Origin of the sequence: Falsiroseomonas stagni DSM 19981 (assembly GCF_900114315.1) — a bacterium.
Classification (GTDB): domain Bacteria; phylum Pseudomonadota; class Alphaproteobacteria; order Acetobacterales; family Acetobacteraceae; genus Falsiroseomonas; species Falsiroseomonas stagni.
Genome location: NZ_FOSQ01000001.1, coordinates 919,839 through 977,509, shown reverse-complemented (window position 1 = coordinate 977,509; position 57,671 = coordinate 919,839). Strand labels below are relative to the sequence as shown.

The 57,671-nt window shown below is 72.5% G+C and carries 41 protein-coding genes and 1 pseudogene (2 of these 42 cut by a window edge); 31 read left to right on the top strand and 11 right to left on the bottom strand.

The window, feature by feature from the left end:
• The 6 genes from BM041_RS04525 to BM041_RS04500 form a co-directional block, all read left to right on the top strand.
• On the top strand, positions 1-539 hold the 3' portion of the coding sequence (locus BM041_RS04525) for a hypothetical protein (protein ID WP_092956050.1). The gene continues 79 nt to the left of window position 1, outside the view; 539 of the gene's 618 nt are visible here — the last part of the coding sequence; its start codon lies beyond the left edge, outside the window; the stop codon is at positions 537-539.
• A 213-nt stretch (positions 540-752) separates the two neighbouring features.
• Positions 753-2,462, top strand: a complete 1,710-nt coding sequence (locus tag BM041_RS04520; RefSeq protein WP_175533732.1) for an MFS transporter — start codon at positions 753-755, stop codon at positions 2,460-2,462.
• A gap of 178 nt (positions 2,463-2,640) precedes the next feature.
• Positions 2,641-4,545: a propionyl-CoA synthetase gene (locus BM041_RS04515; protein ID WP_092956045.1), complete on the top strand. Its 1,905-nt coding sequence runs from the start codon at positions 2,641-2,643 to the stop codon at positions 4,543-4,545.
• Between the two features lie 2 nt (positions 4,546-4,547).
• Positions 4,548-5,354 (top strand): enoyl-CoA hydratase, encoded by an 807-nt coding sequence (locus BM041_RS04510; protein WP_092956042.1) that lies wholly within the window; start codon positions 4,548-4,550, stop codon positions 5,352-5,354.
• Between the two features lie 14 nt (positions 5,355-5,368).
• Positions 5,369-7,003 carry an acyl-CoA synthetase gene (locus BM041_RS04505; protein WP_092956039.1) on the top strand — a complete coding sequence of 545 codons (1,635 nt, stop codon included), beginning with the start codon at positions 5,369-5,371 and terminating at the stop codon, positions 7,001-7,003.
• A 5-nt stretch (positions 7,004-7,008) separates the two neighbouring features.
• Positions 7,009-8,115 carry a sulfotransferase domain-containing protein gene (locus BM041_RS04500; protein WP_092956036.1) on the top strand — a complete coding sequence of 369 codons (1,107 nt, stop codon included), beginning with the start codon at positions 7,009-7,011 and terminating at the stop codon, positions 8,113-8,115.
• A gap of 231 nt (positions 8,116-8,346) precedes the next feature.
• Here the strand turns inward: BM041_RS04500 and BM041_RS04495 are convergent, their stop codons facing one another.
• The 5 genes from BM041_RS04495 to BM041_RS04475 all read right to left on the bottom strand — a co-directional run bounded on the left by BM041_RS04495 (position 8,347) and on the right by BM041_RS04475 (position 15,019).
• Entirely contained in the window at positions 8,347-9,063 is a 717-nt protein-coding gene (locus BM041_RS04495) for a metallophosphoesterase (RefSeq protein WP_245761919.1), read from the bottom strand.
• On the bottom strand, positions 9,060-9,716 hold the full coding sequence (locus tag BM041_RS04490; RefSeq protein WP_092956033.1) for a class II aldolase/adducin family protein: 657 nt from the start codon (positions 9,714-9,716) through the stop codon (positions 9,060-9,062). Before BM041_RS04490 ends, BM041_RS04495 begins: the two co-directional genes overlap by 4 nt.
• A complete protein-coding gene (gene prfB, locus BM041_RS04485; RefSeq protein ID WP_092956030.1) occupies positions 9,716-10,846 on the bottom strand; it encodes a peptide chain release factor 2 in 1,131 nt (376 codons plus the stop codon). The genes BM041_RS04490 and prfB overlap by 1 nt, the downstream gene beginning before the upstream one ends.
• A gap of 7 nt (positions 10,847-10,853) precedes the next feature.
• Positions 10,854-13,445, bottom strand: coding sequence for a penicillin-binding protein 1A (locus BM041_RS04480; protein WP_092957476.1), 2,592 nt, complete (start codon positions 13,443-13,445; stop codon positions 10,854-10,856).
• A gap of 389 nt (positions 13,446-13,834) precedes the next feature.
• The gene (locus BM041_RS04475; RefSeq protein ID WP_092956027.1) at positions 13,835-15,019 is read right to left on the bottom strand and encodes an N-acetylmuramoyl-L-alanine amidase family protein; all 1,185 of its coding nucleotides are present in this window, start codon (positions 15,017-15,019) and stop codon (positions 13,835-13,837) included.
• An 857-nt stretch (positions 15,020-15,876) separates the two neighbouring features.
• On the opposite strand from BM041_RS04475, the gene BM041_RS04470 reads away from it, so the two are divergent.
• The 7 genes from BM041_RS04470 (at position 15,877) to BM041_RS04440 (ending at position 33,372) form a co-directional block, all read left to right on the top strand.
• The gene (locus BM041_RS04470; protein WP_092956024.1) at positions 15,877-19,047 is read left to right on the top strand and encodes an Rne/Rng family ribonuclease; all 3,171 of its coding nucleotides are present in this window, start codon (positions 15,877-15,879) and stop codon (positions 19,045-19,047) included.
• A 199-nt stretch (positions 19,048-19,246) separates the two neighbouring features.
• Complete coding sequence (locus BM041_RS04465) at positions 19,247-20,266, top strand: C-terminal binding protein (RefSeq protein ID WP_245761918.1); 1,020 nt, start codon at positions 19,247-19,249, stop codon at positions 20,264-20,266.
• Between the two features lie 314 nt (positions 20,267-20,580).
• Complete coding sequence (locus BM041_RS04460; protein WP_092956022.1) at positions 20,581-21,855, top strand: glycosyltransferase family 4 protein; 1,275 nt, start codon at positions 20,581-20,583, stop codon at positions 21,853-21,855.
• A 186-nt stretch (positions 21,856-22,041) separates the two neighbouring features.
• Complete coding sequence (locus BM041_RS04455) at positions 22,042-29,376, top strand: type I polyketide synthase (RefSeq protein WP_175533731.1); 7,335 nt, start codon at positions 22,042-22,044, stop codon at positions 29,374-29,376.
• A 121-nt stretch (positions 29,377-29,497) separates the two neighbouring features.
• Complete coding sequence (locus BM041_RS04450) at positions 29,498-30,820, top strand: aminotransferase class I/II-fold pyridoxal phosphate-dependent enzyme (protein ID WP_092956016.1); 1,323 nt, start codon at positions 29,498-29,500, stop codon at positions 30,818-30,820.
• Positions 30,817-31,956, top strand: a complete 1,140-nt coding sequence (locus tag BM041_RS04445; protein WP_092956013.1) for a hypothetical protein — start codon at positions 30,817-30,819, stop codon at positions 31,954-31,956. Before BM041_RS04450 ends, BM041_RS04445 begins: the two co-directional genes overlap by 4 nt.
• Before the next feature lie 123 nt (positions 31,957-32,079).
• Entirely contained in the window at positions 32,080-33,372 is a 1,293-nt protein-coding gene (locus BM041_RS04440) for a capsule biosynthesis protein (protein WP_175533730.1), read from the top strand.
• Here BM041_RS04440 and BM041_RS04435 read toward each other — a convergent pair.
• On the bottom strand, positions 33,326-34,135 hold the full coding sequence (locus tag BM041_RS04435; RefSeq protein ID WP_092956007.1) for an SDR family NAD(P)-dependent oxidoreductase: 810 nt from the start codon (positions 34,133-34,135) through the stop codon (positions 33,326-33,328). The two genes, BM041_RS04440 and BM041_RS04435, sit on opposite strands and share 47 nt — an antisense overlap.
• The gene (locus BM041_RS04430) at positions 34,132-35,808 is read right to left on the bottom strand and encodes a capsular polysaccharide export protein, LipB/KpsS family (RefSeq protein ID WP_092956004.1); all 1,677 of its coding nucleotides are present in this window, start codon (positions 35,806-35,808) and stop codon (positions 34,132-34,134) included. The genes BM041_RS04435 and BM041_RS04430 overlap by 4 nt, the downstream gene beginning before the upstream one ends.
• A gap of 304 nt (positions 35,809-36,112) precedes the next feature.
• Here BM041_RS04430 and BM041_RS04425 point away from each other — a divergent pair, with 304 nt between their 5' ends.
• The 7 genes from BM041_RS04425 (at position 36,113) to BM041_RS04395 (ending at position 43,069) form a co-directional block, all read left to right on the top strand.
• On the top strand, positions 36,113-36,553 hold the full coding sequence (locus tag BM041_RS04425; RefSeq protein ID WP_175533729.1) for a DVU3141 family protein: 441 nt from the start codon (positions 36,113-36,115) through the stop codon (positions 36,551-36,553).
• The gene (locus BM041_RS04420) at positions 36,550-37,377 is read left to right on the top strand and encodes an ABC transporter permease (RefSeq protein ID WP_175533728.1); all 828 of its coding nucleotides are present in this window, start codon (positions 36,550-36,552) and stop codon (positions 37,375-37,377) included. The genes BM041_RS04425 and BM041_RS04420 overlap by 4 nt, the downstream gene beginning before the upstream one ends.
• A gap of 11 nt (positions 37,378-37,388) precedes the next feature.
• The gene (locus BM041_RS04415; protein ID WP_092955996.1) at positions 37,389-38,039 is read left to right on the top strand and encodes an ABC transporter ATP-binding protein; all 651 of its coding nucleotides are present in this window, start codon (positions 37,389-37,391) and stop codon (positions 38,037-38,039) included.
• 106 nt (positions 38,040-38,145) lie between these two features.
• The gene (locus tag BM041_RS04410) at positions 38,146-39,207 is read left to right on the top strand and encodes a capsule biosynthesis protein (RefSeq protein ID WP_245761917.1); all 1,062 of its coding nucleotides are present in this window, start codon (positions 38,146-38,148) and stop codon (positions 39,205-39,207) included.
• A gap of 22 nt (positions 39,208-39,229) precedes the next feature.
• The gene (locus BM041_RS04405) at positions 39,230-41,032 is read left to right on the top strand and encodes a polysaccharide biosynthesis/export family protein (RefSeq protein ID WP_245761916.1); all 1,803 of its coding nucleotides are present in this window, start codon (positions 39,230-39,232) and stop codon (positions 41,030-41,032) included.
• Positions 41,033-41,174: 142 nt separating this feature from the next.
• Entirely contained in the window at positions 41,175-42,143 is a 969-nt protein-coding gene (locus BM041_RS04400; protein ID WP_092955990.1) for a tripartite tricarboxylate transporter substrate binding protein, read from the top strand.
• A gap of 119 nt (positions 42,144-42,262) precedes the next feature.
• Positions 42,263-43,069, top strand: coding sequence for a hypothetical protein (locus BM041_RS04395; RefSeq protein ID WP_139225950.1), 807 nt, complete (start codon positions 42,263-42,265; stop codon positions 43,067-43,069).
• Here BM041_RS04395 and BM041_RS04390 read toward each other — a convergent pair.
• Complete coding sequence (locus BM041_RS04390; protein ID WP_092955984.1) at positions 43,061-43,492, bottom strand: nucleoside deaminase; 432 nt, start codon at positions 43,490-43,492, stop codon at positions 43,061-43,063. The genes BM041_RS04395 and BM041_RS04390 overlap by 9 nt on opposite strands.
• 68 nt (positions 43,493-43,560) lie before the next feature.
• Between BM041_RS04390 and BM041_RS04385 the strand changes: the two genes are divergently transcribed.
• The 3 genes and pseudogenes from BM041_RS04385 to rsmD all read left to right on the top strand — a co-directional run bounded on the left by BM041_RS04385 (position 43,561) and on the right by rsmD (position 45,729).
• A complete protein-coding gene (locus BM041_RS04385; protein ID WP_092955981.1) occupies positions 43,561-44,274 on the top strand; it encodes a gamma-glutamyl-gamma-aminobutyrate hydrolase family protein in 714 nt (237 codons plus the stop codon).
• A pseudogene (locus BM041_RS04380) lies at positions 44,271-45,041 on the top strand (pseudouridine synthase); the annotation flags it as partial. The gene BM041_RS04385 and the pseudogene BM041_RS04380, both read left to right, overlap by 4 nt.
• A 130-nt stretch (positions 45,042-45,171) precedes the next feature.
• Positions 45,172-45,729 (top strand): 16S rRNA (guanine(966)-N(2))-methyltransferase RsmD, encoded by a 558-nt coding sequence (gene rsmD / locus BM041_RS04375; RefSeq protein ID WP_175533727.1) that lies wholly within the window; start codon positions 45,172-45,174, stop codon positions 45,727-45,729.
• Between the two features lie 3 nt (positions 45,730-45,732).
• Here rsmD and BM041_RS04370 read toward each other — a convergent pair whose 3' ends face one another.
• On the bottom strand, positions 45,733-46,659 hold the full coding sequence (locus BM041_RS04370) for a LysR family transcriptional regulator (RefSeq protein ID WP_175533726.1): 927 nt from the start codon (positions 46,657-46,659) through the stop codon (positions 45,733-45,735).
• 75 nt (positions 46,660-46,734) lie between these two features.
• Between BM041_RS04370 and BM041_RS29860 the strand changes: the two genes are divergently transcribed.
• From BM041_RS29860 to BM041_RS04355, 4 genes are read left to right on the top strand one after another with little or no spacing between them, the layout of a single operon-like run.
• Positions 46,735-47,346, top strand: a complete 612-nt coding sequence (locus BM041_RS29860; RefSeq protein ID WP_139225948.1) for an NADPH-dependent F420 reductase — start codon at positions 46,735-46,737, stop codon at positions 47,344-47,346.
• Positions 47,343-48,104: a type 1 glutamine amidotransferase domain-containing protein gene (locus tag BM041_RS04365; RefSeq protein ID WP_092955972.1), complete on the top strand. Its 762-nt coding sequence runs from the start codon at positions 47,343-47,345 to the stop codon at positions 48,102-48,104. Before BM041_RS29860 ends, BM041_RS04365 begins: the two co-directional genes overlap by 4 nt.
• Positions 48,105-48,108: 4 nt before the next feature.
• Positions 48,109-48,903: an alpha/beta fold hydrolase gene (locus BM041_RS04360; RefSeq protein ID WP_092955967.1), complete on the top strand. Its 795-nt coding sequence runs from the start codon at positions 48,109-48,111 to the stop codon at positions 48,901-48,903.
• Positions 48,904-48,916: 13 nt separating this feature from the next.
• On the top strand, positions 48,917-49,279 hold the full coding sequence (locus BM041_RS04355; protein WP_092955963.1) for a GFA family protein: 363 nt from the start codon (positions 48,917-48,919) through the stop codon (positions 49,277-49,279).
• 6 nt (positions 49,280-49,285) lie between these two features.
• Here BM041_RS04355 and BM041_RS04350 read toward each other — a convergent pair whose 3' ends face one another.
• The gene (locus BM041_RS04350; RefSeq protein ID WP_092955960.1) at positions 49,286-50,656 is read right to left on the bottom strand and encodes a glycosyltransferase family 4 protein; all 1,371 of its coding nucleotides are present in this window, start codon (positions 50,654-50,656) and stop codon (positions 49,286-49,288) included.
• A 145-nt stretch (positions 50,657-50,801) separates the two neighbouring features.
• On the opposite strand from BM041_RS04350, the gene BM041_RS30435 reads away from it, so the two are divergent.
• The 3 genes from BM041_RS30435 (at position 50,802) to BM041_RS04335 (ending at position 54,846) form a co-directional block, all read left to right on the top strand.
• Positions 50,802-51,002 carry a hypothetical protein gene (locus BM041_RS30435; RefSeq protein ID WP_092955957.1) on the top strand — a complete coding sequence of 67 codons (201 nt, stop codon included), beginning with the start codon at positions 50,802-50,804 and terminating at the stop codon, positions 51,000-51,002.
• A 114-nt stretch (positions 51,003-51,116) separates the two neighbouring features.
• Entirely contained in the window at positions 51,117-52,586 is a 1,470-nt protein-coding gene (locus BM041_RS04340) for a mannose-1-phosphate guanylyltransferase/mannose-6-phosphate isomerase (RefSeq protein WP_092955954.1), read from the top strand.
• A 16-nt stretch (positions 52,587-52,602) separates the two neighbouring features.
• Entirely contained in the window at positions 52,603-54,846 is a 2,244-nt protein-coding gene (locus tag BM041_RS04335) for a glycosyltransferase (RefSeq protein ID WP_092955951.1), read from the top strand.
• Positions 54,847-54,985: 139 nt separating this feature from the next.
• Here BM041_RS04335 and purD read toward each other — a convergent pair whose 3' ends face one another.
• Positions 54,986-56,254, bottom strand: a complete 1,269-nt coding sequence (purD, locus tag BM041_RS04330) for a phosphoribosylamine--glycine ligase (protein WP_092955948.1) — start codon at positions 56,252-56,254, stop codon at positions 54,986-54,988.
• A gap of 77 nt (positions 56,255-56,331) precedes the next feature.
• Between purD and xseA the strand changes: the two genes are divergently transcribed.
• On the top strand, positions 56,332-57,671 hold the 5' portion of the coding sequence (gene xseA, locus BM041_RS04325; protein WP_092955945.1) for an exodeoxyribonuclease VII large subunit. Its footprint extends 124 nt past the window's final position; only the first 1,340 of its 1,464 coding nucleotides appear in the window; its start codon is at positions 56,332-56,334; its stop codon lies off the right edge, out of view.

Here is a 57,671-nt window from a genome sequence, read left to right as displayed (position 1 = left end):
AGGCGGCCTTCGTCGCCCAGAAGACCGTGATCGACTATTGCCGGGTCAAGGCCGGGCGGCATGAACGGCAGACCTTCGCCGACCCGGACTTCCTGGCCGCGCTGGCGCATTGCCGGTGGCAGACCTACGCCGCCGCGGTGGGGGATGTGACGGTGCTGGCCGAATCCTGGCTGCGGCCCCATGCCGGCGGCGAGAAAGCCAGGCTGGCCGCGGCCCTCTCGGCCATCGGCGCCACCATCCTGGCCGGCGCCGAGCCCCCCCAAGGGGAGCGCGAGACGCTGGATGCGGCGCGGGAGGGGCTGCCCCGCCTGCTCGCCGCCGCACAGGAATCGCCCCCTGTCAGCGCCGACCGCCTGCGGCTGACGGCGGAAGCACCCCTGCTGGCGACCCTGCCTATCCACCCCGACCAGCGGATCGGGGAGACGCCGTCGATCCGTGGCGCGCTGCGCTTCCACATCGTCTCCACCCAGCAGGAGATGGAGCGCGGCTTCGATCCGGCAGCGCTGGTTCAGGAAATGCGCGCCGCGTCATTGCGGTAAAGCAAGTTACTGAAATTCAACATGTTACAGTTTCGGCAGCCCTTGAGCGATTTCTGGACACGAATTAACCGGAACGCGCATTGATCCCCCATGCCCGCCCCCGCATGAACAGCGCCATGCGCCGGGATCAAACCCAGCGCGCGCCACGCGCATAGCGCGGGGCACCGCAACAATGATGGCGGGCTGGCGTGCCCGCGAGAGAAGGGATGGGGGATGTCTGCATCGCACGCCGCGGCCGGCGGGGCCGCGCGACCAATGTCGCAGGAGGAGCGAAAGGTCATCCTCGCCTCCTCCCTCGGCACCGTTTTCGAATGGTATGACTTCTACCTGTACGGATCGCTCGCGGCCGTCATCGGCGCGAAGTTCTTCTCCATGTACGACGAGAGCACGCGGAACATCTTCGCGCTGCTCGCCTTCGCCGCCGGCTTCCTGGTGCGCCCCTTCGGCGCCCTGGTGTTCGGCCGCCTCGGCGACCTCGTCGGGCGGAAATACACCTTCCTCGTCACCATCGTGATCATGGGCGCCTCGACCTTCGTGGTCGGCATCCTGCCCACCTCCGACCAGATCGGCATTCTCGCCCCCATCATCCTGATCGTGCTGCGCATGCTGCAGGGCCTGGCGCTGGGCGGCGAGTATGGCGGTGCGGCGACCTATGTGGCGGAGCACGCGCCGAACGGGCGCCGCGGCTTCTACACCAGCTTCATCCAGATCACCGCGACGGCTGGCCTGTTCCTGTCGCTGATCGTCATCCTCACCACCCGCTCCTTCCTGGGTGAGGCCGCCTTCGCGGATTGGGGCTGGCGCGTGCCGTTCCTGATCTCGATCGTGCTGCTTGGCATCTCCGTCTGGATCCGGATGCAGATGCAGGAAAGCCCGGCCTTCCAGAAGATGAAGGATGAGGGCACGGGTTCCAAGGCGCCGATCGGCGAGGCCTTCGGCCAGTGGAAGAACGCCCGCATCGCGCTCTTCGCGCTGCTCGGCCTGGTCATGGGCCAGGCGGTCGTCTGGTACACGGGCCAGTTCTACGCGCTGTTCTTCCTCGGCTCCGTGCTGAAGGTGGACGGCTTCACCACCAACATGCTGATCGCCTGGTCGCTCATCCTCGGCTCCGGCGGCTTCGTGTTCTTCGGCTGGCTGTCCGACAAGATCGGCCGCAAGCCGATCATCCTCGGCGGCTGCCTGATCGCGGCGGTCACCTACTTCCCGCTCTTCTCGCTGATGAGCGCGGAAGCCAACCCGTCGCTGACGCAGGCCCACCGCACCATCACCACGGTGGTGGAAGTGGACAAGGCCACCTGCTCCTTCCAGTTCAACCCGACGGGCACGGCGCGCTTCACCCAGCCCTGCGACGTGGCCAAGGCCGCGCTCGCCCGGCTGTCGGTGAACTATTCGGTGGAGAACAAGCCGGGCCAGACCGGCGTGCGCGTCACCATCGGCAACCAGACCGTGTCGTCCGACCAGCCCAACTTTGCGGCGGCCCTCGGCACCGCGGTGACGGCGGCGGGCTACCCGGCGGCGTCGAACCCCACCGTGGTCAAGATGTCCGGTCCCTTCGACATCTTCCGCGAACAGCCGGCGGTGCTGATCGGCATCCTCACGCTGCTCGTGATCTACGTGACCATGGTCTATGGCCCGATCGCGGCGGCGCTGGTGGAACTGTTCCCGACGCGCATCCGCTACACCTCCATGTCGCTGCCCTACCACATCGGCAATGGCTGGTTCGGTGGGCTGATGCCGGCGACGGCCTTCGCGATGATCGCGCAGACCGGCGACGTGTATTTCGGCCTCTGGTACCCCGTGGTGATCGCCCTCGCGACCGTCGTCATCGGCTTCTTCATGGTGCCGGAGACGAAGGACCGCGACATCTTCGCGACCAATGCGGACGGGTCGGCCAGCGCCGCGGATTTCCGCAAGGCGCGCTGATCCGGGCATCCCGCACGGGTTGAACGGCGCCGGGGGCAACCCCGGCGCCTTTTTCTTGTCCTGCATCAAGGGCGGCAAGGGGCCGGGCTGGCATGGTTGCGCGAAGCCGGCCGCCGGCGGCACTCTCTGCGACAATCAGCCGAGGGCATACCCGGCGCCAGAAGGGGAAAACGGCACCATGGATGGCAGCACCGGCACCAGCCGCTATGAGGAGGCCTATGGCGCCTGGCGCGCGGACCCCGAGGGCTATTGGCGCCAGGCGGCGGAGGCCATCGACTGGGCGACGCCCCCCACCCGCATCTTCGATGGCGAGGCAGGCGTCTATGGCCGCTGGTTCCCCGATGCCAGGCTGAACACCTGTTTCAATGCGCTGGATCGCCACGTCGCCGCCGGCCGCGGCGCGCAAACGGCCCTGATCTGGGACAGCCCCATCACCGGCCGCAGCGCCCGCTTCACCTATGCCGGATTGCTGGACCGGGTCGCGCGCGTCGCGGGCGCGCTGGCCGCGCGGGGCGTCGGCGCGGGCGACCGCGTCATCATCTACATGCCCATGGTGCCGGAAGCCGCCATCGCCATGCTGGCCTGCGCCAGGCTCGGCGCCATCCATTCCGTGGTCTTCGGCGGCTTCGCCGCGGCGGAACTCTCCGCCCGCATCGCCGATGCGCAACCGAAGGCGATCATCTCCGCCTCCTGCGGGCTCGAGCCCGGGCGCATCGTGAAATACAAGCCGCTGCTGGATGCGGCGATCGCGCTGTCCCCGCACAAGCCCGGCCACTGCCTGATCCTGCAGCGCCCCGAGCATCCCTGCGAGTTGACGCCGGGCCGCGACATGGACTTCCTGGACGCCGAGGCCGCGGCCACGCCCGCGCCCTGCACCGATGTCGCGGCGACGGACCCGCTCTACATCCTCTACACCTCCGGCACGACGGGAAAGCCCAAGGGCATCGTGCGGGACAATGGCGGGCATGCGGTGGCCCTGATGAATTCCATGTCCATGCTCTACGGCCTGAAGGCCGGCGACGTGATGTGGACCGCGAGCGATGTCGGCTGGGTCGTCGGCCATTCCTACATCGTCTATGCGCCGCTCCTCGCGGGCTGCACGACGGTGATGTACGAGGGCAAGCCCGTCGGCACGCCCGATGCCGGCGCCTTCTGGCGCGTGGCCGCCGAGCATCGCGTGAAGGTGCTGTTCACGGCACCCACCGCGATCCGCGCCATCCGCAAGGAAGACCCGGAGGGCGCGCTGCTGGCGCGCTACGATCTCTCCGCGCTGGAGGCGCTGTTCCTGGCGGGCGAACGCTGCGACCCGCCGACCGCCGAATGGTCCGCGACACTGCTGGGCAAGCCCGTCATCGATCATTGGTGGCAGACCGAGACGGGCTGGAGCATCAGCGGCAATTTTCGGGGGTTGGGCCTCTTCCCCAACCGTCCCGGCTCCGGCGGCAAGCCCGCGCCAGGCTATGATCTCCGCGCGCTGGACGAAGCGGGGCAGGAAGTGCCGCGCGGGCAGATCGGCACGCTGGCGGTGAAGCTGCCGCTGCCGCCTTCCAACCTGCCGACGCTCTGGCACGCCGATGCGCGGTTCCGTGAAGCCTACCTCGAGGCCTTTCCCGGTTACTACAACACCTCCGACGCCGGGATGGTGGACGGGGATGGCTATGTCTGGGTCATGTCCCGCACCGACGACATCATCAATGTCGCGGGCCATCGCCTGTCCACCGGCGCGATGGAGGAGGTGCTGGCCGCCCACCCCGATGTCGCGGAATGCGCCGTGGTCGGCGTGAAGGATTCGCTCAAGGGCCAGGCGCCGCTTGGCCTCGTCGTGCTGAAGGCGGGGACCACGAAGGGTGAGGCCGAGATCGCGAAGGAACTGGTGGCGATGGTGCGCGACCGCATCGGACCCGTCGCGGCCTTCCGGGAAGCGCGGGTGGTGCAGCGCCTGCCCAAGACCCGCTCCGGCAAGATCCTGCGCGCCACCATCCGCAAGATCGCGGATCGCGAGAGCTACACCGTGCCACCCACCATCGATGATCCGCTGATCCTGGACGAGATCGCGGATGTCCTGAAGCAGGCGGAGAAATAGCCATGCCGGACGGCACCACCCCCCTGCTGCTGCGCCAGGACAGCGCGGCGGGCATCACGCGGCTGACGCTGAACCGGCCCGGGAGCCGCAACAGCCTGTCCTTCGCCATGATGGGTGCGGTGCTCGACGCGTTACGCGCCATCGCGGAGGAATCTTCCGTTCGCGTGGTCGTGCTGGCCGCTGCCGGCCCCGTCTTCTGCGCGGGCCATGATCTGCGGGAGATCACGGCCCATCGCGCCGATCCCGATGGCGGCCGCGGCTTCTTCGACACGGCGATGACGCGCTGCGCGACGCTCATGCAGGCCATCGTCGCCCTGCCCCAGCCCGTCATCGCGGAAGTCCAGGGCGTGGCTACCGCCGCCGGCTGCCAGCTTGTCGCGACCTGCGACCTGGCGGTGGCCTCCGACCAGGCGCGCTTCTGCACCCCCGGCGTCGACATCGGCCTCTTCTGCTCCACCCCCGCCGTGGCGCTGTCGCGCGCCGTGGCCGCCAAGCCGGCGATGGAGATGCTGCTGACGGGGGAGATGATCGGCGCCGCCGAAGCGCAGCGGATCGGCCTGGTGAACCGCGTCGTGCCCTCGGCCGACCTGCAACCCACCACGGAATCGCTGGCGGCGCGCATCGCCTCCCGCAGCGCCCACACCATCCGCATCGGCAAGGCCGCCTTCCACCATCAGCGCGGGCTTCCTCTGGAGACTGCCTATGCCCATGCTGCGGCGGTGATGACCGAGAATCTGATGGCCGAGGATGCCGCCGAAGGCATCGGCGCCTTCCTCTCCAAGCGCCAGCCCGTCTGGCGCGATCGCTAGGACCGACACACCCCATGGCCGCTGCCGATTTCGACGCCCTGCCCCGCGTCCCCGCCAACCACCAGCCGCTCACGCCGCTGCTGTTCCTCGAGCGCGCCGCCGCCGTCTTCCCGCGCCACACCGCGGTCGTCCACGGCGCAGTGCGGCGCAGCTATGCGGAGCTTCGCGCGCGCTGCGTGAAGCTCGCCGATGCGCTGCGCCAGCACGGCATCGGGCGCGGGGACACGGTAGCCGCCCTGCTGCCGAACATCCCGGAAATGCTGGAATGCCATTACGGCGTGCCGATGACGGGCGGCGTGCTGAACACGCTGAACACGCGGCTCGATGCCGGGACCATCGCCTATTGCCTCGACCATGGGGAGGCGAAGGTGGTCGTGGTGGACCGCGAATTCGTCCCGCTGCTGCGCATGGCCCTGACGCAGTGCGCGGCGAAGCCCCTGGTGATCGAGGTCGATGACCCGGAGGCCAGCGACGCCGCCCGCGCCAACCGCCTGGACGGCGCCATCCCCTATGAGGATTTCATCGCCGGCGGCGACGAGGGTTTCGCCTGGCCGATGCCGGGCGATGAATGGGACGCCATCAGCCTCAACTACACTTCCGGCACCACTGGCCGGCCGAAGGGCGTGGTCTATCACCACCGCGGCGCGCAGCTGCTGGCGGTGGGCAACGTGCTCTCCGCCGGCATGGGCAAGCATCCCGTCTATCTCTGGACGCTGCCGATGTTCCATTGCAATGGCTGGTGCTTCCCCTGGACGGTCACGGCGCAGGCAGGCACGCATGTCTGCCTGCGCGCCGTGCGCGGCAACGCCATGTGGGACCTGATGTCGCGGGAAGGCGTCACCCATATGTGCGGCGCGCCGATCGTGATGGCGACGCTGCTGGGCACCGCGGCGGAGGAAAAGAAGCCCCTGCCCCACCAGGTGCAGTTCGTCGTCGCCGGCGCCCCGCCGCCCGCCGCCGTGCTGGCCGCGATGAAGGAAGCGGGCTTCGCCGTCTGCCACGTCTACGGCCTGACCGAATGCTACGGCCCCTCCGTGGTGAATGAGTGGAACAGCGACTGGGACGTCCAGCCCGCCGCCGACCAGGCCGCGCTGATGTCCCGCCAGGGCGTACGCTACATCGCCCTCGAAGGCCTGCGCGTCATGGACCCCGAAACCATGGCGCCGATCACCCCCGATGGCGTATCGATGGGGGAGGTGATGATGCAGGGCAACGTCGTCATGAAGGGCTACCTCAAGGACCAGGAGGCCACGGCGAAGGCCTTCGCCGGCGGCTGGTTCCACACCGGCGACCTCGCCGTCACCTATCCCGATGGCTACATCCAGCTGAAGGACCGGTCGAAGGACATCATCATCTCGGGCGGCGAGAACATCTCCTCCATCGAGGTCGAGGACGCGCTCTACAAGCACCCCGCCGTGGCCGTCGCCGCCGTGGTGGCGCGGCCGGATGAGAAATGGGGCGAGACGCCCTGCGCCTTCATCGAGTTGAAGCCCGGCACGGCCACGACGGCGGAGGAGCTGATCGCCCACTGCAAGACGATCCTCGCGGGCTACAAGGTGCCGCGCCACGTGGTCTTCGCGGAACTGCCCAAGACCAGCACGGGCAAGATCCAGAAGCATGTGCTGCGCGCCCAGGCCAAGGGCGGCTGACATCCATGGCGGGGCCGGCGCCGATCATCCTCTGCGCCGGCCAGTATGGAAGCGCCTCCACCTGGCTCTACAACGCCGTGCATGCGCTGATGGAAGCGGAACTCGGCCCGGTGCACCGGCAATTCGCCGACAGTCCGGACCAGCTTCCCCGGGCCGTCGAAGCCGCCGCGCCGCTGCTGCTGAAGACCCATGCGCCAACCCGCGGGCTTCGCTGGCTGGCGGCGCGCGCAGGGGGCCGCGCCATCCTCTCCATCCGCGATCCGCGCGATGCCGTGGCGTCGCTGATGGCGCGCTTCCACTTCGACTACGCGCTGTGCCGCGATCGTGTCGAGCAGACCTGCCAGGCGCTGCCGCTGCTGCCCGATGCCGTGCCCTGCCTGGTGCTGCGGTATGAGGACGGGTTCAGCCAGGACCCCGCGACGCTGGCCCGCATCGCCCGCTTCCTCGGCCTGAAGCCCTCGGCCCGCCTCCGCCGCCGGGTCTTTGACGATCTGACACCGGATGCGGTGCGCGCCCGCATCGCCGCCATGATGGAAGCCGGTGCGCTCGGCCCTAATCCCACCGCCCATTCGCATGACGGCACCAGCCACTGGCACCCCGGCCATGTCGGCGATGGCCTGCCCGGCAAGTTCGCGACGGTGCTGACCGCAGGCCAGGCCGCCGACATCGCCCGGCGCGGCGCCGGCTTCGCGGAGGCCTTCGGCTACGCGATGCCACCACCCGCGAGGCTGCGCCCCGGCGAGACACGGCGGCTGGAGGGCTGGGGCCACGGCATCGCCTGCCTCGGCACCGGCTTCGCCGCGCCGGACGCCGAAGGCGCCTGGCTGGCAGCACGGAAGGCGGTGCTGCACATCCCGCTGGAAGCCGGACCCGCTGGCACCCTGCTGCTGGAGGTGGAGACGCCGGCCCCGATCCGCCGACCCACCCTCAGCCTGTCATGGGACGAAACCCTGCTTCTGCCCGCAACGCCGATGCCGGCAAGCGGGGTCGTCACCGTGCCGCTGCCGCCACGGGCGGAGGCGACGGAGATCGCCCTCCGCCTGCAGGCCGGCGCGCGGCGCCCGGGCCGGCCGCCGCGCCTCCGGCTGCGCGCCATCGGCCTTTCGGCCTGAGCGGCCGCGAAACTTTCCTTGCAGCCCCCGCCCCGGCACCCCATCCTCCCTGCTGTCCCGCAACAAACGAAAGGAGGTGATCCAGTGTCTCATTGCCCCAAGGCGTCCACCGTGACTGCAAGCTGGATCATCGCCGGCGCCACCGCGTAGGCGAGTCACCACATCGCAGCAGCCGGTCAGCCGGCAGCAATGGAAGGCCTCGGGGGGAAACCCCCGGGGCCTTCGCTGTGTCTAGGTTTCCAGCAGGCCGATCCGGTCTGCCTCCAGCACCCCGCAACTCAGCACCCCGCCGCAGAAGGCGGCGGTATCCAGGTTGATGCGGTTGTGCCGGATTTCCGCCGCCATGCGGGCGGTATGGCCATGCACCACCACGGCGGGGTGGGATACCTCCGAATGGAGGAAGGATCCCCGGATGGTCAGCAGATCCTCCGCCGACTGCGCATCCAGCGCCACGCCGGGGCGGATGCCGGCATGGGCGAAGAAATAGGGGCCCTCCCGATGGCACAGCGCCAGGCCATCCCGCAGCAGCGCCTGGTGCGCGGCGGGGATGGCGGTGCGCCAGGCCTCGGCACCGGCCCCGGCCTCCACCCCATAGCTCGCCAAGGTTTCCCGCCCGCCGCACCACAGCCAGTCATCCGCCGCGGCCCGGTCGCCGGCCAGGGCGTCGCGCATCATCGCCTCATGGTTGCCGAGGAGGTTCACCACCGTGGCGCCCGGCGGCGCATAGCCCGCGATGCGCTCCAGCACAGCGGCGGGGCTGCCCGCCTTGTCCACATAGTCGCCGAGATGCAGCACCACCGCCCGCGCCACGGGCCGCGCGGCCAGGTCCGCCGCCACCCGTCCATGCAGCGCCGCCAGGCGATCCGCCATGCCGTGCACATCGCCGATGGCATAGACCCGCACGCCATCCGCCAGCCGCGCCGGTGCCGCCTGCCAGGCCCGCGTCACACCGGCCGCCCGTAATCGCCGAGCATCGCCGCCGCCTCCGCCAATTCGGCGTCGGAGAGCAGCACCGGCGCGATCCCCGCCGCCCGCAAGGCGAGGTACTGGGTGGCGAGATTCTCCACCTCCCGCACCAGCGCCAACGCCCCGGCCAGGGTCGCACCCAGCGCGACCACGCCGTGATTCGCCAGCAGCGTGGCGCGCAGCCCATCCCCCAGCGCCGCCACGGCTTCCTGCGCCAGGGCCTCCGTGCCGAAGGTCGCGTGGCTGGCGCAGGGAATGCCGCGCCGCCCGCCCTCGCCCGCCAGCGTGATCATGTAGTGGATGGGCGGGATCGGATGCCGCGCGCAGGACAGCGCGGTCGCCATCGGGCTGTGCGTGTGCACCACGGCCATCGCCTCCGGCCGTGCCCGGTAGATTGCCGCATGCAGCCGCCATTCGGAGGAAGGCCGCCCGCCGCCCCGCACCGCGCCATCAAGCCCGCAGCGGACGAGGTCCTCCGCCGTCATCGCGGCATAGGGCAGCCCCGATGGCGTCACCAGGAAGCCGTCGCTATCCCGCAGCGACAGGTTTCCCGATTTCTGCGGCATGAACCCCGCCGCATCCAGCGCGCGCGCGGCCTCGACCAGTTCGGTCCCGGCCGGCGCGGCGGCGCGCATCAATCCGCCTTGGCGCTGGCGTCCGACCGCGTGGTGCCGACGCGCTGCGCCAGGGCGGCCGCCATGAATTCGTCGATCTCGCCATCCAGCACCGCGTCGGGGTTGCCCTTCTCCACGCCGGTGCGCAGGTCCTTCACCATCTGGTAGGGCTGCAGCACATAGGACCGGATCTGGTGGCCCCAGCCGATATCGGTCTTGCCGGCCTCGATCCCCGCCGTGATCGCTTCCCGCTTGCGCAGTTCCAGCTCGTAGAGCCGCGCCTTCAGCATATCCATGGCGATGACGCGGTTGCGGTGCTGGCTGCGGTCCTGGGTGGAGGCCGCGACGATGCCGGTCGGGATATGGGTGAAGCGCACGCCCGATTCGGTCTTGTTGACGTGCTGCCCGCCGGCGCCGGAGGCGCGGAAGGTGTCGGTCTTGATGTCCGCCGGGTTGATCTCGATCTCGATCTTGTCGTCGATCACCGGGTAGACGTAGATGCTGGCGAAGCTGGTCTGGCGACGCGCCGCGGCATCGAAGGGGCTGATTCGCACCAGGCGGTGCACGCCCGTTTCCGTCTTCAGCCAGCCGAAGGCGTTGGAACCCGTCACCTGGATGGTGGCCGACTTGATGCCGGCCTGCTCGCCTTCCGACTGCTCCGTCATCGTCACCTTGTAGCCGCGCCGTTCCGCCCAGCGCGTGTACATGCGCAGCAGCATCTCGGCCCAGTCCTGCGCCTCCGTGCCGCCGGCGCCGGCATTCACTTCCAGATAGGCGTCGTTGGGATCGGCCTCGCCGGATAGCAGGCTCTCGATCTCGCGGTGCTTCGCCTCCTCGGCGAAGCCCTTCAGGTCGGCGACCGCGGCATCGGCCATGGCGACGTCGCCCTCGGCCTCCGCCATCTCCACCAGCTCAAGCGCGTCGGCGACGTCGCGCTCCAGCTTCTGCACACCCTCGATCTGGGCGGCAAGGCGGTTGCGTTCGCGCATCAGCGCCTGGGCCACATCGGCCTTGTTCCAGAGGTCCGGGTCCTCGGAGCGGGCGTTCAGCTCCTCCAGCCGCCTGACGGCGACATCCCAGTCCAGATGGGCGCGGAGCAGCGCAAGGCTGTCCGCGATCTCGGTCTTCAGCTTTTCGGCGTCTGCGCGCATGGCCCGCTCAGTAGAGCCCGCCCAGATTGCTGTCGAGGCCAGCCGCCGCGGTTCCCCCCGCGCCAGCCGCCAGCGGATCGGTCGGCGGCCGCGCGCTGTTCTCCGTGCCCGGGCGGAAGGCTTCCAGGATGGTCTGGCCGTTATCCAGCTGCAGCCGCACCAGCGCGACCCCCGGCGGCGCGCGGAAGGGGATGGGCGGGGAGCCCTGAGTGGCGGCCGCCACCACGTCCCGGAAGATCGGCGTGGCCAGCCGCCCGCCCGTCACATCGGCGCCGGTCTCGCTGAGCAGCCGTAGCGTGCGGGGTTCGTCGAAGCCGACCCAGACGGCCACGACGAGGTCCGGCGTGAAGCCGACGAACCAGGCATCCTTGTAGTCGTCGGTCGTGCCGGTCTTGCCCGCCACGGGGCGGCCCAGACCCTCACCGGCGCGGGTGCCGGTGCCGCGCTGCACCACGCCCTGCAGCAGGCTGGTCATCTGGAAGGCCGTGACGGGGTCCACGATCTGCCGGCGCGTATCGGACAGGCGCGGCGGCTGCCCCGTGGGGTCCGCATTGCAGCCCGCGCATTCCCGCGCATCGGTGCGCCACACCAGGCGGCCATGGCGGTCCTGCACGCTGTCGATCAGCGTCGGGATCACCTGGCGGCCACCATTGACGAAGCTCGCATAGCCCGCGGCCTGGCGGAGCACCGTCGTCTCCCCCGCGCCGAGCGACATCGCCAGCACGCGCGGCATGTTGGGGATGACGCCGAAGCGGTTCGCCACATCGGCCACCGCCGGCATCCCCACCTGCTGCGCCAGGCGGATCGTCACCAGGTTGAGGCTGCGTTCGAGCGCGCTGCGCATCGTCACCCAGCCCTGGGCCGCGCCGCCGCCGTAATTGCCGGGCCGCCACATGCCCTGCGGCGTCATGATCTCCACCGGCGCATCCAGCAGAAGCTGGTTGGGCGGGATCCCCGCCTCCAGCCCCGCGAGGTACACGTATGGCTTGAAGGACGAACCGGGCTGGCGCATCGCCTGGGAGGCGCGGTTGAACCAGGAGCGTTCGAAGGAGAAGCCGCCCACCATCGCCAGCACGCGGCCGGTATTGGGGTCGAGCGCCACGACCGCGCCCTCCACCTCCGGCATCTGCCGCAGCATCAGGCGTTCCGGCCGGGCGGGGGTGCGGCCCTGCGCGGCGACAGCCGGCAGCGTCTCCACCATCACCACATCGCCAGGGCTCAGTGCTTCCTGCATCCGCCGCAGCACCGGCCCCATGCGGCCATCGCGGACCGGGCGCGCCCAGGTCGCGATGTCATCCAGATACATCATGCCGGTGCGCGGCTGCGGCGCCGTGCGGGCATCCGGCCGTTCCAGCCAGGCGAAGCGCGCCTCGCGGTCCCGCACCTCCAGCGCCACCGCCAGGCGCCAGCCCGGCTGGATGCCGGGCGGCCGCGCCACGGCCTGGAGCGCTGGCAGCCATTCCGTCGGACTGGCCGAGATGCGCGCCACCGGCCCGCGCCAGCCGCCACGACGCCGGTCATAGTCCAGCAGCCCGGTGCGCAGCGCCTTCTCCGCCTCCGCCTGCAAATTCGGATCCAGCGAGGTGCGCACCACGAGGCCGCCCATCGTCGTCTGGTCCACGCCGAAGCGGGTGATCAGTTCCCGCCGCACTTCCTCCGTGAAGTGCTGGCCGACCGCCACCATGTCCGGGCGGCGCTGCGGCCGCGGCACCAGCGGCTCGGCGCGCGCGCGCGTCGCTTCCTCCCGCGTGATGGCGCCGTCCTCGGCCATCCGTTCCAGCACCCAGTCGCGGCGCGCCTTGGCGGCTTCCGGGAAGCGGATCGGGTTGTAGTTGTTGGGCGCCTTGGGCAGGGCGGCCAGGAAGGCGACCTCCGCCAGCGACAGCTCGTCCAGCGACTTGTTGAAGTAGTTCTGCGCCGCCGCCGCCACGCCATAGGCCTGCTGGCCCAGGAAGATCTCGTTCAGGTAGATCTCCAGGATGCGGGATTTCGGCATCGCCTGCTCGATGCGCAGCGCCAGGATCGCCTCCCGCACCTTGCGCGTCAGCGACCGCTCCGCCCCCACCAGCATGTTCTTGGCGACCTGCTGGGTGATGGTGGAGGCCCCCGCCATCCGCCGCCCGCTGCCGATCGCCTCCACATTCGTGATCACCGTCCGGAAGATGCCGATGGGATCGACACCATGATGCGTCCAGAAGCGCTGGTCCTCCGCCGAGACGAAGGCCTGCTGCAGGCGCTGGGGAATCGCCTCGATCGGGATGAAGACGCGCCTTTCCTGCGCCAGCTCCGCCATCAGGCGGCTGTCGGCGGCATAGATGCGCGACATCTGCGGCGGCTGGTAATCCGCGAGCCAGCGATAGTCCGGCAACTCCGCCACCGCATTGCGGTAGAGCGACCAGGCCGCCCCCGCCCCCGCCAGGCCGACCGCCACGACCAGCACGATGACGGTCTTCAGCAGGAAACCGATCGTGCCGACAAACCAGCGCCGCTTGCGCCGCGGCGGCTTGGCCGGCGGCGGCGGGGAAGCCTCGGGTGCTGGGGAGGCGGCAGGCCTTCCGCCCACCATCGGGCCTTCGGCGCGGAGATCAGGGGTATCCATGGCGCGCTCCATACACTGTCCCGGCCCCAGGGGCACATGCGCAACGCTCGACATGGGCATGCAGCCCGGTCACGGCCAGTTGTGCAGCGCAAGATAACGGCGGGGTGGTTGGCGAGGGGTGTAGGCGGGGACGCTCTTGTTGCCCGGGGAAAGGGCGCTGCCCCTTCCCCGATACCCCAACCCCACCAAGGGGCAGCGGCCCCTTGGGAACCCATGAGATTGTCGATGGAGGGAGGGGCACGGCGCGCGCTCCGGACAAGCGGTCGCGCGACGCCCCTCCCTCCATCGACCAATAACCCCGCGGTCCAGGGTCCCGCTGGACCCTGGCGCGGGTGAGGTCCGGAGAGGGGCGCGCAGCCCCTCTCCGGGGCCACCAGCGCGCCCTGCCTCTACCCCGCCGCCAGCGCCTCCGCCGTTCCCGCGCGGGCCAGCCAGCCATGGATGGCGCGGCCCAGCGCGCGGGCGACTTTCGCGCGGTGGTCGGGGCGGCGCAGGGCGGCTTCGTCGGCAGGGTGGCTGAGGAAGCCCATCTCGACCAGGACGGAGGGGATTTCGGGTGCCTTCAGCACCACGAAGCCCGCCTGCCGGTGGGTATTGGGCAGCAGCGGCACGTCGCCACCGAGTTCGTCCACCACCAGGCCGGCCATGCGGGCGCTGCCGGCCCGGGTTTCCGCCCGCATGAGGGAGAGGAGGATGGCCTGCACTTCCGGCGATACGGAGGGCAGGCGCAGCCCGCCGGCGCGGTCGGCCAGGTTCTCCCGCCGTGCCAGCGCCCCGGCCAGGGCGTCCGAACTGTCGCCGAGGGTGTAGACGGAGGCGCCACGGGCGCCGGGGGCGCTGTCCGCGTGAAGCGAGACGAAGAGGGCGGCCTGGCGGCGGCGGGCGAATTCCACCCGGTCGCCCAGCGGCACGAAGCGGTCGCTGCTGCGGGTCATGGCCACGCGGCAGCGGCCGCCGGCCTCCAGCACCTTCCGCAGTTCCTCCGCCGCCGCCAGGACGATGCGCTTTTCCTGCGTGCCCTGGGTGCCGATGGTGCCGGGGTCGCGTCCGCCATGGCCGGGATCGAGCACGACCAGGGGCAGCGGCCCGGCGCGGGCCGGGTTGCGCGGCGCGGTGGTCCCGGGCTGGGACCGGCCGAGGTTGGACGCCGTCGCGGTGCCGCTTTCGGCCAGCGGCCTGCCGGCGGCGACGAGGCGGGCGAAGCTGGCGGCCGTGGTCGGTTCCAGGTCGAGGATGAGGCGCCCGCGGTTCTCCTCCACGCGCTTCAGGGTGGCGGGGCGCAGCAGGTCCAGCCGCAGGCCGCCGCGTTCCGCGACCGCCCGTCGCACGGGCCCGGCGCTGCCCAGGCTGGCCGGGCCGCGCCAGGGGCTGCCGGGCGTGGTCAGCACCAGGCGATTCGGGCCCGTGGCGGCGGCAAGCCGCCAGCGCGTGCCCGCGGGCAGGGTGAGGGTGAGGCGCGCGCCGTCACCCGCCTGTTCCAGCGCGGCATCCGTCACGGCGGCATCGGCCGGCCGTGGTGGCGGCAGGGCGGCGAAGGCGAGCGCGAGGCTCGCCAAGGCACGGCGACCCAGCATGGTGTCGGGTAGTCCCCCGCAGGTGCCGGCACCGCCCCCCGGCGCCGGAACGCGATCATGATGCCATGGCAGGGCGGGCACTTGCCAGCATCCGTTGAGAGCGCGCTTCAACAAGCGGTGCCTGTCCATGACGGGCTCCGGCCACGCACCGGTTTGCACCCTGCGCACAAATCGGCGATTGGGTGGTGATTCGACACCAAAGCAGGGCGTGTGGCCGCGGCGCCTTGTGGCCCCCGGTTGCACCGCCTATGGTGGGACGCCCCGGTGGCGTCAGCCGCTGGTGGGGTCCTTGTGTTCGCGCGGCCGCCCGGCCCGTATCCCGCCCCGAGATCGTGGCCGGTGATGCGCCAGTGGCGGCCTTAGTCCTGGCATGGTGATCGGGCGCCGCCCATCACCGCGTTTCGCCAGGTGCCGCGGCCCCCGATCCCGCCGGCGCGGCGCATGCGGCGCATCCTTCCCGTTGGCTGGCCCCTGGATTGCTCCATGGGACTCGGTTCGGCGGGGATGCGTTCCATGCCCACGCCGCCCGCCCGATTGCGCCTGCAACCGGCGCCCCCGCCTGGACCTCATGTCCGGGAGACCAGCTCAAGGGGGCTGCCGATTGAAGGGTTTCCGGGGCAGCGCGAGGCGCGCCCGCCGGGAACGGTCTGCCAGGGGTCACTCCCGGGCTTATCGCTCCCAATGAACCCAACAGGGTCGTGCCGCCAGGCCGACCCGCCGAGAAGAGGACCGGATCGCCGCCGCATGGAAACCCTCCTGCCGCGATTCCGTCGCTTCCCGGGCCCCGCCACCACCTGCCGCCGCTGCCGGCCCCTGGGCGGAAACCCAGGCCAGCGCGGTGCGGAGTCCCCTCACCCATGACCAAGCGCATGCTGATCGACGCATCACACCCGGAAGAGACCCGGGTGGTGGTGCTGGACGGCAACCGGCTCGAAGCCTTCGACATCGAGTCGGCCAACAGGATGCCCCTCAAGGGCAACATCTACCTCGCCCGCGTCGTGCGGGTCGAACCCAGCCTCCAGGCCGCCTTCGTCGAATACGGCGGCAACCGGCACGGCTTCCTCGCCTTCGGCGAAATCCACCCCGACTACTACCAGCTTCCCGTCGCCGACCGGCAGCGCCTCATCGAGATGCAGCAGGCCGAGGCGCTTGAGGAGCAGGAGCGCGAGGATGCCGAGGATGCGGCGCGCGACATCGATGCGGCGCTGAACGGCGCCCTCGAAGCCGCCGCTTCCGCGGAGCTGGAGGCCGAGGCCGAGGCCCCCGGCGAGGTCACGCTCGAGGAGGTGTCGGCGGAAGCCGCCCCCGAAGCGCCCGCCCCCCGCCAGGCCGATGAGAGCCCTGCCGCGGAAAGCGCCGCGCCCGACGCCGGGCAGAGCGCGGAGGCGGCCGAGGCCGCCGCCGACGACGCCTATGCCGCCGCGGCCGAACGCGACGCCGCCGAGGCCGCCGCCGATGCGGCGGAGGATGCGGCGCGCGCCGATGATGATCGGGGCCAGGACGACCCGGGCCAGGACGACCGCGGCCGGGACGATCGGCGCGAGGACGAGTACGAGAGCGTCGGCAACGCCGATGCCCCCCCGCCGGAGACGGTGGGCGGCACGACGGAGGATGACGCGCGCGAACGCCGCATCCCGCCGCGCTTCCTGCGCCACTACAAGATCCAGGAAGTCATCAAGCGCCGCCAGATCATGCTGGTGCAGGTGGTGAAGGAGGAGCGCGGCTCGAAGGGCGCGGCGCTGACCACCTACATCTCGCTCGCGGGCCGCTTTTCCGTCCTGATGCCGAACTCGCCGCGTGGCGGCGGCGTCTCCCGCAAGATCACCTCGGCCGCGGACCGCAAGCGGCTGCGGGAGATCATCGACGAACAGGGCCTGCCGCAGGGCATGTCGCTGATCGTCCGCACCGCCGGCGCGGCGCGGCCGAAGCCCGAGATCAAGCGGGACTGCGAATACCTGCTGCGGCTCTGGGACGGCATCCGGGAGCGCACCTTCGCCTCCTCCGCCCCCGCGCTGATCTATGAGGAGGCGGACCTCATCAAGCGGTCCATCCGCGACGTCTACGGCAAGGACGTCGAGGAAGTGCTGGTGGATGGCGAGGGCGCCTACAACGACGCCCGCGAATTCATGCGCATGCTGATGCCGGCCCATGCCAGCAAGGTCCGCCCGGTGCGGGACGGCGTGCCGCTCTTCGCCCGCCATGGCGTGGACGCGCAGCTGGACGCCATGCACAGCCCGACCGTGCAGCTGAAGTCCGGCGGCTACATCGTCATCAACCAGACCGAGGCGCTGGTCGCCATCGACGTGAACTCCGGCCGCGCCACCCGCGACCGGCACATCGAGGACACGGCGCTGCGCACCAACCTGGAGGCGGCCGACGAGGTCGCGCGCCAGCTGCGGCTGCGGGACCTGGCGGGCCTCATCGTCATCGACTTCATCGACATGGAGTCGAACAAGCATGACGGGATGGTCGAGCGCCGCCTGAAGGAGGCGCTGAAGCAGGACCGCGCCCGCATCCAGGTCGGCCGCATCAGCCATTTCGGCCTGCTGGAGATGTCGCGCCAGCGGCTGCGCCCCAGCGTCGTCGAACACGCCTATGTTGCCTGCCCGCATTGCCAGGGCCGTGGCCTGGTCCGCGGCGTGGAAAGCAGCGGCCTGCAGGTGCTGCGCGCGATCGAGGAGGAAGGCGCCAAGCGCCGCGCCGCCGAGATCGTGGTGCATGTCGCCATGCCGGTGATGCTGTGGCTGCTGAACCGCAAGCGCGAACGGCTTGGCCAGATCGAGCAGAAATACGCGATGTCCGTGCTGATCCAGCCGGATGACACGCTGATCCCGCCGGCACTGCGGATCGAGCGCACCCGCGCCCAGAACCCCGACGCCATCGCCGAACGCCCCAGCGCGCTGCGCATGGACTATGCGCCGGAGCCGGAGGAAGCCGAGGTCGATACGCTGGAGGAGATGGAGGAGGAGGCCCCGCCCCCGCCCCGCCAGCGCGAACCCCGCGAACAGCGCGAACCCCGGCAGCCCCGCGAAGCGCGGGAGCCGCGCGAGCCCCGTGGGGAAAACCGTGGCGAGCCAGCCGAGCCCCGCGCGCCGCGTGAGGGCGCGCCGGAGGCCGAGGGCGAATCCACCGCCGAGGGCCAGCGCCGCCGCCGCCGCCGTCGCCGGCGTGGCGGCCGTCGTGAGGGCCTGGAAGGCCGTCCGGAGGGCTCGGTCGAGGGCGGTGCCGGTGGCGCCAATGCCGAGGATGAGGGCGAGGACGACGACTCCGCCGAGGTGACTGCGGCGGTGGTGGCGGAGGCCGAACCCGCCGTCGCGGACGCCCCGGCGCCCGACGCCGAGCCTGCCGCCGAGACGGTGGAGGATGAGGGCGCCGCGCGTCGCCGCCGTGGCCGCCGCGGCGGTCGCCGCCGGCGCGAGGGCGAGGAAGCCGTGGGCGAGGAAGCCCCGCTGGCCGCCGCGCCGCCGCCGCGCCGTGCGCCGACCCCGGCCGACCCCTTCGCCGGGCACATGGACGACATCTTCTCCGCCATGGAAGCGGCGGAGGAAGCGGCCGCCCGCGCCGTGACCACCCGCCGCCAGCCCATCGTGGCGCCGGCACCGGTGGAGGCGGCGGTGGAGGTCCCGCCGGAGGCCCCGGTCACGGCGGTCGCTGAAGCGCCGCCTGCCCAGGCCGCCGTCGTCGAAGTTCCACCAGTCGCCGAAGCCCCGGTCGCCGAAGCACCGGTCGCCGAAGCACCGGTCGCCGAAGCCCCGGTCGCCGAAGCCCCGGTCGCCGAAGCCCCGGTCGCCGAAGCACTGGTGGCTGAAGCCCCGGTTGCGGAAGCCCCCGCGGTGGCGGTGGAGGCCAGCGTCAGCGCCAAGGCCGAGGCGAGCTTCACCCCGGCCGAGCCGCCTGCGCCGGCCGCGCCGGAGCCCGTCGCGCCGGCGGCGCCCGAGGTCGTGGCCGCGCCACCCATCGCCCCCATCGTCCTGGGCGAGGGGACAGAGGTGGACCTTCCGCGCAAGCGGGGCTGGTGGCGCCGCTGATCCATCGCCCCGGGAAACACCCGGGGATCGCCTGATCGAAGCCGCCGGGACAACCGTCCCGGCGGCTTCGTCGTTCCGGCAGCCGGCAGCACCGCCGGCCGCATGGCTGCCTCCCCACCCCCCCGGTTGCGATGCGGCGGCCAACCGGTGATGGTGCGCCCGACCAGCCGGAAGAACCGGCGCAGGGGGAGTGCATCGCGTGGCGCAGCTGACCGTCCTCGAACCCGAGGGCATGTATCCCGACACGATCCTGGAGCAGGAGGTGCTCGGCCCGGCGGTGGACGTGCTGCATGGCGGCGCGCCGCATACCGAATCGCTCGACATGCTGCCGGACGACCTCTGCGCCCGGGTCGACGGCCTGCTGGTCTTCCGCCACTGGCTCCGCCCGCAGCACATCGCCCGCTTCCCGAAGCTGAAGGTCGTGGTGCGCATGGGCGTGGGCTATGACCGGCTGGATCGCGCGGCCTGCGCGGCGCGGGGCATCACCGTCTGCAACGTGCCGGACTACGGCACGATGGAGGTGGCGGACCACGCCATGTCGCTGGTCCTGTCGCTGACCCGCGGCGTGATCCTGCACCATGACCTGCAGCGCGAATCGCCGCCCGCGGCCTGGCGCTACGTGGACAGCCCGCTGATCAAGCGCGCGCAGGAACAGGGCTTCGGCATCGTCGGCCTGGGCCGCATCGGCACCGCCGTCGCGCTGCGCGCCAAGGCCTTCGGCTTCAAGGTCCGCTTCTTCGACCCCTACCTGCCGAACGGCGTGGATCGCGCGCTCGGCATCCAGCGCGCCCGGACGTTGGAGGAGCTGATGCGCGGCTCCGACATCCTGTCCATCCATGTGCCGGACACCCGCACCACGCGGGGCCTGATCGGCGCGAAGGAACTCGCCTGGCTGCCGCAGGGTGCCGTGGTAGTGAACACCGCGCGCGGCACCAGCCTCGACATCAATGCGCTGGAAGCGGCGCTGCGGTCGAACCACCTGGCTGGCGCGGGGCTCGATGTCATTCCGGTGGAGCCGCCGGTGGACCCGGTGCCGGGCCTGCTGGCCGCCTATCGCGCGAAGGAGGAATGGCTGAAGGGGCGCGTCGTCATCACGCCGCACAGCGCCTTTCACACGCCCCATGCCTGGGATGACATCCGGCGGAAAAGCGCGGAGACGATGCGCGACGTCCTCGTGCTCGGCCTTGATACGAACGTGATCCGCCCGGATCAGGATTGAAACGGCTCCGCACGCTGCTGTAACGTATGCGCGGCATCATGTCGCGACGCACAGGCCCGGGTGACCCGCTGGCCTGGACAGGGACCGCCGCCAGCAACTTGGCCGCGATCCCGCACACGCAAGACGCGAAAGTTTCGATTTCGTTGAAAAAAAGAGATTGACGCGCTGCACACACTCACACACTAATGTGCGCAGCAGGGAAGCGTCATCCGCTACAGGATTGACTTCCTTGCCAAGGAGATCAGCGGTTTGGCCCGCCAGCAGGCGAATATCTTCGGGTGGCGGGCATCTCCCTGGCGAGGGAAGCGGTAGGCATGCACGTCTTCCTCGACATCTCCCGGTTGCTGAGTGTCGCTCATCGGACGGCCCCGTCCGGCATCGACCGGGTCGAACTGGCCTATGCGCGCCACTGGGCGAACCTGGCCCCCTCTGAATGCACCTTCGTCGCCGAAGTTCCCTTGCTGGGCTTCGCCGCGCTGCCCGCCTCCCTTGTCCGTGAACTGGTGACGGCGCTGGAGGAGGCGTGGGAGAACGGATCGCGGATCGCCACCGGCTCCGCACGCCGCGCCCGCCTGTCCCTGCCCTTCGGTCGCGGCGCGCTGGTCGAAGCGCTGCGGCGGCCGGGTCCGAAGTGCTTCCTGCTGGTGTCGCACCGGGCGCTGGAACGCCCCGCGCGCATCGCGGCGCTGCGTCGCCAGGGCTGCCACTTCGTGCCCCTGATCCATGACCTGATCCCGCTCCATCACCCCGAATTCGCCCGCGCCGGCCATGCGGAGAAGCACCGCCGCCGCATCGTCACCACCGCCGCGCTGGCGGATGCGATCATCGTGAACTCCGCGGCGACGGCGGCGGAGCTGATGCCCTGGCTCAGCGCCCGTCCCTCTCCACCCCAGGTCGCGGTCGCGCCGCTCGGCGTCACGCCGCCGATGGTGGAAGCGCCGCCCGTCGCGCTCCGCCCCTATTTCGTCGTGCTCGGCACGATCGAGCCGCGCAAGAACCACCTCCTGCTGCTGAACCTCTGGCGGCAGCTCGCCAGCACCCATGGCGCGGCTGCGCCCCGCCTGGTCGTGGTCGGCCGCCGCGGGTGGGAGAACGAGAACGTGCTGGACATGCTGGAGCGCTGCAGCGCGCTGGATGGCCTGGTGCGGGAAGCCGGGCCGCTGCCGGACCGGGAGGTCGCATCGCTGCTGCGCGGCGCCCGCGGGCTTCTGTTTCCCTCCTTCGCCGAAGGCTTCGGCCTGCCGCTGGCCGAAGCCCTCGCGCTTGGCGTTCCCGCGATCGCGTCAGACCTGCCCGCGCTGCGCGAAGTGGGCGGCGCGGCGCCGGACTACCTCGACCCGCTGGACGGCTCCGCCTGGCGCAGTGCCGTGCTGGATTACGCGCGGTCGGACAGCGTCGGCCGCCGCGCGCAGATGGGCCGGCTGGCCGCCTGGAAGCCGCCGAGCTGGGAGCGGCATTTCATCGAGGTCGATCGACTGATGGTGCGCCTCGCGCAGCGGCCGATCGGCCAGCCATCCCTGCAACCTGCCCTGCCGGCGCTGGCACGGCCGGAACCGGGCGTCGGGCGGCGCGATGAAGGCCATCCTTGACGTTGGCCGCCGTTCCTCCGGGTTCCGCCCCGCCCCGCCAGCCTCGCCTGCCGAAGACAGCCGTCTGACAAGGGCGGGAACGGCACGATGAAGATCGCCGATCGTCCACAACGGACGACGCGGCCTGGCGCGGTGAGGCATGGCCTGCGCGGCAGGGGCACCAGCACGGGCAAGGGCATGCCATCCATGCCAATCGCCATCGTGGGCGCGGGCTGCCGCCTGCCGGGCGCGCCGAGCCTCGATGCGCTGTGGCCGATGCTGGCCGCGGGCACCGATGCCGTGACGTCGGTGCCGGCCGACCGCTTCACGGTCGATGCCTTCTTCCACCCGCGACGCGGCGAGCCCGGCCGGTCCTACACCTTCGCGGCCGGCACCATCGGCGACGCGCGCGGCTTCGATGCCGGCGCCTTCGGCATTTCCCCGCGCGAAGCGGCGGAGATGGATCCCCAGCAGCGCGTGCTGCTGGAAGTGACGGCGGAAGCGCTGGAGGATGCCGGCTGGCCCGCCTCATCCATCGCCGGCCGCGCCATCGGTGTCTTCGTCGGCGGGTCGGCGACGGACTACGCGGATGTACGCCTGCCCGACCAGTCCGGTGGCGACCGCTACTTCATGACGGGCAATGCCCTCTCCATCCTGTCGAACCGCCTGACCAACGTCTTCGACCTGCGCGGCCCCGCGGAGACGATCGACACCGCCTGCTCCTCCTCCCTCGTCGCCCTGCACGCAGCCTGCGCGGCGCTGGCGGGGGGCCGGCTGGATGCGGCGGTGGTGGGGGGCGTGCAGATGCTGCTGTCCCCCTTCCCCTTCGTGGGCTTCTCCCGCGCCGGCATGCTGTCCCCCACCGGGCGGTGCCGCGCCTTCGATGCGGCGGCGGATGGCTATGTGCGGGCGGAAGGCGCGGTGGCGCTGCTGCTGAAGCCGCTCGATTCCGCGATCGCCGCCGGCGACGCGGTGCGCGGCGTGATCCTCGGCAGCGGCGTGAACAGCGCGGGGCGCACCATCGGCCTGTCGCTGCCGAACCGGGAGGCGCAGGCAGCGCTGATCCGGCGCGTCATGGCGGAAGCCGGCGTCGTGCCGGACGACCTCGCCTATTTCGAGGCGCATGGCACCGGGACCCAGGTAGGCGACCCGACGGAGGCCTGGGCCATCGGCCAGGCCGCCATCGGGCGGGCTCGGCCGCTGCCGATCGGCTCCATCAAGACGAATATCGGCCACCTGGAGCCTGCGTCGGGCCTGGCGGGCCTGCTGAAGGCGATGCTGGTGCTGGAACAGGGGCGGGTCCCGCCCACGCTGCACCAGGTCAACCCGAACCCGCAGATCGATTTCGCCGCCCTGAACCTGCGCGTCATCAGCCGTGGCGATGAACCGGACAGCCTGCTGCCGGCCGGCGTCGCCGGGGTGAACTCCTTCGGCTTCGGCGGCACGAACGCCACCGTGCTGCTCGGCCCGGCACCGGCCGGCGCCCTGGCGCCGTCGGCCGCCAGGCCGGCTGCCATGCCGCCGCTGCTGCTCTCCGCCCGCTCCGCCGCGGCGCTGACGGGCCTGGCCCGGCGGTGGGAGGGGCGGCTGCGGGGCCAGGATGCCGCCACGGTCGCGGACCTGGCGCGCGGCGCGGCGCGGTACCGGGACCTTCAACCCCACCGGCTGGTCCTGCGCGGCCGGGATGGCGATGCGCTGGCCTCGGCCATCGCCGAGTGGCTGCGCCCCGCCGGCCTGCCGGATGCCTTTGCGAAGACGGAGCCAACGGCCGGCACGGCGACCCCGGGCATCGCCACCGCCGTGCCGTCCTCGGCCGGCGGCATCTGCTTCGTCTTCAGCGGCAATGGCGCCCAGCATGCCGGGATGGCCCGCGCCGCGCTGGCGCATTCCGCCGCCTTCCGCCGGGCCTTCCGCCCGGTCGATGCCGCGCTGGCGCCGCTGCTCGGCTGGTCGCCGCTCGCGATGCTGCGCGCCGGCGTCTCCGCCGCCGACCTGACGGCCACCGACGTCGCGCAGCCCCTCCTCTTCGCCATCCAGGTCGCGAGCCTGGGCGCGCTGGCCGCGCAGGGCATCCGTCCGGACATGGTCCTCGGCCATTCGGTGGGGGAGGTCGCCGCCGCCCATGCCGTGGGGATGCTGGACCTGCCGGCCGCCGCGCAACTCGTGGTGGCGCGCAGCCGGCATCAGCAACGGATGCAGGGCGTGGGGCGGATGGCCGCGCTTGGCGCCGCCGCCGCCGAAGCGGCCGCGATGATCGCGGAACTCGGTCCGGCCACGGCGGGGCTGGAAGTCGCGGCGCTGAACGCGCCGGCCTCCGTCACCCTGGCCGGTCCCGCCGCGGCGCTGGAGGCGCTGCGCCCCCTGGCGGAAGCGCGGCGCCATTCCTTCATCCCGCTCGACCTCGACTTCGCCTTCCACAGCAGCGCCATGGACCCGGTGCGCGACGGGCTGCTGGCGGATCTGGCCGACCTGGCGGCAGCGCCCGGGCGCCTGCCCATGATCTCCACCGTCACCGGGCAGGCGCTGGACGGCGACGCGGCAGGGGCTCCCTACTGGTGGGGCAACCTCCGGCAACCCGTGCTGTTCGAGGCCGCGCTGCGTGCCGCGCTGGATCGCGGCGCCCGACTGTTCGTGGAAATCGGCCCGCACCCGGTCCTGCAATCCTATATGCGGGAGACGTTCCGCGCCGCCGCGGTGGAAGCCGCACCCTTCGCCACGCTCAGCCGGCGCGACGTGCCGGGGCAGGACCCCTTCCCCGGCATCGCGGACAGGCTGGTCGCCGGCGGCACCGACCCGCGCGCCGCCCCGGCCTTCCGAGGCCCGGCCACGCGCCGCCTGCCGCTGACGCCCTTCGACCGCAAGCCCGCCTGGCATGCCGCCACGCCGGAAAGCGTGCGGCTGCTGGACCCGGACCAGGACCACAGGCTGCTCGGCTTCCGGCGGGGCAGCGAGCCCGGCATCTGGTCCCGCGCGCTCGATACCGACCTTGAACCCTGGCTGGCCGACCATCGCCTCGGCCCCGATGCGGTGCTGCCGGCTGCTGCCATGCTCGACATGGCGCTGGCCGCCGCCCGCATCCGGCATCCCGAGGCCGCGGCACTGGAAGTGGCGGAGTTGCGCATCCTCCGCCCCCTGGCGCTGGAGCCCGGGCGGACGCGGGAAGTGCGGTGCACGCTGGATGCCGCGGGGGCCTTCCGCCTGGAAAGCCGGCGCCGCCTGTCCGGCGACGCCTGGGCGCTGCATGCGGAAGGCGAGGCCCATGCGGTGACGGCCGCCGCCCTCTCCCTCCCGCCGCGCGAAACCCTGCCCGACGCGGTGACGATCGACGGGGCCGCGATCCGCAGCCTGGCCGCCAGCCTCGGCCTGACCTACGGCCCGGCCTTCGGGGCGGTGGAACGGGTGGAGGCAAGCCGCGGCCCCGCCGATGGCCTGGGCCGCGCCCTGGTGCGCCTGGCGCTGCCGGATGCAGCCCCTTCCGACGCCGGCTTCCTGCTGCATCCCTCGCGTCTCGATGGCGCCTTGCAGGGCCTGTTCGGCCTGCTGGGGGAGGCGGGGCTGCCACCGGGCATCGGGCTCGCCCCCGTGCGCTTCGCCCGGCTGGTCGCACGCCCCGGCGCCGTGCCGCCGGTGCTGGCGGAGGTATCGCTGGTCCGCCGCGGTGCGCGATCCGTGACCGCGCGCGCGGTGCTGCGCGATGCCGCCGGCCAGGCGGTGGCGCGGGTCGAAGGCGCGGTGTTCCAGATGTTCACCCAGGCCGGGGCCGTCCCGGCGGCCGATGCCGCCTGGCGCATCGCGCTCGCCCCCGCCGCGGAAGGCCCGCCGCCGGCGCCGGCCCTCGCCCCCGCGCTGGACGCCGCGCGGGCCGCCGCCGCGGGGATGGACCTGACCGAAGCCGCCCTGCTGCTCGAAGCGCATGTCGCCGCGGCCGCGCAGGCGCTCTACGCCGGCGATCCCGCCCATGCCGATGCACCGCCGGAGGCATCCCCCTACCACGCCTTCCTTCGCCGGGCGCTGATCGAGGATGGCGCGGCGGAGCCGCTCGCACGCGGCGGCATCCGGCTGCTGCCCGATTCAGCCCTGCCGCCGGCGGAGGCGATCTGGCGCTCCGTCCTGGCCGAACAGCCGGGCCTCGCCCTCGACCTCGCCTGGATCGCCGAATCGGCGGAACGCCTGCCGGAGGCCCTGCGCGGCCAGACGCGTGATCCTGCGCCGCCGCCCGCCGAGGGCCTGGCCATGGCCCAGCTGGCGGAGGCCGTCGCCGCTGCCGTGGGCGCCCTGGCCGCCGCATGGCCGGAAACCCGCCCGATCCGCATCCTGGAAGTCGGCACCGCCGGGGGCGTGCTGGCGCGCCGCGTGCTGGCGCGGATCGCGCCGCTGGGCCGCGCCCTGGTCTATGTGGCCGCGGGCGATGGCCGCGTCGCCCTGCCCGCCCTGCCGCCGGGCCTGCCCGCGGGCAGCGCCCTGACCGGCGCGGTCTGGGACCCGCTTTCCGACGCGCCCCCGCCTCTGGTGGCGGACCTCGTCATCGGGCTGGCCCCGGCGGCGCGCGCCCGGGCCGGGGTCGCGATGGCGGCGGCGCTGCGCCGGGCCCTGGCGGAAGGGGGTGCGCTGCTGCTGGCCGAACCCCTGCCCGGCCGCGTCTGGACCTTCGTCTGTGGCCAGGACCCGGCCTGGTGGAGTGGCCTCGGCCCCGATCCCGCGGGCTCGGCCGGCGGAGCGCTGCCGGACGCCGCCCTGTGGACGGGCCGGCTGGCCGATGCCGGCTTCCGCGCCGTGGCGGCGGAACCGCTGGGCTGCGCGCCCTGGCCCGCGCTTCTGCTGGTGGGGGAAGCGCCGCCCCCGCCGGCCGCCGCCCCGCCCGCGCCGCCGCGGACGCTGCTGCTGGCGGACCCCGCATCCCTGCCGCTGGCCGATGCCCTGGCCGCGCGGCTGCTGCGCCGGGGCGGCAGCGTGGCGCGCGGCGTGCTGGGCGCGACGATCGAGGCGACCGCGCTCAGCGGCGTGCGGCTGCTGTGCTGCGCCAGCCCCGATGCCGCCAGCCTGCCCGGTACCCTGGCCGCGATCACGCGCCTGGCGGAAGCGGCGCATGGCCAGGCCAGCGGCTTCGTACTGGCCACCATGGGCGGCCAGCAGCCCGCCGAGGGCCGGCATGTGCCGGAAGCCGCCGCGCTGCTCGGCCTGATGCGCGTCCTGGCGAATGAGATGCCGGCGCTTCGCCCGCGCCGGATCGACATCGCCCCGGGCATGGCACCCGCCGCCGCCGCGCGGCGCCTGGCCGCCGAACTCGATTCACCGGTACCGGAGGCGGAGGTCACGCTCGGCCCCGACCAGCGCCTGGTGCCGCGCCTGCAGCCGGCGCCGGCCACGCCGCCGACCGGCCCCCTCATGCTCGGCCTGGGCCAGCCCGGCCGGCTGGGCACGCTGCGCTGGGAAGCCGCGACCCAGCGCGCACCGGGCCCGGGGGAGGTCGCGATCGCGGTGGAGGCCGCGGGCCTCAATTTCCGCGACCTGATGTGGGCGCAGGGCCTGCTGCCGGAGGAGGTGCTGGAAGCAGGCTTCGCCGGCCCCACCCTTGGCATGGAATGCGCCGGCACCGTCATCGCCGCCGGCCCGGGCGTGGCGATCCGGCCCGGCACGCGCGTCTTCGGCTTCGCCCCCGCGGCGCTGGCCGCCCGCGCCATCACCCGGGTGGAAGCGATCACGCCCCTGCCGGATGGGCTGAGCGCCGAGGAAGCGGCGACCATTCCCGTCGCCTTCCTGACCGCGCTGCATGCCCTGGAATCCTGCGCCGCGCTGCAGGCGGGGGAGAGCGTGCTGATCCATGGCGGCGCCGGGGGCGTGGGCCTGGCGGCGCTGCAGGTCGCGCAGCAGATCGGTGCCCGCGTGGCCATGACGGCGGGCAGCCCCGCCAAGCGCGCCTTCCTGCGCGCCGCCGGGGCGGAGCTGGTGCTGGACAGCCGCGACCCCGGCTTCGCCGACGCGCTGCGCGCCCAGTGGCCGGACGGTGTCGACGTGGTGCTGAACTCCCTGGCCGGCGATGCCATGGAACGCAGCCTGTCCCTCGTGAAGCCCTTCGGTCGCTTCGTGGAACTCGGCAAGCGGGACTATGTGGAGAACCGCCGCGCGCCGATCCGCCCGCTGCGCCGCAACGCCAGCTATTTCGCCGTGGATGTGGACGAATTGCCGCGCGCCCGCCCCGGCGTCGCGGCGCGGCTGCTCGGCCAGGTCCGCGACCGCCTTCAGGATGGCAGCTTCCTGCCCCTGCCCCATGCCGCCTTCGGGCCTGAGGAGGTGGAGGCCGCCTTCCGCACCCTCCAGGCCTCCGCCCATATCGGCAAGCTGGTGATCCGCCCGCCCGCGCCCCTGCCCGCCGCCACCGCGCCCTGGGCACCGCCCGCGGAGGCGACGATCGTCGTCGTCGGCGGCACGCGGGGCTTCGGCCTGGCCACCGCGAAGTGGCTGGCCGCCCAGGGCGCGCGGCACCTCGCCCTCATCAGCCGCCGCGGCGCGGTGGCAGCCGATGAACCCGGTGAGGAAGCGACCGCGCTGCGCGATCTCGCCGCACTCGGCGCCCGCGCCGCCATCCACGCCTGCGACGCCACCGACGCCGAGGCCCTCGCCGCGACCTTGGCAAAAATCCGGGCGGGCCGGCCGATCGGCGGCGTGGTGCATGCCGCCGCCGTGCTGGATGACGGCGCCGCCACGGCCATGGATGCCGCCCGCTTCCAGCGCGTGCTGGCGCCGAAGCTGGCGGCGGCGGAGAACCTGGACCGGCTGACGGCGGCGGACCCGCTGACGCTGTTCCTGCTGTTCAGCAGCGCCACCACCGCCTTCGGCAATCCCGGCCAGTCCAACTACGTCGCCGCCAATGCGGCGCTGGAGGCACTGGCCCGCCGCCGCCGCGCCGCGGGCCGCCCGGCGCTGGCCGTGGCCTGGGGGCCCATCACCGATGTCGGCATGCTGGCCGCGGATGGCGACAAGGCCGCGAAGCTCAATCGCCGCCTCGGCGTCACCGCGATGACGGCGGCGGAATCGCTCGCCATGCTGCCGGCGCTGCTCGCCGCCGGGGAAGCCACGCCGGTGCTGGTGCGCCTCGGCGCCTCGGACGGCCGCCTGGCGCTGCCGATCATGCAGGAGCCGATGCTGGCCGCCCTCGCCGGCCCCGCCGCTGCGCCGGCGCAGGAGAATCTGCGCGCCCACCTCGCCACCCTGCCGCGGCCGGAGGCGGAGGCGCTGGTGCTGCGCCTGGTGACGGAGGAGATCGCCCGCATCCTGCGCCTGCCGCCGGACGGCATCGGCGCCGATGCGGGGGTAACGGCGCTCGGCCTCGACAGCCTCGGCGCCATGGAATTGCGCGGCGGCCTCGAACAGCGCCTCGGCGTCCAGGTCGCGCTCTCCGCCCTCAGCGAGGAGTTGACGGTCGGGACCCTGGCACGGCAGATCGCCGCGGCGGCCATCGCGCAGCCGGATACGGAAGCCACCATCTCCACCCTGATGGAGGCCTTCGAACCCCAGCAGGGCGATATCCGCGCCGCGGAATGAGGGGCGCCACCGCCGGCCTGGGCCCGGCCGCGCAGCATCGGAGGTTCGGCACGCGACCATGGCAGTGACGCCACACACCCGCGGCAGGCCGCGCCCGCTGTCCCGGCATGGGGCCTGACGCATGGTCCGGGGACATGGCTTCGGCCTCTCAGCCACCGCGCGCCTGGCGCTGGTGCAGCGCCTCGCCCGGCGACGGGAGGGACAGGACGCGCAGCGCGCGGCGGATGGGCGCGGCTTCAGCAGCATCCAGAACCTGCGCGACTGGGGCCTCGTGCAGGAAGGGATGGTGGCGCTCGGCATCGAGAGCCCCTTCTTCCGCGCCCATGAAGGCCGCGCCGGCGCGCACAGCCTGATCGGCAACCGGGACGTCATCAATTTCGGCTCCTACGATTACCTGGGCCTCAACGGCGACCCGCGCCTGCACCAGGCGGCGGCGGCGGCCATGGCGCGCTACGGCATCTCCGCCTCCGCCTCCCGCGTCGTCTCCGGCGAAAGGCCGGTGCATGGGGCGCTGGAAGCGGCGCTGGCACGCCACTACGGGGCGGAGGCGGCGCTGGCCTTCGTCAGCGGGCACGCCACCAATGTCACCGTCATCGGCCACCTGATGGGCCCGCGCGATGTCATCGTGCATGATGCCGCGATCCACAATTCGGCGGCGGAGGGCGCCAAGCTGTCCGGCGCGCGCCGGGTCACCTTCCCCCACAACGATGCCCGCGCGGCGGAACGCGAACTCGCCGCCGCGCGCCGCGGCGCCGCCCGCGCGCTGCTGGTCGTCGAAGGCCACTATTCCATGGACGGGGATGTCCCGGACCTCGCCGCGTTCGTCGCCATGGCCCGGAAGCATGATGCCTGGCTGATGGTGGATGATGCGCATGGGCTGGGCGTGGTCGGCGCCACCGGCCTTGGCGCCTTCGAAGCCGCCGGCGTCGATCCGGCGGAGGTCGACATCTGGATGGGCACGCTGTCGAAGACGCTCTGCGCCTGCGGCGGCTACATCACGGGCCGGGCCGACCTGATCGACTGGATGCGCCATACGGTACCGGGCTTCGTCTATTCGGTCGGCCTCGCGCCGCCACTCGCCGCCTCCGCCCTCACGGCGCTGGAGGTGATGCGCGCGGAGCCCTGGCGGGTGGCGAAGCTGCAGGCGAATGCCGCGCTGTTCCGCGACCTCTGCCGCGCCAGGGGCTTCGATACGGGGGCATCGGCCGGCCTCGGCATCGTGCCCGTCGTGCTCGGCAGTTCCGTACGCGCCGTCCGCGTCTCCGCCGCCCTGCTGGAGCGCGGCGTGAACGCCCTGCCGATCATCTTCCCCGCGGTGCCGGAGAAGGCGGCGCGGCTGCGCTTCTTCATCTCCGCCGAGCATGAGGAGAAGGACATCCGCGATGCCGTCGCCGCGCTGGCGGCGGCGAATGACGGCATCTCGCCGGCCGATCTCGCGGGGTGATCGAGACCCGGCCGGTCCGCGGCCGCGCGGAGGATCTCGCCTTCCACGCCCTGCCCGCCCGCCTGTCGGGGGCCGGCTGGGCGCCCCGGCTGCGGTGGGAGGAGCGGCGCCTCTTCGCCCCCGCCACCAACGGCTTCCTCGCCACCCATGATGTCGCGCGGTTCCTGGCGTGGCGGGATGGGGGTGCGGTCGGGCGGATCGCCGCCTGCGTCCCGCACGACCCCGCCGCCCCCGCCACCTTCGGCTTCCTGGCGCTGGAGGAGGATCCGGCGGTGCTGCGGGGGCTGCTCGCGGCCGCGCGGGGCTTCGCGGCCGCAGGAGGGCGGGAAGCGCTCATCGGCCCGCTGTCCTTCACCATCAACCATGAGGTCGGCGCCCAGGCCGGCTTCTTCGACCGGCCGCCCATGCTGCGCATGCCGGGCACGCCCCGCTGGCTCCCCGCCGCGCTGGATGCGGCCGGGCTTCACGCCGTGAAGGACGTGCTGGCCTGTACCGTCGACCTCGCCACCGAACACCACCGCGCCCGCTTCGCGCGCCTGGCCGCCGCCCGCGCCACGGACATGGCGCGGCTGTCGATCCGCGGGCTCCGCCGGGCCGACTATGCGGCGGAGGTGCGGCTGGTGGCCGCGCTGTTCGACGATGCCTGGGCCGACAATTGGGGCGCCGTGCCGCTCGGCCCGGCAGAGGTCGAAACCCTGGCCACCCTGCTCCGCCCGCTGCTCTGGCGGGGGGAGGTCTTCATCGCGGCCTGGGACGGGATGCCGGTCGGGCTGCTGTCGCTGGTGCCGAACATCGATGCCGCCCTGCCCCGGGACGGCAGGCTGCTGCCATTCGGCTGGGCCAGGCTGCTGCCGGCCCTGGCAGGGCGCATCCCGGCGGGTGCCGACCAGGCCCGCATCCCGATGCTGGGCATCACCCGCGCCTTCCGCCGGCACCCCGCCTCCGCCCTCGCCATGGGGGCGCTGCTGGATGCCGGCTTCGGCCTGGCGGCGCGGCGCGGATGGCGACGGATCGAGATTTCCTGGATCCTCGAGGACAACGCGCCGATGCGGAATGCCATGGCGCGCCTGCCCGCGCCGGTCACCGGGCGATGGCGGCTGTGGTCGATGCCCGCGGCTTCGCCCGCCCAGGGTTGAAGCACGGCGAAACCGCCGCCGCGCCCCCTGCCATTGACAGGTGCCCTGCCGATGGTGGCTATGGGCCCGATGCTACGGACCGATGCCCTGCCGTCGGCCAGGATTCGCGACGGCGTTGCCATAGTGGCGGCGCCACCGCGCCCCGGCCCGCGCCGCTTCCTTTTCCTGCAGGGACCGATCAGCCCCTTCTTCACCGAAGTGGCGCGCGCCCTGGCTGCGCGCGGTCATGCAACCCACCGCATCAACCTCAGCTTCGGGGATCGGCTGTTCTGGGGGGGCGTGGAGGGGCAGCCGCCGGCGGTCCACTACCAGGGCCGTCCGGAAGACTGGCCCGCCTTCATCGCCGGCTACCTCGACCGGCACGGCATCACGGACATCCTGCTGCTGGGCGAGCAGCGGGGCTACCATCGCGCGGCGATCAGCGCCGCCGCGACGCGGGACATCGCCGTGGTGGTGACCGATTTCGGCTATTTCCGCCCGGACTGGATCACGCTGGAGCGTGATGGCATGGGCGGCGACAGCCGCTTCCCGCGCGACCCCGACCGCATCCGCGCCCTGGCCCGGTGCCTGCCGCCTGCGGATCTGACGGAGAAACTGCGGGATGATTTCGGCCGCCAGGCCGTCTGGGACGTGATCTACCATTTGGCCTGCCTCGCCCCCTGGCCCTTTCCCCACTACCGATCCCACCAGCTGCACCACCCGATCGCCACCTATTGGGGCGTCGCCCGCCGCCTGCTGCGCCGGCGGGCCGAAAGGGCGGAAGGCGACCGGGCGCTGGCCGCCATCGGCGACCGTCCCTTCTGGCTCTTCGCCATGCAGACGGAGACCGATTTCTCCGTCCGCGCCTATTCGCCCTATCCCGACCTCGACACCCCGATCGCGGAGACGCTGCGCTCCTTCGCTACCCATGCGCCGGCTGAGGGCCAGTTGCTGATCAAGGTCCATCCCCTCGATCCCTGCCTGAAGCCGTGGGAGAAGCGGATCAGGCAACTGGCGGCGGATGCCGGGCTTGCGGGCCGCGTCCATGTGGCGCGCAACGGCAGCCTGGACGACATGGTCCGCGGCATGCGAGGCCTGATCACCATCAATAGCACCGTCGGGCTGAAGGCCGTCGTCTGCGGCAAGCCGGTGAAGGCGCTTGGCAGCGCCGTGTGGAACCTGCCCGGCCTGGCGCATCAGGGGCCGCTCGACAGCTTCTGGACGGAAGCGGCCACGCCCGATCCGGCCTTCCGCGCCGATTTCCTCGCCGCCCTGCAGGCGACGACGCAGTTGCGTGGCGTCTTCTACGCCCCGCAGGGCCGTGCCGTGGCCGTCGCCGCCGTGACGGAGGCGCTGCACGAGGACCGTGTCGGCGCGCTGCTGCCGCCCCTCAGGGATCCGGCGGCCGATCATGGGGCGGGGTCGCCTCCGGGCTGACCCGGAAGCGCATCAGCCCCACCGCGCGGTCGCCGATCCAGGGCGGCAGCAGGCCCAGCAGCCGCATCCCCAGCGCCATGGGCCAGGGGAAGCCGAGGCGCGGCACGCCGACAAGCAGGGCACGATGCACCTTGCCCGCCGCCTCCTCCGTCCCCAGCAGCAGGGGACGCGCGCCGTGGAAGCGATCCCCCATGGCGCTGCGGAAGAAACCCGGGGTGATGACCGTCACGCGGATGCCCCGCCCCCGCTCCGCCGCGCGCAGCCCCTCCCCCCAGGCGATCAGCCCGGCCTTGCTGGCGCAATAGGCCGGGAAATCCGGCAGGCCCCGGAAGCCCGCGATGCTGGCCACCAGCGCCACCTGCCCGGATCGCCGCGCCCGCATCCCCGGCAGCAGCGGCGCCACCAGGTTGATGGCGCCGACCAGGTTCACCATCACCTGCCGCGCCGCCGCCGCCCCGTCCTCCGGCGTGCCATCCGGCGCGCGGCCGGCGGAGGTGCCGGCATTGGCGATCACCAGGTCGACCGGCCCCGCGGCTTCGAAGGCCGCCAGCGCCGCGGTGACGGCGGCCGCATCGGTCACATCCACCACGGCGGCCACCGCCACCGCCCCGGCCGCGCGGCATTCCTGCGCGACCGCCTCCAGCGCCGCCGCCGACCGTGCCAGCAGCAGCAGCCGCATGCCCGGCGCCGCGAAGCGCCGGGCGAGCGCGGCGCCCAGGCCGCGGGAGGCCCCGCTGATGACGACGGACCGCGCTTCCTTCATCGCAACCCCCTGATCCGCGCGATGCCACGCCGCAGCCAGCCTTCCGCCGCGCGGATCGCGGAAAAGCGGCCGGGCGGGAACAGCCCCGGCTGCGCCATCCGGTCCAGCAGCACCTCCGGCGGGCAGGGCAGCAGCGTCAGCGGATCGATGCAGCGGGGATAGAGCACCAGCGCCGCCGCCACGAGTTCATCGAGCGTCGCGCACCGCGTTCGGGGGGGCGCGCCAGCCGGCAGGGCGCCGCGATCCTGCGTGAGCCCCCAGCCCGCATAGAAGGGCATGCCCCAGCAGGTCACGGGCAGGCCGCGCAGCAGCGCCTCGAACCCCGTCAGGGAGGTCAGGGTATGCACCGCATCCACGCGGGCCAGCAGCGCCGCCATCGGCGCCTGTTCCACCACCTGGTCGGCCAGCCCCGCCAGCGCCGCCTTCGGGATGCGCCCCCGCCGGAACCCGGCCTCGATGTCCGGATGGGGCTTGTAGAGGAGGAAGGCGTCCGGCTCCGCCGCCCTGACCGCGCGCAGCAGGTCGATGTTGCGGCGGATGGCCCCGCCGCCGAGCCGCACGGAGGCGTCGTCCTCCACCTGCCCCGGCACCAGCACCACGCGCCGCCCGGGGGCCGCCGCGATCACAGGCGCGGCGCCGCCCAGATTGTACTTCGTGATGCCCCGCGCCACGATCGCCTGGCGGAGCGCCGCCGCGCGCGCCAGCGTCGCCGGCGCGAAATCCCCGGCCTCGATGAGGCGCGCCAGGTCGCTCGGTGCCGCCGGGTCGAAATAGGCGCCGCCGGAATCGAGCGCGAAGGAGGCCCCGGGCCGGAAGGCGGCGCCAAGCCCGGCGGAACGGATGAAGCCATCCTCCAGCCAGCGGAGTTCCACCCCCGCCGCCAGGCAGCGTTCCCGCAGTCCGGGCGGCGCGGCGGCCGCCCAGGCCAGCAGGGCGCCTCCGCGGGCCCGCGCGGCCGCCACCGCATGGGCCGCGCGGCCGTGGAAACCAGGCGGAGGGGCGGTGGAAGCCAGCAGCGCGCGCACCCGGTCCCGCTTGTAGGGATGCACGCCAAGGCAGGCGGCGACGCCCCGCGACTCCGCCTCACGCTCCCGCCACAGCGCCAGGATCGACAGCGCATGCTCGATCGAGCAGGGCTGCCCCGTGAAGGGGTCGGCGGCCCGGGTGGCGGCGAGGAGGGCGGCCCAGGTCGCGACCGGGTCTGCCCCGGCCAGCGGCCCATCGGCCACCCTCACCCCCGCCGCCAGCGCCAGCAGCGCCAGGGGACGGGATGCGCCATGCAGGGATGCGGCCGCGTCCAGCAAGGTCCAGGGCGAGAGGCGCGGCTGCATGCCGTTCGGTGCCGCCACGCCATCGACGAAGGGATCGGCCACCCGCAGCACGGTCGTCCCGGCGGGTGGTGTGCCGCCGATCAGCAGTGCCGCGCTTCGCCGCGGCACGCCGAATGCCGCAGCGCCGGGATCATCCAGCCCCGGCGGCCCGCCGATCCGCCCTGCCGCCACCGCCGCCATCACCCGCGGGGCGAGCGCCAGGAACAGTGCCGGCGCCGGGCGGGCCAGGGCGGTGCCGACCGGGTCCGGCCCTGGCGCCACCACCAGCAGGACGGGCAGCTCCCGCATGCCGAGGCAGGCAGGGCGGAAGGGCCCGGGGGTCCACAGCAGGGGGGCGTCCATGCCCTCCGGTGCCGCGTCCTGGGGCTCGCCTGCGACCGGAACCAGGCGATGCCCAGGCCAGAAGGCCGGCAGATGCGGCACCGACTGCAGCGCTGCCGCCGGCACGCGCAGGGACCCCAGGGCGGGGGTGGGGGCGGGTGAAGGCCCCGCGGGCGGGGGGGTTGGGGTCCGGTCCGGCACGCCGGCACCGTAGCACTGCGCGCCGCCGGCGTCGGCCCCCTGGCCTGGACCAGCCCCGGCGGCAGCCATGGCAGGGGCGGTTTGCGTTTTGCGTCAGCCTGGAGTTCCGCTAAACTCAGGCGCCATGAAGCAAGCCATCGTGATTGCAAGCTCCCGGGCGACGCCGCGCCGGGGCAGGCGGGGCCTGCCCATGGGCATGCTGGCTGCCGCGCTGATGCTGTCGGGGTGTGGCGGCGCCGGCGGCCTGACGGCCGGCTGGCCCTTCAGCCGCCAGGCTGCGGGGCCCGCTGCAAGCCAGAGTGCCCCGGCCGTGCCGGCCGACCCGGTGCTCGCCTTCGCGGCCAGATCGCAGCCGGGCGCGCAGGACCGCATCACGCTCGCGGATGGCCAACCCGCGACCGCGCGGCTCGTCCGGGCCTACAACGCCGCCAGCGGCAGGGAATGCCGGGAAGTGGCGGTCGTGACCTCGGCGGGCGAAAGGGCCCGCGTGATCTGCGCCACGCCGGAGGGAAGCTGGGCGGAGACGCGGATACTGCTCCGCGGCGGCGGGATCCCGCGACCGTGAGCAGCACGGCCAGCGACGGGGTTGGCCTGCCGGAGCGGCCGCAGGGCTTGGCCCTGATCAGGAAGGGCTTCCGGGTCCAGGGCCGCGTGATCCATGCCCTGGCGCTGCGGGAACTGACCACGCGCTTCGGTCACAGCCAAGTCGGGTTCTTCTGGCTCGTGCTGGAACCGCTGATGCTCGCCTCGGCGATCGGCCTGATCCACTTCGTCTGGCATCCCGCGGGGAAGGGGAACATCCCGGTCTTCCTCTACTACGTCGTCGGCTACGCGCCCTACTTCGCCTTCCGCGCCATCATCAACCGCGCGCCCTCAGCCTTCGAAGCGAATATGACGCTGATGTACCATCGGCAGGTCCGCCTGACCGATGTGATCCTGGCGCGCAACCTCCTTGAAGCCGCGGCGGTGATGGGGGTCCTGGCGCTCATCATCGGCGGCTCGTCCTGGCTGGTGGACATGCCGCCGGCGGACCTCCCGCTGATGGCCCTGGGGCTGCTGCTGATCTTCCTCCTCGCCAACGGACTGGCCATGCTGGCCGCCGCCGGCGCTGCCCGCTGGGACGTCGTGGACCGCATCGTCCACCCCCTCACCTACCTGTCCCTGCCCATCTCGGGCGCCTTCTTCGCCCTGCAGAACCTGCCGCCGAGTTGGCGCGAGGTGTTCCTCTGGAACCCGCAGGTCAGCATGCACGAGATGGTGCGGGAAGGCATGTTCGGCGACCTGACGAAGAGCTACTTCCACGTCGACTACGCGATCGCCTGCGTGCTCATCGTCAACATGCTCGGTCTCGCCGCGATCCGGGCCGTGCGGCCCAAGCTCGAATTCTGACGGGCTGGCCGGTGATCATCCTCGATAACGTCTCCAAGCACTACGAGGTGCGCGGGAGCAGCCGGAAGACGGTGCTGCGCAATGTCAGCGCGGTGATCCGCCCGGGCGACGCGATCGGCATCCTCGGCCGCAACGGCACCGGCAAATCCACCCTGGTGCGGATGCTGGCCGGGGTGGAACACCCCTCCTCCGGCCGCATCGAACGGCGGATGTCCGTCTCCTGGCCCCTCGCGCACGGGATCGGCCTGCAGGCGGCGCTGACAGGCGCCGACAACGCGCGATTCATCGCCCGGATCTATGATCACGACGTGAAGGAGGTTCTCCGGCAGGTCGAGGATTTCGCCGAACTCGGCAGCTACATGCACATGCCGGTCCGCACCTATTCGGCCGGCATGATGGGGCGCCTGCTGCTCGGCCTGTCCTTCGCCGTGGACTTCGACTGTTACCTGATCGACGAAATCACCGCGGCGGGCGATGCACGATTTGTCGCCCGCGCCCAGGAAAAGCTGGCACAGAAGACCCGGGGCCGTACACTGATCCTGGTCAGCCATGTGCCTGAACATCTGAAGATCTACTGCCGGACCGCAGCGGTGCTGAACCATGGCAGCCTGACCTTCTTCGAGGACATCGATGAAGCTGTCGCCACCTATAAGGCCCTCTGAGACCCTCCCTGCCTCCGGGGTCGAGGACCAGCGCCTGCCGCCCCGCCTTCCGCCGAAGCGGCGCTGGCGACGAAGCCTGCTGCCCCAGACCGTCAAGGGCTGGTACATGCTGCTCGTCCTGCTGCCGACGCTGCTGGTCGGCACCTACTACGCGACCTACGCCGCGGACCTCTACGAATCCGAATCGCGCATCCTCGTCCGCGGACGCGGTGCGCCCGCCGCCGGCGGCGCCGGCGGGATCGTGGCCGCCGTCACGGGTGGCCGCGGCGGCATGGACGAAGCGCGCGCCGTGGCAGCCTATATCGACAGCCTCGATGCGCTGGCCGGCCTGCGTCGCTCGCTCGACCTCGTCGCCATCTGGCGGCGGCCGGAGGCCGACCTCGTCTCCCGCCTGACATCCGAGGAACCGGCGGCGGAACGGCTGCTGCGCTACTACCGCCGCCGCGTGACGGTCAGCTACGATATCGAGACCAACATCACCACGCTGCGCGTCCTCGCCTACCGGCCCGGTGACGCCAGGGACATCGCCGAGGCGCTCATCGTGCTGTCGGAGAACCTGGTCAACCGCTTCTCCGCCCGCACGGCCGCGGACACCATCCGCGTGGCGCGGGAGGAGGTGGAGATCGCCGAACGCCGCGTCACCGCTGCCCGCGACGCCCTCAACAACTTCCGCGAACGCGAACAGGCACTCGATCCCACGCGCAGTGCCGGCGCGGCGGTGGAGAACGTCTCGCGGCTTGAAGCGCTGCTCGCACAGACCCGCGCGGAGTTGCAGGAGAAGCGTGCCTTCATGCGGCCCGACAACCCGCAGATCCAGGTGCTGAACAACCGCATCGCCGCGCTGGTGGCCCAGGTAGGGGCCGAGCGCGCGCGCTCCACGCGCGGGGAGGAAGGGCTGACCCAGCAGCTGTCCGGCTATGAACGCCTGCAGCTGGAACGCGAATTCGCGGAAAAGCAGCTCACCTCCGCCATCAGCTCGCTGGAAAATGCGCGGGCCGATGCGCAGCGGCAGGCGGTGTTCCTGATGCGGGTGGTGGAGCCGAACCTGCCGGAGCGCGCTTCACACCCCAGGGGACGCTTCAACACGCTCACCATCTTCGCCGGGCTGACGATCCTGTTCGGGATCGGCTGGCTGATGGTGGCTGGCGCGCGGGAACATGCGAGCTGACATGACGGATACCATCTACCCCATGACCACGGCACGCCGCGCGGCGACGAAGGTGCCCGCACTGGCGCGCTGGCTGCTGGCCGCGGCGCTGCTGCTGCCCACGGCGCCGCAGGCGCAGGTTTCGGCGCCGTCGCTGCCTTCGACGCGCAGTACGTCCGGCGCCACGACGGCCCCCGCCACGGGCCAGCAGACATCCGCCCCGGCGGCGGGGCAGGGGCTCAGCCTGCCCGCGCTCAGCGCCGGCGACATGATCTCCACCTCCCGCGCCGGTTCGGCCACGGCGGCGGAAGGCGGGCCGATCGCGGTCGGGCCGATCGGCGAACCGGGACGCTCCCCGGGCCCGGCCACCGTGGTGTTCGGCTCCGCCCTCTTCACCCGCGGCGGGCCGGCAGCCTCCGACACGCCAAACCCGAACTACACCGTCCTGCCTGGCGATCGCATCTCCATCACCGTCTGGGGCTTCGTCGAGGCGTCCATCGTCACGACCATCGATACCGACGGCAACGTCTTCATCCCGCAGGTCGGCCCCGTCCGCTTGGCCGGCGCCCGCGCGGGCGATGTCCAGCGGGTTGTGGAGACCGAGGTCCGCCGCGTCTATTCGCAGCAGGTCCAGGTCTATGCCGTGCTGCTCTCCGCCGGCCAGGTCGGCGTCTTCGTCACCGGCCAGGTCCGCACGCCGGGCCGCCACCTCGGCTCCGCCTCGGAAAGCGTGCTCGACTACCTCGCCCGCGCGGGCGGGGTCGATCCGGGCCGCGGCTCCTACCGCGACATCACGGTGAACCGCGGCGGCCGGACCGTCGCGCGCATCGACCTCTACCGCTTCCTGCTCTCCGGCGAATTGCCGCCTCTGTCGCTCCAGCAGGGCGACACCATCCTGGTGCCCGCCCAGGGTGCGATGGTCGGGGCCGATGGCGCCGTGCGCAACAACTTCCTGTTCGAGGTGACCGGCCGCACCATGCAGGGGTCGGAGCTGATCCGCCTCGCCGCGCCGCTGCCCTCCGCCACCAACGCCGTCATCCGCGGCACGCGCAACAACCAGCCCTTTTCCCGCTACACGACGGTGCGTGAACTGGCCGGTGTCCAGCTGATGGACCAGGACGTGGTGACCTTCATCACGGATTCGCCACCGCCCACCGTCCGCGTCTCGGTCGAGGGCAGCCGCATCGGCCCCTCCGTCCTCATCACCGACCGGGACGTCACGCTCTGCACCGTGCTCGACTACATCGCGGTCGATCCGAACCTCGCCAATACGCGCGGCATCTTCCTGCTGCGTCCCTCGGTCGCCGCGCAGCAGGCCCGCGTGATCAACGAGGCGATGGACCGGCTGGAGCGCCAGCTGTTCCTCACCGTCTCCCCCACCACCGGCGTGGCCGAGGTCAGGGCCTCCGAGGCGCAGCTGGTGTCGAGCTACATCAGCCGCGCGCGGCGGACGCGGCCGGAAGGGCGCCTCGTCGTCATGGACCGGGGCGGGCGCTGCGCCGATGTGCGGCTGGAGGATGGCGACGTCATCGTCATCCCCGAGCGTGTCCAGACCGTACTCGTCTCCGGCGAGGTGATGGCGCCGCAGGCCGTGCTCTGGCGGCCGAACATGTCAGCGCAGGACTTCATCCGCGCGGCTGGCGGCCTGGCCGAGCGCGGCGGCGACAACCAGTTGATGATCCGGCGCGCGAGCGGCGAGCTGATCCTGGAACCGACGGAGCCGCCGCAGCCGGGCGATGAACTCATCGCCCTGCCGCGCCTCGACCCCAAGAACTTCCAGCTGACGCGCGACCTGCTGAACATGATCTTCCAGACCGCGCTCTCCGCCCGCGTCTTCGCGAACTGATCCACCGGGCACCGCCGGGTGGAACGGGGCGCTGGCCGGAAGGTCAGCGCCCTTTCTGTTGCCGATCCGCGCCGCCCGCGATAGGCAGGATGCCGATAACCGGCCCCGAGAGGCCGGCACCATCCAGGGAGGCTCCGCGACCATGATCCACCAAATCGGCCGCCGCACCGCACTCGGCCTCGGCGCCACGCTGCTCGCCACCCCCGCGCTGCGCGCGCAGGGCCGGTTCCCCGACCGGCCCATCCGCCTGATCGTCCCCTGGGCGGCGGGCGGCACCACCGACATCCAGATGCGCGTGCTGGCCGAACAGGCGGCGCGGCGCCTCGGCCAGCCCGTGATCGTGGAGAACAGGGGCGGCGCCGGCGGCGTCCTGGGCGCTCAGCAGATGCTGAACGAACGCAATGACGGCTACGTGATCACGCAGATGCCGATCAGCGTCTTCCGCCATCCGCAGATGGCAAGCCGCCCGCTGTTCAATCCGCTGGAGGATTTCACCTACATCATCCACCTCACCGGCTATCTGTTCGGCGTGGTGGTGAAGCCGGATGCGCCCTGGAACACCTTCCAGGAATTCCTGGACCACGCGAAGGCGAATCCGGGCCGCGTCACCTACGGCACGCCCGGCGTCGGCACTTCGCTGCACATCACCATGGAACAGATCGCGGGCGCGCGCGGCATCGACTGGGTGCATGTGCCCTTCCGCGGCTTCGCGGAGAATGTGACCTCCCTCCTCGCCGGGCAGACCACCGCGCTGGCCGACAGTTCCGGTTGGTCGGAGATGGTGCAGGCCGGGCGCCTCAAGCTGCTCGTCACCTGGTCCGCCGATCGCGCCAAGCGCTTCCCCAACGTGCCGACGCTGCGGGAGACCGGCATCGATATCGTCAGCGCCAGCCCCTATGGCCTGGCCGGCCCGAAGGGCATGAACCCCGATGTGGTGCGTGCCCTGCACGACGCCTTCAAGGAAGCGCTCTACGATCCCGCCCACATGGCGATCCTCGACCGCTTCGACATGGCGCCGATGTATCTCGGCCCCGATGACTACGCGACCGATGCGCGCCGCACCTTCGCGACGGAAGGGGAGATGATCCGCAAGCTCGGCCTCCGCCTCTGACCACGGCGGCGCCGACACGGGCGCATATCCGCTGCGGCGATGACCTCCGCCCCCGCCTGCCCGCGGCGGGCTGGGCGGGGGAGTATCTGCCGATCAGCGATCCCGTCTGCGTCGGCGCGGTGAATGACGACGCGCCGATGGCCTATCTCGGCCTCCGCGCCCGCGTCATCGCGCTGCATGCGGGGGTTGATCTGCAGGAGGCGCGGCTGCGCCTCGGCCGCGAATACATGGCGCTCAACACGCTGGACCGCTTCGACCGCGTGCTGCTGTGGTTCGAGCATGACCTCTGGGACCAGGCCGTGCTGATCCGCGTCCTGTCCCTGCTGGCGGACCGGCGCGGGCTGGAGGGCCGGTTGTTCCTGATGCCGGCGGACGGGAAGCGCCCCTTCATGGCGCTGTCCGACGCCGAACTCGCCGTGCTCGAGCCCCAGCCGCTCACGGCGCTGCAGATCGAGGCCGGCGCCGAGGCCTGGGCCGCCTTCGCGGACCCGGACCCGGAGGCGCTCGACCGCCTCTGGCGCCGCGCCAGCCCGCTTCCCCACCTCGCCCCGGCGCTCCGCCGCCACCTGCAGGACCTGCCCTGGCGCGCGGACCGCCTGGCGCGGACGGAACGCCAGGTGCTGAGCGCGGTGGCCGATGGTGCCACGACGCTGGCCGCCGTCATGCAGGCCCAGCACGCGATGGATCCGACCTTCCCGCAGACGGACCTGATGCTGCTGGAGTTGCACCGGCGCCTCTCGGCCGGGCCGCTGCGCCTGCTCCGGCCCGGGGAGGGCTGGGCGCTGACGGATCGGGGCCAGGCCGTGCTGGCGGGGGAGGAGAAGCACCGCCCCCCGCCCCGCTTCCAGGGCGCCGTCGCGGTGCGGCCCGATCCCCCCTGGCAATGGGACCCGCGCGCGACGGGCGTGCATCGCGCGCTACCGTAGCGCCGCGAAGAAATCCTTCAGCAGCGCCGCCGCCTCGCTCTCCCGCACGCCGCCGACCACCTCCGGCGCGTGGTGGCAGGTGGGCTGGCCGAACAGGCGGGGCCCGTGTTCCACCGCGCCGCCCTTCGGGTCATAGGCGCCGAAGACCACCCGCCTGATCCGGAAGAAGGCGATGGCCTGGGCGCACATGGCACAGGGCTCCAGCGTCACGGTCAGCGTCGCCTGCGGCAGCAGCTTGTCGCCGGTGACGCGCGCGGCCTCCCGCAGCGCCAGCATTTCCGCGTGCGCGGAGGGGTCGCGTCGTGCCTCCACCTCGTTCCCCGCCACCGCCAGCACGCGCCCCGCGCCATCCGTCACCACGGCGCCCACCGGCACTTCCCCCCGCCCGGCGGCGGCGCGGGCGGCGTCGAGGGCGATTTCCATGGGGCTGGGGCCGGTTGGCATGGCCGCGATGCTTGCCCCGGCGCGCCTTGCAGGTCTAGCAACAGCGCATGAAAAAGCGACCGGTCATCGGTGTCACCCTGGATGCGGAACCCGCCGGCGGCTGGTCGAAGCTGCCCTGGTATGCGCTCCGCCAGAACTACCTCTCCGCCGTCATCGAAGCGGGTGGCCTTCCCGTGGCGCTGCCGCATCACCCGGACCTCGCGGCCGACTACCTCGATGCCATCGACGGGCTCCTGGTGACGGGCGGCGCCTTCGATGTGGACCCCGCGCTCTGGGGCGGCGGCGCGCCGCATCCCAAGGTCACGCTGAAGCCCGGCCGCACCGATTTCGAACTGGCCGCGACGCGGGAAGCGCTGCGGCGCGACATGCCGGTCCTCGGCATCTGCGGCGGCCAGCAACTCCTGGCGGTCGCCTTCGGCGGCACACTCATCCAACACATCCCGGACGAGGTGCCGGGCGCGCTGGCGCATGAACAGCCGAACCCGCGGAACGAGCCGGGTCATGAGGTCGCGGTCGCGCCCGGCACGCTGCTGGCGCGCATCGTCGGCATCGACCGCCTGGCCGTGAACTCCGCCCATCACCAGGCCGTCGCCACCCCCGGCGCCGGTGCGCTGGTGAATGCCCGCGCCCCCGATGGCGTGGTGGAGGGCATCGAGCATCCCGGCCACCGCTTCGCGCTTGGCGTCCAGTGGCACCCCGAATATGCGGTGGACCCGCGGGACCCCGTGATCCTCGCCGCCTTTGTGGAGGCCTGCCGGTGACCGACGACGCCGAAGACACCGCCCCCGAGGCCGAGCGCGGCGAGCGCCTGGCGAAATACCTCGCCCGCGCCGGCATCGCCTCCCGCCGCGATGCGGAGAAGCTGATCGCCGAGGGCAAGGTGAAGATGAACGGCAAGGTGGTGGCGACGCCCGCCACCTTCGTCACCGAAGGCGCCCGCATCAGCGTGGACGGCAAGCCGGTCCAGCCCGCGGAACGCACCCGCCTGTTCCGCCACCACAAGCCCGATGGCGTGGTGACGACGCACAAGGACCCGCAGGGCCGCCCCACGGTCTTCGAACGCCTGCCGCCCGCCATCGGCCGCGTCGTCTCCATCGGGCGCCTCGACCTGACCAGCGAGGGGCTGCTGCTGCTGACCAATGACGGGGAGCTGGCCCGCAAGCTGGAACTGCCGAGCAATGGCTGGCTCCGCCGCTACCGCGTCCGCGTCTATGGCGTGGTGGATGAGAAGTCGCTGGCGGCCCTCGCCCGCGGCATCACCGTGGATGGCGTCGCCTATGGCCCGATCGAGGCCGGGCTCGACAGCCGCCGCGGCGCCATCGCCTGGCTGACGGTGAGCCTGAAGGAAGGCAAGAACCGGGAGATTCGGCGCGTCATGCAGCACCTCGGCCTGCATGTGACGCGGCTGATCCGCACGGCCTATGGCCCCTTCCAGCTCGGCACCCTGCCCAAGGGCGCGGTGGAGGAAGTGCACCCCAAGGTGATGCGCGAACAGCTCGGCATCGGGGAGGCGCCGCAGAAGAAGCGTCGGCGGGAGCAGGAGGAAGCGGCCGCCGCCGCCGCCGCGGCGCCGCCCCCCGTGGCACCGCCCAAGCCCAAGCGCGTGCGTCCCGAGAACATTCCCCGCGCCCGCAATGCGGAGCCGCCGAGGCCGAAGCATGTTGCGAATCGTCGCCGGAAGCCATCGGGGCCGTAGGCTCACCGCACCGCCCGGGGAGACCACGCGCCCGACGGCGGAGCGGGTCCGCCAGGCCGTCTTCGACATGCTCTGGCACGCCCCCTGGGCGGGCCGGGCGGTGGTGGAGGAGGCGCGCGTGCTGGACGCCTTCTCCGGCACCGGCGCCCTCGGCCTGGAAGCGCTGAGCCGGGGCGCCACCCACGCCACCTTCATCGAGCGCGACCGCGCTGCGCTGGCCGCGCTTCACGCGAATGTCGCGGCCTGCCGCGCCGATACACGGTCCCGCATCATCGCCGGCGACGCCCTGAAGCCGCCCGCCGCGGCCCAGCCCTGCACGCTGGTGATGCTGGATCCGCCCTATGGCCAGGATTTCGTCCCCCGCGCCCTGGCTGCCCTGACCGCGGCCGGCTGGATCGCCCCCGGCGCGCTGGTGGTGGCGGAGCTGGGGCGGGAAGAAGCGCTGGAGGCGCCAGGCTTCGAGGAAGTGGCCATGCGCGAACACGGCGCCGCGCGGGTGGTGTTCCTCCGCGCGGGATAGCGCCTACCGCGCCACCTCCTCCGCCGCCGCTTCCACCTGCGCCAGCAGCCAGCGCAGCCCCGGATCCCCCGCCTGGCGTTCATGCCAGGCGGCCGAGAGCACGAAGGGCCGGATCGGCAGCGGCGGCGCGAAGGCCCTCAGCCCGAAGCGGGGCGCGTAGTTCTCCACCACCCGCCGCGGCATCGTGACGATGGTCGGTGATGCCGCGACGGCCGCCAGAGCCGGCAGGAAGGACGGCATCGCCGCCACCACCCGCCGCTTCAGCCCCTGCCGCGCCAGCGCCGCATCCACCGTGCCCTCCAGCCCGCCGCTGACCGACACCAGCACATGGTCCAGCGCGCAATAGAGCGCCAGGTCGATCGACCGCCGCCGGCGCAGCCGCGGATGGTCGGGGGACCCGGCCACCAGGTAGGTTTCCTCATACAGCCGCCGCGTCGCGATCCCGGCCGGCCGGCGCGGGAAGAAGCCCAGCGCGACATCCGCCTCCCCCTCCGCCAGCGCCGTCATCGCGGCATCCCGGGCATGGGGGCGGAAGGAGAGCCTGAGCCCGTGCCCTGCCGCCGCGAAGCGCGCCAGCAGCGGCGGCCCGAAGCGGGACGCCTCGTAATCCAGCCCCGTCAGCCGGAAGATGCGGTCGCTGGTGGCGGGGTCGAAGGGCTGGGGCGGCGCCACCGCTTCCCGCGCCAAGCCGAGCAGGGAGGCCACCAGCGGCGCCAGTTCCAGGCAGCGCGGCGTCGGCTCCACGCCGCCGGGCCGGCGGATGAAGAGCGGATCGTCGAAGATGTCCCGCAGCCGCGCCAGGGCGTGGCTGACGGCGGGTGCGCTGAGGCCGAGGCGGTTCGCGACCTCCGCCAGCTTCCGGTGGCGCAGCGCCTCGTCCAGCACCAGCAGCAGGGTCAGGTCGAGGCGGCGGAGTTTCATCTCGCTCATGTCGTCATTCAGAACATTCAATGGAGGAAAGTGCCAGCACCACCCATCCTTGCCGCGGTGGGAACGGGAGGCGACATGCACATCGGCATCATCGGCGGCGGCCATGTCGGCCAGGCACTGGCCCTGGCGCTTCGCCGCGCCGGCCATCACCCCACCCTGCTGCTGCGTGACCTGGCGCGCGGCGGCGGCGATGCCGTCGCGCCCCTCGCCCCGCTGCCGGGGGCGGAGGCCTATATCCTCGCCACGCCGCACGAAGCGGCGGAAGAAGCGCTCGCGGCCGTCGAACCCGGCACGGTGCCGGTGCTGGACGCCACCAACCCGCTGGCCATGGGCCCTGACGGTCTCGACCTCGCCTTCGGCTTCGATGACAGCGGGGCGGAGCGCATCGCCCGCGCCCTGCCGGGCCTGCGGCTGGCGAAGGTGTTCAACACCACCGGCGCCGATGTCATGGCCGATGCCGCCCGCTTCACGCCGCGGCCGGTGATGTTCGCCGCCGGCGACGATGGCTACGCCAGGACCATCGCCATTCAACTCGCCACCGATATCGGGTTCGAGGCGGTGGATGCCGGCCCGCTCCGCGCCGCGCGGCTGCTGGAGGCGCATGCGATGCTGTGGATCGACCTCGCCATGCGCCGCGGCCTTGGCCGCGACTTCGCCTTCGCGCTGCGCCGGGCGGGCACGCCATGAGCCTGCGCAACCCCAACGCGCTGCGCCCGAAGCGCATCGCCATCGTCATCGCCAACCCCGCGATTTCCACCACCACCGGCTGGCCCGTGGGCTTCTGGTGGAGCGAACTCGCCCATCCCTGGCTCGCCTTCCATGAGGCCGGCTTCGCCATGGAGATCTTCAGCCCCGCGGGCGGCGCCTGCGAGGGCGATGCCTTCAGCGATCCGCGCCACGCTTCCGGCTATTCCGCCGACGACATCGTCAGCCGCGGCTTCATCGAGACCCCGCATTTGGCCGCGCTGGTGGCGGCGACGAAGCCCGTGGCGGCCATCGCCCTCGGTGATTTCGACGCCATCCTGGTGGCCGGCGGCCAGGCACCGATGTTCACCTTCGAAGCCGCCACCACCCTGCAGGACCGCTTCTCCGCCTTCCTGGAGTCCGGGAAGGTGGCCGCCGCGCTCTGCCACGGCACCGCCATCCTCTGCCACGCCAGGCGGTCCGACGGCACGCCGGTGGCCAGGGGACGCACCGTGACCGGCTTCGCCAATGTCGAGGAGGATGCGGCGGACGAGGCCGCCTGGGCCATGGGCGCCCTGCCGCGCGACCGCCACGTGATGCCCTGGCGGATCGAGGATCGGCTGCGCGCCCAGGGCGCCAACTCCATCCAGGCGGGCCCCTGGCGCAGCTTCGCGGTGCGGGACGGCAACCTCGTCACCGGCCAGCAGAACTTCTCCGGCGGGGAGACCGCCGCCGCCATCATCGCCGCCCTCGGAGCCTGACCGCATGACGCTGCCCCGCCGCGCCGTCCTTGCCATGCCGCTGCTGCTGGCCACCCCCGCCCGCGCCCAGCCGCGGCCGGTCATCGTCCTCGTGCATGGCGCCTGGATGGGCGCCGCCATCTGGGACCGCACGGCGGCGGCACTCCGCGCCGAAGGGTTCGAGGTGCTGGCCCCCGAACTCCCCGCCCATGGCGCGGACCCGACGCCGCCCGAAGCGGCCACCCTCGACCTCTATGTCCGCGTCGTGCTGACCGCGATCGGGGATCGCCGCGACGTTGTGCTGGTCGGCCACAGCTTCGGCGGCATCGTCGCGGCCGCCGTGGCAGAGGCAGCGCCTGATCGCCTGCGCCGCCTCATCTTCCTGGCGGCCTATCTGCCGGCCTCCGGCGACAGCGCCTACAGCCTCTCCCAGCGCGATCCCGCCAGCCTGGTCGGCCGCCACTGGCGGCAGGACGACCCCGCCCGCTACTCCCCCGCCTCCCTCGCGCGGGAGGGGATCGTCGAGACCTTCTGCGCGGATTGCACGCCGGAGGATGCCGCCTGGCTGGTGGCGCGGCACCGCGCCGAACCGGTGCCGCCGCTCGCCACCCCCGTCACGCTGACGGGTGCACGCTTCGGCGCCGTGCCCAGGGCCTATGTGGTGACCACGCAGGACCGGACGCTGACCCCCGACTTCCAGCGTGCCATGCTGGCCGCCGCCGGCGTCACCCGCGTGGCGGAGTTGCCGACCTCCCACACCCCGATGCTCGCCGCGCCGGCCGCCCTGGCCACCGCGATAGCGACGCTCGCCCAGCCCTGAGGAGCCGATCGCCATGCCCTTCACCGGACAATGCCATTGCGGCGGCGTGCGCTACCGCATCGATGGCGATGCCGTCGGCGTCATCACCTGCCACTGCCGGGACTGCCAGCAGATGCACGGCAACGCCAATGCGATGCTGGCGGCGCCGAAGGATTCAGTGGCGCTCGAAGCCTCGGCGACGCTCACCTGGTATGAATCGAGCGCCACGGCGGAACGCGGCTTCTGTTCGCGCTGCGGCGGCCGCCTGTTCAAGCGGCCCCGGCAGGGCGACCGCATCCTGGTCTCCGCCGGCACCATCGACCCGCCCACGGGGATGAAGACGATCCGCAACGTCTGGGTGGAGTCGAAGGGGGACTGGTACGAGATCCCGGCCTGACCGCGGCTATTCCCCGGCGCGGCCCAGCGCGATGCCGAGCTTCGCGTACATCTCGACCAGCCTGGCATCGTAATGCGCGGCATCGAACAGCGCGGCCTGGCGCGGCCCCCGCCAGGACAGCTCCGCCCGCAGATCGTCATTCGCATCCAGCGCCTGGATCGCTTCCGCCATCGCCCTGGTATCGTAGGGATCGACCATCAGCGCCGCATCGCCCACCACCTCCGGCAGCGAGGCCACGTTGCTGGTCAGCACCGGCGTGCCCAGCAGCATCGCCTCCAGCGCCGGCAGGCCGAAACCCTCATACAGAGAGGGAAACAGCAGGGACCGCGCGCCGCGGATCAGGCTGACCAGCAGGCGGAAGGGCGCGTAGTCCAGCAGGATCACCCGGTCCCGCAGCTTGCGGGTCATGCCCTGGGGGCCGTCGTAGCGGGTATCCTCCGGGAATTGCCGGTGGTCATCCTCGAACAGCAGCGCCAGTTCCTGGCGCACCTGCCAGCCATGCTTGCCGCAGATCACCAGCGGCCAGGGGCTGCCGGAGGCCAGGTAGGCCTCGATGATCCGGCCGATATTCTTCTTCGGCTCGATCGCGCCGAAGAACAGCCAGTACCCCCCCCATTCCAGGCCGAAGGCGCCCTTCACCTCCGCCCGCGCCAGCGCCTCCGGCTTCTCCGCCAGCGCCGCCGGGATCTCCACGCATTGGTAGGTGACGGAGATCCGCTCCTCCGGCACGCCCAGCAGGTTCATGATGTCGCGCTTCGATGCCTCGGAAACGGTGGCGATGTGGTCCGCCTCCGCCGCGATGCGCCGGATGGTGCCGAGGTAGCGGCGCTTGGAATCGAGCGTCGCATAGGGCATCCGCAGCGGCACCAGGTCATGGATGGTGTAGATGTTGCGGGCGCCCTCCACCCGCAGCGGCAGCGGGAAGGTCCAGTGCATCACATCCTGCCGGTCCGGCAGCCTCACGCGGCCGAACTTCCGCCCCGGCGCCGCCCGCTGCACCGCGGCGCGGAACAGGCCGGGCACGTTCCACAGCCGGTCGGCCTGGGGCAGCCGCGCCTCCAGCCCCCGCAGCACGACGCGATCGGTCCGCGGCACCGCCCGCGCCATGGGCCCCATCGCCAGTTTCAGCCGTGCGCGGAAATCCTCATAGGCCTGCTGGCGGGGCGGCAGGGGCCGCGGCGTCGCGTCATAAAGCCCGACCTCCCGCAGCAGGTCGTCCCGCCCGCTGGAGGATTTCTGGCCGTAGAGCACCCCCACCTCCGCCCCCAGCGCATGCAGGCGCTGGGTCAGGTTGCGGCAATAGGTCGCGACCCCCGTCCCCTGGTCCAGGGAAAGGTTGTAGCCGTCGATCGCGATCCGAGGCTTCAGCACCGTCATCCATCTCCTGTCGCGACCGGCATGGTTAAGCCCGGCGGGCCCCGCCGCCGTCAACCCGCCGCCCTCAACCCACCGTCAACATCCATCACGCCGTCGCGCGCAACCTGCGCGGCCCCAGCTTACGCTGGACGCAGCCCATCGGTTGATGCTTGATCCGGTGGCGCGCAAGGGCGGGACCACCATGCAACCGACGGATCGCATCGAACAGGCGGAGGCAGCCCCGGCGCGGGGCGGCTCGGGCGCCGGAATCGTGGTGGCGCATGCCGCAGCACTCCTGCTGCGCGCCATCGCGATCGCCATCCTGGCCGCGCCCATCGTCATCGGGTTGGTGCTGCTGGTCCGCTGAGGACCCCACCCGTCGAAGCCGCGCACCATGCTCCTGCCGCGTCATTGCCTTTCTTTTTCCAAAGCCCTGCGACATACCGGCGGACACCGCCGCAGCACCGAGGTTCCACGACCCATGCCGACCGATGCCGTGCCGACTGGCTCTTCCCCCGGCTCCTCCCGGGGCGCCGTTGACCAGATCGTGCCCGTGATCCTGTCGGGCGGCACGGGAAGCCGCCTCTGGCCGCTGTCCCGAGAAGCCTATCCGAAGCAGTTCTGGCCGCTGGTGTCCCAGGGCACGATGCTCCAGGAAACCGCGGCCCGCGCCCGCGCCCCGGGCTTCGCCGCCCCCGTCGTGGTGTGCGGGGAGGCGCATCGCTTCCTGGTCGCCGAACAGCTGCGCGAAGCCGGCGCGGAAGACAGCCGCATCATCCTGGAACCCAGCGCCCGCAACAGCGCCGCCGCCATCGCCGCCGCCGCCATCCTGATCGGGGAGGATGCGCCCGACGCCATCCTCTGGATCATGGCCGCCGATGCCGCGGTACAGGACGTGCCCGCGCTGCGCCATGCCCTGACCGCCGCGGCGCTCGCCGCCCGCGAAGGCCGCATCTGCACCTTCGGCATCCGCCCCACCGCGCCCGAGACCGGCTACGGCTACATCGAATCCGGCGCGCCCCTGGCGGGGATCGAGGGCGCGATGCAGGTCGCCCGCTTCGTCGAGAAGCCGGACGCCGCGACGGCGCAAGCCTTCCTGGCCGGCGGCCGCCATCTCTGGAACAGTGGCATGTTCGTCGCCACGGCCAGCACCCTGGTCGCCGAACTCGCCGCCCATGCGCCCGGCGTTCTCGCCGCCGCGCGCGAAGCGGTGGCCGGCGGGGCGCGGGACCTGGGCTTCGTCCGCCTGGGCGCCAGCTTTGCCGAAGCGCCCTCCATCTCCATCGACCATGCGGTGATGGAACGCACCGCACTCGCGGCCGTGGTGCCCTGCGATCCCGGCTGGTCCGATGTCGGCTCCTGGGCCTCGCTGTGGGAGATCGCACCGAAGGACAAGGACGGCAACGCCGCCATGGGCAATGCCGCGGTCCTCGGATCGAAGCGCTGCTATGTCCGCTCCGAAGGCATCCTCACCGCCGTGGTGGGGCTGGAGGATGTGGTGCTGGTTGTCACCGACGACGCCGTCCTCGCCGTCCATCGCGACCGCGCGCAGGACGTGAAGAAGATGGTGGAGCAGCTGAAGGCCAGCGGCCACAAGGAAGCGACGGAACATCGGCGCGTCTATCGCCCCTGGGGTGCCTATGAGGGCGTGGCCCATGGCAGCCGCTTCCAGGTCAAGCGCATCACCGTCCGCCCGGGCCGCAAGCTGTCGCTGCAGAAGCACTACCACCGCGCGGAACACTGGGTCGTCGTCGCCGGCACCGCCGTGGTGGAACGCGACGGCGAACGCATCCTGCTGCGGGAGAACGAGTCCGTGTACCTCCCCCTCGGCTGCGTCCACCGCCTGGAAAACCCCGGCATGATCCCGCTGACGCTGATCGAGGTGCAGTCCGGCCCCTACCTCGGCGAGGACGACATCGTCCGGCTCGAGGATAATTACGGCCGGGCCTGAGCCGGAAGGCGCGCGCATGGGGCAGGACCAGCCGCCGGCGCCGCGCCCGGACAACGCCCACCGCGACCCCCGCGCCACCCTGCGGGAAGCCGATCGCCTGCGCGATGCACGGGACTGGCCGGGCGCCGCCGCCGCCTATGCCGCCTGGCTCGCCGGCCGGCCGCATGACTGGCCCACCTGGATCCAATACGGCCATGCGCTGAAGGAAGCCGGGGACCCGGAAGCTGCCCTCGGCGCCTATCGCCGCGCGGAACAGGGCAGGCCCGGGGATGCCGACCTGCAGATGCAGGTCGGCCACGCCCTCAAGCTGCTCGGCAACCTGCCCGAAGCGCGGCTTGCCTATTCCCGCGCGCTGGAGATCGAGCCGACGAATGATGCCGCCTGGCGGGAGGTCGCGCATCTGCTCGGCCAGCCCGACGTCGCCGCGGCGGGGGCGCCGGAGGCGCAGTTCTCCCTCGTCGGCGATCTCTGCGTCGTCTTCGACCTGAGCGACCTGCTGTCCTGGTTCGGCACCAACCGCACGCCCTCGGGCATCCAGCGGGTGCAGCTGGAACTGGTCGGGCCGGCGCTGCGCGGCGGCGGGCCGGCGGCGCGCGTCATCCTCGCGGCCTATGATCCGGCGACGCTCGGCTGGCGCGCCCTGCCACGGGAAGCCTTCAACCGCCTGGCCAGCCTGTCCCGCAGCGGCGCCGATCCGCGGGAGCCCGCCTGGGAACAGGCCGTCGCCGTCGCTCGCCAGGCGCTGGACGCCGCGCCGGAACTCGCCTTCCCCGAAGGCGCCTGGCTGGTCGTGCCCGGGTCCTCCTGGTGGCTGGCCAACTACCACCTCGCGCTGCGGCTGGCGAAGGCGCGCTTCGGCCTGCGCTACGCCCCGCTGGTGCATGATTGCGGCCCGCTGGTGGTGCCGGAGCACTCGCCGCCGGCGACGGTCGCCCAATTCGCCCGCTGGTTCGCCGGCCTCGCCGCCCATGCGGACCTGCTGCTGCCGGTCTCCGCCGCGACGGCGGAGGATATCCGCCGCCTGCAGGCGCAGCACCTGCCTGCCATCCCGCTGCCGCCGATGATGGTGGTGGGGCTGGATGGCGCGCCGCGCGATCCAGCAGCGCGCGACCAGGGCACCGGCGCCACGCCCCATGCCGGCGTGAATGCGCTGGCGGGCCGGCCCTATGCGCTGTTCCTCGGCACGCTGGAATCGCGGAAGAACCACCTCTTCGTCCTGAACGCCTGGCTGTCGCTGATCCGCAAGCATGGCGCGGCCAGGCTGCCGCTGCTGGTGCTGGCCGGCCGCACCGGCTTCATGGGGGAACCCGTGCTGGCCCTGCTGCGCAGCGCGCCGGCGCTGCGGGACGCCGTACTGCTGCTGCCGGACGTGCCGGATGCCGCGCTGCCGCTGCTGTATCGCCGCGCGCTCTTCGTCCTCTACAACTCCGACCATGAAGGCTGGGGCCTGCCGGTCACGGAGGCGATCGCCCAGGGCAAGGCGGTCCTCGCCCCCGACCATTCCGCCCTGCCGGAGGCCGGGCGCGGCGCCGCCATCCTGTTCCGCCCGCATAGCGAGCCCGACTTCATCGCCAGGGTCGAACAACTGGCCTTCGACCCCGCCTTCCGCGCCGCCGCCGAGGCCCGCGCCGCCGCCACGCCCCTGCGCAGCTGGCAGGCGATCGGCGATGCGGTGCTGGGCCGGCTGCTGCGGGAGAACGCCACCCCCCGTCACCAGGGCCCGCCCCCGATCCCGCTCGGCACCATCATCCGCTTCGGCATCGGCGGGCAGGCCGCGCCCAGCCTGGCGGCGCTGCTGGCGGAGGCGCTGCGCGACGGGGAAGGCTGGCACGCCCCCGAACCCTGGGGCTGCTGGACCCGCCCGCTGGAATCAGGCAGCCGGGCGGCGCTGCGCCTGGCCCTGCCCCCGGACATGACCGGCCGCATCCGCCTTCACCTGCTGCTCCGCGCCCCGGCCACGGCGCAGGCCATCCGCCTGCTCCCGCGCGGCGCCGATCCCCTGGCCATGACCCTCGCCCCGGGGGAGGAAGCGATCGCCGCCCTCGAACTGCCGGCGAGCGGCGGAGTGATCGACCTGGTCCTGGAAGCCCATGCCGCGCCGGAGGTCCTGCCGCCCGATGACGGCCCCGGGGATGCGCCGCCGGGGCGGGAGGTCGGCGTCGGGCTCGTCTCCCTCATGGCCTGCCGGGCGGATGACCTGCTCGCGCGGCTCGACTACCTGGAACACCAGCGCTTCACCTGGCCGGAGGTCGAGGCGTAGCTCACGGCACCTCCGACGCGGCCCGGCGCCGCGGCCCGGCGCCGCGGCTCGTCGCGCAGCCGCATCGCCTGCCGGACCGCGTCATCGCCGCCCAGGCGGCCAGGATCGCCGCCGCGCCGTCTCCTCGCGGCCTGAAGCGCTACAGCGCCCGCCAGCCGATGTCCCGCCGGCAGAAGCCGCCCGGCCAGTCGATGGCGTCCACCGCCGCATAGGCCGCGTCCCGCGCCTCCTGCAGCGTCGCACCCGTCCCCGCCACGGCCAGCACGCGGCCACCATTGGCCACCAGCGCGCCATCCGCCCGCCGCGCCGTGCCGGCGTGGAACACCTGGACGCCAGGGACCTTCGCCGCCGCCTCCAGCCCCCGGATCTCCGTGCCCTTGCGCGGGCTGCCCGGGTAGCCCTCCGCCGCCATCACCACCACCAGGCTGTGGGTCGCGTCCCAGTTCAGGTCGAACAGCCCGAGATCGCCGTCGCAGGACGCGAAGAGTGCCGGCAGCAGGTCCGATCGCAGCCGCAGCATCAGCGCCTGGCATTCGGGATCGCCGAAGCGGACGTTGAACTCGATCAGCTTCGGCCCGGCCGCCGTCAGCATCAGGCCGGCGAAGAGCACGCCCTTGAACGGCGTCCCCCGCTTCGACATTTCGTCGAGCGTCGGCTGCACGATCTCCGCCATCACCTGCGCCTGGAGCGCGGGGGTGAAGGCGGGGGGCGGGGAATAGGCGCCCATGCCACCGGTATTGGGGCCCGTGTCGCCATCGCCGACCCGCTTGTGGTCCTGCGCGGCGCCGAGCGGCAGCGCCGTCTCCCCGTCGCAGAGCGCGAAGAAGCTGATCTCCTCCCCGATCAGGCATTCCTCGATCAGCACGGTGGCGCCCGCCGCGCCATGGATGCGGCTTTCCATGATGTCGGCGATGGCGGCCTCCGCCTCCTCGACGCTGGACGCCACCACCACGCCCTTGCCGGCGGCCAGGCCATCGGCCTTCACGACGATGGGCGCGCCCTCCGCCCGGACATAGGCCCTGGCCGCCGCCGGATCATCGAAGCGCCGCCACCGCGCCCCCGGCACCCCGGCCGCTTCCGCCACTTCCCGGGTAAAAACCTTGCTGCCTTCCAGCCGCGCCGCGTCCTTCACCGGCCCGAAGCATTTGATCCCCGCGGCGGCGCAGGCATCGGCCAGGCCCAGCGTCAGCGGCGCCTCCGGCCCCGCCACCACCAGGTCGATCTTCCGCTCCACCGCGAAGGCCACGATGGCGGGGATATCCTCCGCCCCGATCGCCACGCATTCCGCGACCTCGGCGATCCCGGGGTTGCCCGGGGCGCAGAACAGCTTGCCCAGCAGCGGCGATGCCGCGATCGCCCAGCACAGCGCGTGTTCCCGCCCGCCGCCGCCCACCACCAGCACCTGCATCGCGCAAACTCCCGCATACACAGAAAAGACCGCACGGCCGGTTCCGCGCATGGCGGCGGATAGCATAGGGTCGCGCCATGGACACGCCGCCACCCGCTTCGACCAATGTTCCCGAATACGCCGTCAGCGAGATCGCCGGCGCCATACGCCGCACCCTGGAAGGGGCCTTCGGCCGGGTCCGCGTCCGGGGCGAGATCACGGAATGCAAGCGCTACCCCTCCGGCCACATCTATCTCTCCCTCAAGGATGAGAATGCGAAGCTGGAATCCGTGATCTGGCGTACCAGCGTCAGCCGCCTGTCGGTCCAGCCGGAGAACGGGGTGGAAGTCATCGCCACCGGCAAGCTGACCACCTATGCCGATCGTTCGAAGTACCAGCTGGTCATCGACCGGCTGGAATTCGCCGGCGAGGGCGCGCTGCTCGCGCGCATCGAGATGCTGCGCAAGAAGCTGCTGGCGGAAGGGCTGTTCGAGGAGGGGCGGAAGCGCCCCCTGCCACGCCTGCCCCTGGTCGTCGGCGTCGTGACCAGCGAGGCCGGCGCGGTGATCCAGGACATCCGCACGACCATCCTCCGCCGCTTCCCCCGCCGGCTCATCCTCTGGCCCGTGCCCGTCCAGGGCCAGGGCGCGGCGGAGAAGATCGCCGCCGCCATCGAGGGTTTCGGCCGCCTGCCCATCGGCGGCCCGATCCCGCGCCCGGATGTGCTGATCGTGGCCCGCGGTGGCGGCAGCCTCGAAGACCTCATGGCCTTCAACGAGGAGGTGGTGGTCCGCGCCGCCGCCCTCTCCCCCATCCCGCTCATCTCCGCCGTCGGGCATGAGACCGACACCACGCTGATCGATTTTGCTTCAGATCGCCGCGCCCCCACCCCCACCGCCGCTGCAGAGCTTGCGGTGCCAGCCCGCGCCGACCTGTTGGCCGACCTGGCACAGCGGGAGGCGCGGCTGCGCGGCGCCGTGGTGCGGCAGTTGCGCGCGGCGGAGACGCTGCTGCTCCGCCTGGAACGCCGCCTGCCCGACGTGCCCGCCCGCGTGCTGGACCTCCGCCGGCGCCTGGACGAGGCTGGGGAGAGCCTGCCCGGCGCCCTGACCGGCTTCATCGCCAACCGCCGCGCCGCCCTGGCGCCGCTGGTCGTCCCCCACCCCCGCGCGGGGATCGAAGCCCGCCGCCACGCCATCGCGCTGCTGGAGGGGCGGAAAGCCGCCGCCTTCGCGCGCATCGTCCAGCGCAGCCGCGGCGCCCGCCCCCTCCAGGCCTTCTCCGCCGCGCCGGTGGAGGCCCTGCTGCGCCAGAAGCGGGAACGGCTGGAGGGGCTGGCCGCGCGGCTGGAGGCCGGGTCCTACCAGTCGGTCCTCGCCCGCGGCTTCGCCCTGGTGCGGGATGCCGAGGGGCAGACCCTGACGCGCGCGGCCGATAT

What these genes read in the sequence shown, in the direction of transcription:
- prfB (WP_092956030.1), bottom strand. Translation starts at nt 10,846, where the DNA reads ATGCGCGCAGACGCCGAAAAGCTGAAGACCGAGATCGCGGACAGCCTT.
- BM041_RS04365 (WP_092955972.1), top strand. Translation starts at nt 47,343, where the DNA reads ATGAGCCTGCGCAACCCCAACGCGCTGCGCCCGAAGCGCATCGCCATC.
- BM041_RS04515 (WP_092956045.1), top strand. Translation starts at nt 2,641, where the DNA reads ATGGATGGCAGCACCGGCACCAGCCGCTATGAGGAGGCCTATGGCGCC.
- BM041_RS04400 (WP_092955990.1), top strand. Translation starts at nt 41,175, where the DNA reads ATGATCCACCAAATCGGCCGCCGCACCGCACTCGGCCTCGGCGCCACG.
- BM041_RS04520 (WP_175533732.1), top strand. Translation starts at nt 753, where the DNA reads ATGTCTGCATCGCACGCCGCGGCCGGCGGGGCCGCGCGACCAATGTCG.
- BM041_RS04360 (WP_092955967.1), top strand. Translation starts at nt 48,109, where the DNA reads ATGACGCTGCCCCGCCGCGCCGTCCTTGCCATGCCGCTGCTGCTGGCC.
- BM041_RS04505 (WP_092956039.1), top strand. Translation starts at nt 5,369, where the DNA reads ATGGCCGCTGCCGATTTCGACGCCCTGCCCCGCGTCCCCGCCAACCAC.
- BM041_RS04480 (WP_092957476.1), bottom strand. Translation starts at nt 13,445, where the DNA reads ATGGATACCCCTGATCTCCGCGCCGAAGGCCCGATGGTGGGCGGAAGG.
- BM041_RS04500 (WP_092956036.1), top strand. Translation starts at nt 7,009, where the DNA reads ATGGCGGGGCCGGCGCCGATCATCCTCTGCGCCGGCCAGTATGGAAGC.
- BM041_RS04405 (WP_245761916.1), top strand. Translation starts at nt 39,230, where the DNA reads ATGACCACGGCACGCCGCGCGGCGACGAAGGTGCCCGCACTGGCGCGC.
- BM041_RS04430 (WP_092956004.1), bottom strand. Translation starts at nt 35,808, where the DNA reads ATGGACGCCCCCCTGCTGTGGACCCCCGGGCCCTTCCGCCCTGCCTGC.
- BM041_RS04370 (WP_175533726.1), bottom strand. Translation starts at nt 46,659, where the DNA reads ATGAGCGAGATGAAACTCCGCCGCCTCGACCTGACCCTGCTGCTGGTG.
- BM041_RS04350 (WP_092955960.1), bottom strand. Translation starts at nt 50,656, where the DNA reads ATGACGGTGCTGAAGCCTCGGATCGCGATCGACGGCTACAACCTTTCC.
- BM041_RS30435 (WP_092955957.1), top strand. Translation starts at nt 50,802, where the DNA reads ATGCTTGATCCGGTGGCGCGCAAGGGCGGGACCACCATGCAACCGACG.
- BM041_RS29860 (WP_139225948.1), top strand. Translation starts at nt 46,735, where the DNA reads ATGCACATCGGCATCATCGGCGGCGGCCATGTCGGCCAGGCACTGGCC.
- BM041_RS04410 (WP_245761917.1), top strand. Translation starts at nt 38,146, where the DNA reads ATGCTGCTCGTCCTGCTGCCGACGCTGCTGGTCGGCACCTACTACGCG.
- BM041_RS04425 (WP_175533729.1), top strand. Translation starts at nt 36,113, where the DNA reads ATGAAGCAAGCCATCGTGATTGCAAGCTCCCGGGCGACGCCGCGCCGG.
- BM041_RS04455 (WP_175533731.1), top strand. Translation starts at nt 22,042, where the DNA reads ATGCCAATCGCCATCGTGGGCGCGGGCTGCCGCCTGCCGGGCGCGCCG.
- rsmD (WP_175533727.1), top strand. Translation starts at nt 45,172, where the DNA reads ATGTTGCGAATCGTCGCCGGAAGCCATCGGGGCCGTAGGCTCACCGCA.
- BM041_RS04475 (WP_092956027.1), bottom strand. Translation starts at nt 15,019, where the DNA reads ATGCTGGGTCGCCGTGCCTTGGCGAGCCTCGCGCTCGCCTTCGCCGCC.
- BM041_RS04450 (WP_092956016.1), top strand. Translation starts at nt 29,498, where the DNA reads ATGGTCCGGGGACATGGCTTCGGCCTCTCAGCCACCGCGCGCCTGGCG.
- BM041_RS04435 (WP_092956007.1), bottom strand. Translation starts at nt 34,135, where the DNA reads ATGAAGGAAGCGCGGTCCGTCGTCATCAGCGGGGCCTCCCGCGGCCTG.
- purD (WP_092955948.1), bottom strand. Translation starts at nt 56,254, where the DNA reads ATGCAGGTGCTGGTGGTGGGCGGCGGCGGGCGGGAACACGCGCTGTGC.
- BM041_RS04355 (WP_092955963.1), top strand. Translation starts at nt 48,917, where the DNA reads ATGCCCTTCACCGGACAATGCCATTGCGGCGGCGTGCGCTACCGCATC.
- BM041_RS04340 (WP_092955954.1), top strand. Translation starts at nt 51,117, where the DNA reads ATGCCGACCGATGCCGTGCCGACTGGCTCTTCCCCCGGCTCCTCCCGG.
- BM041_RS04385 (WP_092955981.1), top strand. Translation starts at nt 43,561, where the DNA reads ATGAAAAAGCGACCGGTCATCGGTGTCACCCTGGATGCGGAACCCGCC.
- BM041_RS04470 (WP_092956024.1), top strand. Translation starts at nt 15,877, where the DNA reads ATGACCAAGCGCATGCTGATCGACGCATCACACCCGGAAGAGACCCGG.
- BM041_RS04490 (WP_092956033.1), bottom strand. Translation starts at nt 9,716, where the DNA reads ATGCGCGCCGCCGCGCCGGCCGGGACCGAACTGGTCGAGGCCGCGCGC.
- BM041_RS04335 (WP_092955951.1), top strand. Translation starts at nt 52,603, where the DNA reads ATGGGGCAGGACCAGCCGCCGGCGCCGCGCCCGGACAACGCCCACCGC.
- BM041_RS04390 (WP_092955984.1), bottom strand. Translation starts at nt 43,492, where the DNA reads ATGGAAATCGCCCTCGACGCCGCCCGCGCCGCCGCCGGGCGGGGGGAA.
- BM041_RS04460 (WP_092956022.1), top strand. Translation starts at nt 20,581, where the DNA reads ATGCACGTCTTCCTCGACATCTCCCGGTTGCTGAGTGTCGCTCATCGG.
- BM041_RS04510 (WP_092956042.1), top strand. Translation starts at nt 4,548, where the DNA reads ATGCCGGACGGCACCACCCCCCTGCTGCTGCGCCAGGACAGCGCGGCG.